We start from the raw sequence: 57,671 nt of genomic DNA, 5'->3' as shown, positions 1-57,671 counted from the left end.
CGGCGGCAATCATAAAAAGAGGGGCTGTGATATTGACGGCGGCCAGTGCGTCGCTACCGATTCCTTTTCCTACGAATATTCCATCCGTAATAACGAATATCGCAGAGAAAACCATCCCGAGTACCGTCGGTACCAATAACTTACGGAATAGCGTGGATATGTCCATGCTGCCAAAATCAATGCTGTCTTTCATGACTTTCTACCTTTTATAATTAAAACGGGTGCAAAGGTAGAGGTATGAAAAGAGATAAAAATTACCATTTGGTAATTTTTATCTCTTCTTTCTGCTATTTATTGATCCATTCGTCAGAGAACCGGTATACAAAATCGATTCCTGCCGGGCTGGCTCCGCGTTGGCTGTTATATTTGAAGTGAGACTTCTCCGTTGGAGTGCCACTTGAAATATCATATACATATATATCACTATTTACATAGGTGGACTGTCCTACCCAATATTCTTCCGTAATAGGGTGAATACCCATAATACCATAAATCGTTATGCTGGATTTCAGGAAGTTTACGTCGAAGCTCTGTGTAGTATAGTTGTAGCGAGTGGCACTGGTTGCGTTGAATGCGTCTGTATCCACAAAGTATAAATTGGGCTGAGTGAAGCTTGCACAGAAGCCGACAGAAGGTGACCAACTTGCGATTGGAAGTTCGATCTCATCCGGCATATCCGTTTCAGAGAGTACATTGCCATCATGGTCAAGCGCTACCATTTTAGGAGAAGAGGTGAATGTCGGGCTGTAAAGGCTTCCTGTGTAAGTTGCGGCGAGCGGGCAATAGATATTTCCGTCTGCGCCTTTGGCGATACCCTTAATCTGATGTCCTTCGAATGGGATTGATTTGATAATCTGATCGGTGGCCGGATCGATGATAATTACTTTCTGTCCGCATCCCGCATACACCTTGCCGCGAGAATAAACCATGCGGCCTTTAGTAGCACCTGCTACAGTAAATGCACCGAAGCTTCCGTCGACTGTTGGTTCTACTTTTACAGCTCCATCGCTCAAAGTCAGTGCGGCGATACCTGAAGTGGCTTCCATACCCGATTCTGAATATTGAACGTATGCACGTGTCGGGCTGACTACTACTAAGTGTTGAGGCCACGTAGATTTACCTTCCGGAGTCATGATTACCAAAGGATCAGCGTATTCCATTTTAAATGTATGGGCATCGCATACCACGAAACGTCCGGCTCCTCCCTGGCTGCTACCGTTTTGAGCAATTATATAAATCTTTTCATTTGCCATATACATGTCCTGAACTACATTTCCTATTTCCATACCATTATTGGCATTTTCGAAAACGTTGCTGTATTCAACTCCGTTTTTATCATAAAAATAGATCGTTCCATTGGCACTACTCATATTGCCTTCACAGACTACGAAAGTACCTTTTGTATCAGTAAAGTCAATAGAAGCACATACTTCGATGGAAGCAAACATCGTATTCCCATTCTCGTGGATACCTACCAGAGTTACAATGCCTCCATTGTAGGATTGGTCGGTATAAGCAGGAGCTTTTACTGTTAGTGTTTTTGCATTTTTGTTGAGAGTGAATGTCCACCCTTCTGGTTTCTTCAAGAAATCTACGCTGATTATTTTGTCCATATTCAGTGAAAGAGTTTTCTTTTCGTTGAAGTTGAAAACGTAGTAAGGACGTCCGTCGGTCGGTTTCACGAAAGAGAAACTGTTTACTCCTTTGGTGGTAGGTATGCTGAAACTGGTTCCATTTGTCAGAGTAAAGACAACTTCCATTTCTGAAGGGATCACTGACTGAAAGAAGGACTCGTTGGCCTTTACGTCTTTTCCAGTCGTATCTTTGAGCCGTTCTCCATCTACTGTCCAGTATCCGTCAGTATCAACACTTAGTTGTGGTGCTGCTCCGGTTACGAGGAGTTTTTGTCCGTCTACAAGCAGAAATTGGGTTTCTCCGTTTGCGGTGATTGTCCAGTAATAGATTCCATCTTCTGCTTTCACTCCGATTACAGGGGCATCTGCTCCCTTTTCTCCGTGTTTGACGATAATCGTTTTATTGTCGCTGAAAGTAATCTTTATACCTTCGTCCGTTTCTTCATAGTTGGTGATAAACTTGGCATTCTCGTAAGCCGAAACGATTGTCTGAAGATTGCTGAGGTTTTCTTTTAACTGAGAGAGTTCGGTTTTTATCCCCTTCACTTCATCCCATAACTCATCGTCGTTGTAACATCCTGCAATTAGAATACTAAAAAGGGCGAAGGTCATCAGTCTGACTGCCCAGAAACGCATTTGCTTTCTCATAAATGTAAATTATTTGATATTAAACAAAAAATCCCCGTTTGTTTAGATAGCTATAATCTACACAAACGGGGACACTAATATCTATATCAAATAAAATATAAATGCTTATTTTCTATTTGACCGTAACCCGAAATCCCGCAGGTGTAAATCAGAGCATCAAGGCAGGTCTTCTGACTCATCTCTTCTGACAACACCTTCCCAGGTTTGTGAACCCAGTGGTTTCAAGTTGCAGTTTTGCTCTGACAGGCAGAGCCAAGATTTACAGCAGCAGGTTCTGTTGCCGGTTTGCACGGCATTCCCTTTTCATTCCTTAACAGTATGTCCACTGTTTTCGGAAACCTTAACGCTACAAAGGTATAAAGTTTTGTTAATATCTTGTTCGTTTTATCAAAAGAATTTTTGTTTGTTCTGATATTGAATCGTTTACAGGTCTTTTTGTATATCTCCGAATATTCCGCTTACTAACAGTAAGTATTCCGGCATCCTGTTTTTATCTCCCCATTTTAATTCAATATGTAGTAGTTCGGATGCTGTTTTACCTATATCGAACCCACAGGCTTCCAGTGACGGACGTACCCGTTCGGGATATAGGCAAGGTTTTCCTTCTGTGCGTGTACATGTGGGGCAGAGCAGGCAAGAGCCGGGAAAGAATGCACGTCCTTTATACGTTTTTTCCATTTCCAGCAGTAATTCATCTGTCCGTTTCCGTTCAGTCTCCATCATTTCTTTACCGAAAGAGATAACATCTGTAATTCTTTCCGGATGTAGAGGAGTTATTTTCGTCCCGATAATCAAAGCTGTTTGGCATTGGGAAAGGTAATGATCTACATTGAATGAGAATGGAGGACATGCCCAATAAGTGTTATAGCGGGTGCATTGCCGGCAGAATCCGATAAATTTTTCGGCATCCCGATAGTTTGCCATGTATTCGGCAACGGGAATGGTAGCGGTAAAGTCTTCAGCAATATAGTCTTCTCTTGTTTTCATATCACAAAGATATAGTTTATTTTTGTACTGCGGTTATTAATCATTCAGAGGAAAATCAGATGGAAAAAGGATACATTCATATTTATACGGGTGATGGAAAAGGAAAGACGACGGCAGCATTCGGCCTGGCAGTCCGTGCCCTTTGTGCAGGTAAAAGCGTATTCATCGGGCAGTTTGTCAAAAGCATGAAATACAATGAAACCCGTATGGTTGAAAAGTTCGACCGGATTTCGATAGAACAGTTCGGCAACGGATGTATGCTGACCCGTGAAGCTACGGAAGAAGATATCCGTGCGGCACACGAAGGGTTGACAAAATGCAGGGATGTTCTGCTTTCCGGAGAATATGCAGTCGTTATATTGGATGAATTGACCATTGCCCTCTTTTTAGGTTTATTGGAACTGGATGATGCGTTACAACTGTTGCGTAGCAAGCGTCCGGAAACGGAGGTCGTTATTACCGGACGCTATGCACCGCAGGAGTTGATTGATATAGCCGATCTTGTCACCGAAATGCGGGAAGTAAAGCATTATTATAAACAAGGCGTATTGTCGCGTGACGGAATAGATCGTTAGCAAAGCTATCCCAACGATAGAATCAATAATTGTGCCGTCAGCACCCGCAGAAACATGGTAAGCGGATAGACTGTAGCATAACCTACGGCTGGTGCATCGCAGGAAGTGAGGTCATTGGAGTATGCCAGTGCCGGCGGGTTAGTGGTAGAGCCTGCCAGAACACCGATTAACGTGAAGTAATTCAGCTTGCAGTAATAACGTCCTACCAATCCCGTAATCAGAAGAGGCAGAATGGTGATGATAACTCCGTAACCCACCCATATATATCCTCCGCCATGAATGATGGTATCTACGAATCCTTCTCCTGCTCCCAGACCTACACAAGCGAGGAAGATGGAAATACCGATTTCACGGAGCATCAGGTTGGCACTTATGGTAGTGTAAGTAATCAACTTATATTTCGGTCCGAAACGGCTGATCAGAATAGAGACGATGAGCGGACCACCTGCCAGTCCCAGTTTCACCGGTTGGGGAATACCCGGGAAGGCAAAAGGAATACTACCCAGAATACAACCCAATGCGATACCTATAAAAATAGGAATCAGATTAGGGTGATTCAGGCGCTTCATTGAGTTACCCAGTACTTTCTCGGCATGGGCAACGGCAAGCTCGGTACCAACGATGGTGACACGGTCGCCCATTTGCAACTGCAGCTGCGGGCCGGCAACCAAGTCCACTCCCGAACGGTTGATGCGGGTAATGCTTGCTCCGAAGTTATTTCGTATTTTCAGTTGTGAGAGAGTCTTGCCGTTGAGTTCCGGTTTGGTTATCAGGATGCGGCGTGAGATGAGCTGTTTGTTCAGCTGTTCCCATTCCATTTTAATTTCCTTGCCGAAGAAGATGGTGATTGCTTCCACATCAATCGGTGTAGAGATGACTAGGATAATGTCTCCTACATGTATGACTGTTTCAGAGTTGACCAATTCTGTTTCTCCTCCTTCACGGTGTTTGATACGTGAAATGACGAACTTACGATTCAATAACGGACGAAGTTCTTTAATCTTGATACCGTCTACCGATTCGTTTCTTACCTCGATGGAGACAGGACGTACGGTAAGTTCCTGTAAATGCCCCAAGCCTACTTCCGCTTCTTTTTCTTCCTGTGCGGTATTGATGCGCAGAAGATATTTCAAGGCGAGCAATGACAGGATGATGCCTACGACACCCAGCGGATAGCTGACAGCATATCCCAATGCTATATCGGGGGCGTCTATACCGTTCAGGTCACTGTTGGCCTGCTGCGCAGCTCCCAGTCCGGGGGTGTTGGTGACGGCTCCGGACAAGATACCTACCATGGTGGTAATCGGAGTTCCGGTAGTAAAGTGGAGAATAACGGTGATTCCTACTCCCAATGCCACTACCAGCACAGCCAGCATATTCAGCGTGAAACCTCCTTTCTTGAAGGCCGAGAAAAATCCCGGTCCTACTTGCAGACCGATAGAGTATACAAACAGAATCAATCCGAACTCTTTCAGGAAGTGGAGCAGGTGCTCGTCCAGATTCATGTTGAAATGACCGAATACGATTCCGACAAAGAGTATCCAGGTGACTCCCAGAGATACTCCCCGCACTTTAATTTTTGCCAGGATGATTCCGAACGCTATGGTCAGCGACAGAATCAGCACGGAGTGTGCCACTCCGCCACCCCAAAGGTTGGGGTAACCTTCGAATAAATTTCTTAGAACTTCCATTTTGATTTTTATATTATATCATGATATTTTGTAGTGTTAAAAGTATCCCCGGAGAAATCACTTCTACAGGGATACGCACACATTGAGTATGACGACTTTGAGCCGTTTCTTTAGTTATTTGTAATAGAGAGAATCATTCACTTAAATTTCTTCCGTTGATGTCGGGCGGAACATAGTCTCTATTTTTGCTGATATTAATGATGTCAGCAATTTGCTTTGCATATTGTTTTTCCATAAACGGTTTGTTTACATTATTACTGTCTTTCTATCCCACGAGTAAAAACAGTTGTCAAGATACTGAATGGCAGGTCTTCTGACTGACTTCCTCCCTGATGCCTTCCCAACTTGGCATTATCATAACAAGTCAGTGGCTAAAGTAATTATCAAGAAGTTGAACGAAGCTTCACAGCAGCGGGACTGTCCGGGATTTCCACCCGGTTCCCTTTTAATTCAGACAGTTGATATGGCTATCTGAAACCAATTCACGGGCAAAGATAAGGAATTTATGGAGAAACCAGATGGATAGCATGTATTTATTTCATGTGGGGTCATTCCTGTTTGATACGCACCCGCATTTCTTTTGCGTCAAACGTAATTGATTCGTTACGGAATAGTCTTTCTATGTGGCCGCTGGCTATCATTTCAGAGGTGGAAAGGGTATATAATTGCGGATTATCAATTAGCATGATAGAGTCGCAAAGTGATAGGGCGATATCGAGGTCGTGTGTGGAGAACAGGATGCATTTGCCTTCTTCCTGTGCCAGTCTTTTCAGGAGCAGGCAGAGTTCGTAGCGGTTGGGCAGGTCCAGAAAAGCGGTTGGTTCGTCAAGCAGGATGACGGGGGTATCCTGTGCGAGGGCACGCGCTATCATGATTCGTTGGCACTCGCCGTCGGACATTTTATCCATTGTCTTTTCTGCGTAGTCGGTCATGCCGACCAGTCGCATGGCATTGTCCACCCGGCTTTGGTCTTCCGGTTGTAACTGTCCGATCCAGTTGGTGTAGGGGGCACGGCCCAATGCTACTACGTCTTTGCAACGCAGATTGGCGATGCGTACTTTATCGGTGGTTACAAAGCTGATGTTTCGTGCCAGCTTTTCCGGTTTCAAGGAGGTTATATTCTTTCCTTGCAGGATGATTTCTCCCGATTGAGGCTTTTCCAGTCCCATCATGGCACGGAGCAGGGTGCTCTTTCCTGTTCCGTTGCGTCCCAGCAGTGCAGCGAGTTGTCCGCCTGTGATCCGGGCGTTTACCGTTTTCAACAGCGTACGCTGTCCGTATCCTAGTGTCAGTTCTTTAAGCTCGATCATTTGATTATACGCAAGTTTTTAGCTATTACCCATAAAATAACCGGAACACCCAGCAGGGCAGTGATACAGTTGACCGGAAGCAGAAACTTCTTGGCGATGATGTCGCAGAGAAGCATACTGATGAATCCGGTCAGCATGGTGCCGGGGACGAGTATTCGGTGGTCGGCATTGTTAAACAGTAACCGGGTGACGTGCGGAACAGCCAGTCCGATGAAACCGACAGGGCCACAGAAGGCGGTGACCGTTCCTGTGAGCAGTGCGGTGGATATGAAAATAAAGGTACGCGAGCGCTTGATATTCATTCCCATGGTCTGCGCATAGTTCTCGCCGAGTAACAGCAGATTTAGTGGTTTGATGCAGGCTACGGAAATCAGCAGCCCCAGGCACAGCATCGGAATCATAATTCCTAGTTGAGTGGCTGTAATGTGGCTTAATGATCCCATTGACCAGAGCGTGAACATTTTCAGTTGTTCGGCAGAACTCAGGTATTGCAGTATCTGGATGATGGCACCTGCCACATATCCGATCATGACCCCCATAATCAGTACACCGAGAATATTTTTTACTTTCCGGCTGACAATGGCTACTCCCAATAAAATGGCAGCTGTTCCTACCCAGCCCGAGCCGACGATACCCAGCGATTGAAGGACCGGAAACTCCGTCCATCCGAGCAGCGGAGCTCCTAGTATAAAGAGTGCTACTCCCAATCCTGCACCGGAGCTAACTCCCAGCAGGTAAGGGTCCGCCAATGGATTCTGGAATACCGTTTGCATCTGCAGACCGCTAACGGAGAGCGCCACACCTATCAGTGCCGCTACCACTACCCGTATAAACCGGATGGAAAGGAGAATGTTGCGTGTCATTTCGTCGCATTCGCCTCCGGTGAGTACAGCCCATACTTTAGAGATGGGGATATACGTATCTCCGGTTGCCATATCTATCAGTAATAATAGTACGGCAACCATACTTAGCGTAATGAATAAGAGGGCGGTACGTTTGTGGGGCTGTTTCATTCCAGATGCCTGTAGTAATAGAGTGAGTCGGATACAAGTTCAGGGTGGAAAATATGAATCAGATCGCGCAGTACTATGTCGGGACGTACTACTGCCGATTCCCAGTACTCGTTACCACCGGTAGCGGTCAGTCGCAGATTGTTGTTGTATGCAGTCTTTTCGCGAACGGATTTCGCATCAGTGAATTTAGGATTGACGGCTTTCAGTTCATCCAGTGTAGAAGCCATGCCGACATTAATCCAGTAGTCAGCTTTTTGTATCAGTCCGTAGGCAGTTTCCAGTCCGATGGGGGCGGAGCTGTTGGAAGTGTTCTCCTTATATATATAGTCTGCTCCCGCGTCGTTTACCAGTTGTGCCATATAGCTTTTGGTGGAAGGCATTATCCAGCTATCGTTCCAGGGGGTATTGAACATTACGGTAGGGCGCTGCTCTACCGATGCCGTAAGGTCTTTCAATGTCTGATAGCGTTTCGGAATTTCGCTGAATATTTCGATTCCTTTTTCACGGCTGTCCGTCAGTTCGGACAGAGCAACCATCCATTCGGCTTTGCCGAGCGGTGATTCTTCCAGATATTCGCCTACATACATATAAGGTATAGAGAGTTCTTTCAGTTTGTCCGTTACAGCGGTTTGTGCGTCTCCGATGCCGTATAGCAATACAACGTCGGGTTTCAGGCCCAGCAATAGTTCATAATTCATTTCCGGACCCATGTCTTTAATGGAGTCTTTGTGCGCAATGATATACGGATTGGATACGTAGTCGATGCCCGATACGGCTACAATTCGGTCTGCCTGTCCCAGCGCGTCGAGCATGGCGATGTAGGAAGAAGACATACATACAATCTGTTTTGCTCCGGCAGGAATGGTGGGACCTGTGAATCCGGCGGGTGCCTGTTCGCCATTTCGTGATATGAAGTAAGACATTTCTACATCTTTGGCTCCCTGCCACGGGTTGAATACTTGTATCAGGGTGCTTTGAACGTTGTCTGCACCCAATATTTTAAATCCGGAAGCATATTCCGGTGTATATATATCCTGATTGAATGCTTCGAGAGAAGTCTTCTTGTTTGATACGCAACTTACCAGTAATAGCAAGGAAGCCAGTATGAAAGCGGAGATGGATTGTTTTATCATTTTGTTTACATTTAGTTGTAACTGTCTTGTGAACATGTGATGCAAATATATTAATTGTTTTCTAATATGTCATTATTAAGTCTCTATTAAATTAGTTTTAGGCTTCCTCTCCAAGTGAATTAAACATAGGTTTTGCTCCCATGCTCTCACTTTCTGCCTGTATCGCTTTGTTCATCGGCGTTTCAGCTATGGTAGCAACTGTGGTGGCAGAGTGGGAGCAAGCTGTTGCTCTCACTCTGCATCGCCTTGCAATATGTGCTTTTCTTAATGTTATTGTTTGATTTGCAGGGTGTTAACGCCTGTTGTGTCAGTTATTAATGATTGACATGTCAGTCGTTAATAGTTGAGAAATCAGGTGTTAATAGCTGATGACTCATGTATTCTTGACTGAAAAATGATTTAGTACTTACTGAAAGAACAGGTTAAGCGAAATTGTAGCTATGGTCAAGTTAATCAAATGGATAGGTGTTTCAGAAAGTTTCAAGCGCTTGAAACACTTTGTTTCACCGTATGAAACACTTTGTTTCATTACTTGGAACACATTGTTTCAAGGCATGAAACAAAGTGTTTCAACGGTTGGAACTGATCTTGGAACTATTCTTCATTCATCATTTCAATAGTTCTTCATTCAAACTGGCGTTCAGTCGAAAAAATGGAAGATTAAGGCGTTAAATAAACGGCAAAAAAGATAAAACATAAAAAAAAGATTTATCTTTGCAAATGTAATGGTTCCTGAAAAGATTATTTCGTTCAGGATGAAAAGGGAATCCGGTGAGAATCCGGAACAGTACCCGCTGCTGTAAGTCCCCCTTAATGATTATCGTATTTTTGCCACTGGTGTAGACACTGGGAAGGCGCGATAATTGGGACGAGTCAGAAGACCTGCCATAACTAGGATAGATTTACACCTGCGGGATTGAGATCAGGTTGTGGTCAGATACGAAGTCATTCATATTTGGTACCTCATATAGCCCCGTTTGTGTAACTCTTACACAAACGGGATTTTTTTTTGTGAGAGTTAACATATTATTCATTTAAATGAATGAGTTATGAAAAAGAATTTGAATTTCTTGATGGGTGCTGTCTTATTGATGGCAACAGTGTTGTTTGCCAGTTGTAATGCAGAAGATGATTTTCTCGTATCCCCGGTGGATTCTACAGGTGCTGTAACACGTTCGGTTACTACCGATCCGTATGTTATTGATTTTGCTAATGTACCCGCAGCTTATACCGCTTCGGATAAATACGGTGCTAATCTTTATACCGGAGGTGCGGGGCAAATCACTGAAGGCTACAAGGTACAATTAGGCAACAGTGGAACGTATGTACAGTTTCCTGTTAATTATCTCGAACAAGAATGGGGAGAAGAACCCCGCCCGTGGCAATATGACTATTGGAATGGCGGCTTGGCTGTTTCGGATTATACGGATATTACTGACGGTACCTATTTGAATCAGTGTAGCGTATATAACGGAGGAATAGCTGGTGTAGATAATGATAAGTTCGTTGTAGCCTACGGATATAGCGATTTTTACAATGATCCGCTTTCTACCTATGACAAATGCGCAAAGATCTATCTGACAGATGCTACCGGCTATACAGTTGTGGAAGAAGGAACACCGGTTGAGGGAACAGTAAAAACAGGAACTTTCAACAGTGTATATGTCTGCAATACGACTTATTCGCAAATTGTCATGCGGGATGGTAATTCATTTACTACTGGTGGCAAATCACTCGAAGAGCAGGAAGGTTGGTTCAAGGTTGAATTCATCGGCTTCGCATCGTCCGATACTTCTGTGGCTCCTACGGGTAAAGTCACTTATTATCTTGCCAATTTCGATAAGAGTAAAGAAGAAGAGTCAGGCTTACACGGCGAAATTCGGACCGGCTGGAATCAGGTTGACCTGACAGATCTCGGAACGGGTGTTCATATGGTTGTCGTTAATTTTGTCGGTAGTGACAAGAGTGATTACGGATTGAACACACCGGCATACTGTGCGTTAGATAACCTTTCCATTTCATTGTAATTTTGAAATCTTTAAATAAAATCAGTTGTGAGAAAGTATTTATTGCTCCCTCTATTATTAGCGCTTGTCATTTCTTGTAATAAAGACGATGTTATAACGCAGGAAAATGAAAATCCTCTTATTGAGCTCGACAGCGAAACGGGTGTTTACGTTGTTAAGGTGGGAAAAGAAGTCAAGGTAAATCCTACTTATTCAAATGTTGACTTTGCGGTTTATTCATGGAAGTATAACGGTCGGATTATTTCGGATAGCCCTTCATTGACTTATACTTTCAATCAATCTGGTTCATATTATGTGACTATCCGGGTGGATACCCCCAAAGGTAGTTCCGAAGAAGAAATCCGTATGGAAGTGAATGAACTCGCTCCGCCGGTTATCTCATTAGTTGTTCCGACCGGTGGGCTGAATGTGCTTGCCGGCCGCGAACACAAAATAACACCGGACATTCAGAATGCGGAAGGAGCGATATTCCGGTGGACTCTGAACGGGAAAGAAGTAGGTACAACTGCCGAATATACTTTCAACGAGCAGGAGTTAGGCTCCTATAAACTAGTACTTTATGCGAAAAATGAAGATGGCGATACTTCGAAAGAAGTAGTGGTCAATGTAGTAGACAAATTATCGGCTGATGCAACCATTGTTGCTCCGTCATTTTATACAGAAAACCTCGTAAAAACAGTTGCTTTGGGGCGTACTCTTTATCTCCGACCGTATGTTAACATATCGTCTGTCGCCAATTATCAATGGAGTCTGGATGGAGAACCTATCAGTGGAGCCAATTCACTGATGTATGCATATACACCCGAAGCGAAGGGAGAACATACGCTGACCTTTGCTCTTTCTTACGGAAACAGTGCTGCTCAGAAACGGATCACACGCAACATTAGCGTGACAGGTACGGATAAAATATCGTTGGATATTCCGGTTGCATGCATTGATGCATCCGAAAAGCGTCCTTACACGGAAGGTTGTTCGTTGAATAGTAATAAGGTATATGAATTTATACCGGCACCCGGACAATTCGTGAATGAGACGAATACAGCCGGATATACCGGGACGGAATCTACACAGGAGGCAGCTATCGCCTATGCGGAAAATAGACTGGCAACCACTTCCTATGTTTCACTCGGTGGCTGGGGAGGTTATATTGTCGTAGGTTTCGACCATAGCATCGAAAATAAGGGCGGCTATGACTTTTCTATCATAGGCAACGCATTTGAAGGATCGTCCGAGCCGGGTATCGTATGGGTGATGCAGGATGTAAACGGAAACCAACTGCCTGATGACGAATGGTACGAACTGAAAGGTTCTGAATATGGAAAGAACGGTACTATTCAGGATTATGCAGTGACTTATTATCGTCCCGGTGGTGCAAAAATGGCAACTCAGTGGGCTGATAACCAGGGAAATGTAGGAGAGGTAGATTACCTCGGGGGATATCATCCTCAGGCTTACTATTATCCGCTCTGGATTAAGGAAGATTCTTATACATTGTATGGAACGCGGTTAAAATCTAAAACCGTAGAGTCTCGACCGGGATTCTGGGAAAATCGGTCGTTCGAATGGGGATATGCTGACAATGTAGGCGATGATATGCCTTCGAAAGACAATCCCAATGCCTCGTCTATCAGTAATTATTTCAAGATATCGGATGCTGTAAATTTGGATGGATCATCGGCGAATCTTACGCATATTGATTTCATCAAAGTGCAGACCGGCGTCAATGCTAAAGCGGGATGGCTGGGTGAGAACTCAACAGAAGTTTACGGATTTACAGATGAAAATAATAAGAAATAGAAATGAAACAATTATTCAAGATATTGATGATGGCGGTTTTTGCTACGGCATTTATCGCTTGTAACGACGATGACGGCGTCTCTTTTGTCGGCAAAGATAATTATATCGTCGCATTTTCACTTACAGTAGACGGGGTGACATACGATGCTTCTATTACCGAAGGTAAAATCAAGGTAAGCATACCTTATAATGTATCTCTCGAAAATGCGAAAGCATCGTATACGTTGAGTGAGAATGCCCGAATCAACCCCGATCCGGCAGAAATCACCGCATGGGACGAAGAATGGCAGTTTATAGCTACGGCGGATAACAAAGAAAACCGTGTTTATCATTATACCTATGAGTATAGCGATATTTCCAAGAGCGGAAATGTCGTGTTAGAGACACAGGCTGACGTTGATAAATTCAAAGCCACACAGATCAATAGCATCGACGGTAACCTGACAATTGGTACGGATAACGGTGACGGTATTGAAAATCTTGATGGGCTCTCCAACCTGGAGAGTGTAACCAACTCTATCATTATCAAATCATCTTATAAGGGACAAAATTTGGAAGGATTAGCCTCGCTCAAACATGCAGGCAGTATAAAGCTCGGTACTCTTTATAAAATGTCGGACAATGAAACGCTTGAGGATATTGCATTACCGGCATTGGAGGAAATTACCGGTGACTTGATTTTGCGTAATGCCCTGGTTAAAAATATCAATCTGCCATTATTGGCATCAGTCGGAGAAACATTTAATATCACGACAGATAACCTTACCTCTGTCAATGTCAATATGCTCTCCTTCATAGGTGATGATCTTACGCTAATCGGTTCGACTACTGCTACGGAAAGTTCCGATATCGAATCAATCGTTTTCCCCCAGCTCAAAAAAGTGGGTGGAAACATGACAATACAGTACCAGAAAAGCATGACATCTATTTATTATCCTGTGTTGGAGGAAATCGATGGAATGACAACTCTTGATCAATGTTCTCAGATGCCGGGGCTTGTATTTCCGGAATTGGTTCGTTCCGGTGGTTTCACATTTACTCAATGCTCGGCTTTGTCGGATATTCAGGCTCCTGAAATGCTAAAGAGCGGGGAAATCTATATCCGAAATTGCAGCAACGTTAACAACATTGATTTTTCAAAAATGACAGAAGTCGATGGAGATTTATATTTAAACAGTGGAACAATAAAAGATCTGACAGGCTTTGCTGCTTTAGAGACAGTCAATGGAGTGTTTACTTTGACGGGGGTGAAGAACGTCTCCGATTTTTCTTGCCTTTCTCATCTGAAAAATGTAAAAGGATTAAGCTTAGGGGGTGTCGGGATTACGGAACTTGATCTAAGAGGAATTGACTTTAATGGAGGAGAACTTCGGCTCACATGTGAAAAATTAGCCACTGTGAAAGCGGACGATACATTCAATGGTAGCATTTATATTAGACCGGATAATACCTCGCGAATTACTTCTTTTGCTTTTGAGGGCTTTTCTGTAATCAATGGTAATTTCGAATCGGGGAATTTTAATTATGTCACAGCATTCACATTGCCGATGAAAATCATAAAAGGAGATGCGATTATTGCAATTAGTGGGGTGACAGCTGCTCCAGTTAAAGACATTGATATCCCAAATTTGACAGAAGTCGGGGGGAGTCTTGCTATTCAGCAAATACCTAAGGCGGCTGCCAAGTGTTCTTTTGGTAGTCTTATGAAGGTTGGCAAGTCTCTGAATATGAAGGTCACGTCTTTAAGATGTGGTGTAGAAATGCCTAAGTTGCAATCTATCGGGGAAGCCTTCACTTCAGAAGAAAATAAGGTGTCGACATGGCAGATTAGTGATGAGGAAGAATTTAACTATCCGGAACTGACTATTATCAATGGTAGCTTGACTATTAATACTGGTGCGAAAACTGATTTTAAGATAGAAAAATTTTCGTTTCCTAAGTTGAGGGCGATTGAGGGTGGACTGACAATATCACCGACGCGAATTACAGATGCGTATCGAAATGAGGCGCTCACCACACTTGAATTCCCATCATTGGAAAGCGTCGAAAGCATCAAAATAGTAAATCAGAATGCCTTAAAGAATTTTAGTACGTTTGCGCCGTTATTTACCAAAAATATTCTTACGGAGACTTCGCAATGGAGCGTGTCTACATGTGGCTATAACCCTACTTATGCAGATATGAAAGCGGGGAAGTATGAAGAACCATAATAGTCGCTGATCGAAAAGAGAATGGAGTGCCCGATTATAAACGGACACTCTTTCTTGCGTTTAATGGTATCCTCATCAAGTCCGTAGCGCGATTGTAGTAACAAATGAATTTATATATTATAGGAGGTAACAATGAATCGAATTTCAAAATTGCTCGTTTTTCTTGTTTTGATAGCCTTTACCGGTTGCATGGAATGGGATTACGGTAAAATGGAAGACTTCTCCGCAACAGGGGAAGGGCTTTTTATTACAAACGAAGGTAATTTCCAGTATGGGAATGCTACTTTATCCTATTATGACCCGGAAACGAAAACTGTGGAGAATGAGATTTTCTACCGGGCTAATGCCATGAAGCTGGGTGATGTAGCCCAATCGATGACAATCCGCAACGGCGTTGGCTGGGTGGTGGTCAATAATTCTCACGTCATTTACGCTATCAATATTAATACATTTAAAGAGGTAGGACGTATAACGGGGCTGACTTCTCCACGTTATATCCATTTCCTCTCGGACGAGAAAGCCTATGTCACGCAGATATGGGATAACCGCATTTTTATAGTCAATCCCAAGACTTATCAGATTACCGGATATATTGATTGTCCCGACATGACTACAGAGTCCGGATCGACGGAGCAAATGGTGCAATATGGTAAGTACGTGTTTGTGAATTGCTGGTCGTATCAGAACCGTATCCTGAAGATAGATACAGAAACGGATAAGGTGGTGGATCAACTGACTGTGGGGATACAACCTACATCATTGGTACTGGACAAAAATAATAAGATGTGGACAATAACCGATGGGGGCTATGAAGGCAGCCCGTATGGCTATGAAGCTCCGTCGCTTTATCGGATCGATGCCGAGACGTTCCAGGTTGAGAAACAGTTTAAATTTAAACTTGGCGACTGGCCTTCCGAAGTGCAACTGAACCGGGAAGGTGATATGCTTTATTGGATCAATAAAGATATATGGCAGATGTCTGTCGATGCTGACCGTGTCCCCGTGCGTCCATTTCTTAAGTATAGTAATACGATATATTATGGGTTGACGGTCGATCCGAAAAATGGTGACGTATATGTGGCAGATGCCATTGATTATCAGCAAGACGGCATTGTATATCGTTATACGAAGGAAGGAAAATTAATAGACCAATTCTATGTAGGGATTATTCCCGGAGCATTTTGTTGGAAATAACCAAAAGGGAAATATATGGGAAAAAAGACGAAATGGATCATTTTTACTATAGCTGTCATGTGGGGCATACCTACTGTTCTCCGGTCGCAGCAAACGGAAAATAAGCAAAATTGGGCGGAAAGAGGAATACGGCTTCGTGAAGTTGAAATCAAGGCCAAGCGCCCAATGAAAGATATCGGCGTGCAGAAAACAGTGTTTGACTCACTTGTCCTGAAAGAAAATATAGCTTTGTCGATGGCTGATGTGCTCACATTCAACTCTTCTATCTTTGTGAAGAATTACGGACGCGCTACGCTCTCGACTGTTTCTTTTCGTGGAACATCGGCTTCACATACGCAGGTGACATGGAATGGAATGAGAATAAATAGCCCGATGCTGGGTATGACCGACTTTTCCACAATTCCATCTTACTTCATAGACGATGCTTCTCTGTTGCATGGCACTTCATCTGTCAATATGGTGGGCGGTGGTTTAGGTGGTTTGGTACAACTTTCTACTATACCTGCCGATCAACAAGGATTTGGTATGCAATATGTTCAGGGAGTTGGTTCCTATCGGACGTTTGACGAGTTTCTACGTCTGACGTATGGAGACAAGCATTGGCAGGTATCGACCCGTGCGGTCTATCAGTCTTCACCTAATGATTTTAAGTTCCGCAACCGCGATAAGAAAGAGAATATCTATGATGATAATTATACGATTATTTCACAATATTATCCGGTCGAACGTAATAATAATGCGTCATTTAAGGACTTACATCTTTTGCAAGAGGCGTACTACAACACAGGTAAGGGTGACCGTTTCGGACTGAATGCATGGTATATTAACTCTAACCGGGAATTGGGACGGTTGACGAGCGACCAGAGTGACGGAACTCGTTTTGAGAATCGTCAGCGGGAGCATACATTGCGCAGTGTTCTGTCGTGGGATCATACACGCGAAAACTGGAAGTTGGGGACGAAAGCCGGTTATATCTATACATGGATGGCGTATGATTATAAAAATGATAAAGGGAATGGAGATATGGCTTCCATGACCCGTTCGAGAAGTAAAATCAATACTCTTTACGGGCAAGTGGATGGCGAGTATTTTTTAACGGAAAAGTTACTTTTTACCGCCGGGCTGTCGGCACATCAGCATTTTGTGAAAAGTTCGGATAAAAATATCATTACCCTGGTTGGCAATCGGGCGGTGGTCGGTTATGATAAGGCACGTGTAGAACTTTCCGGTACTGTATCGGCAAAATGGCGTCCGATAGAACGCTTGGGGATGTCAGTGGTATTGAGGGAAGAAATGTACGGTGATAATTGGTCGCCGATTATTCCTGCTTTTTTCGTCGATTATGTTCTGTCGAAAAAAGGGAATATAACAGCTAAAGCCTCCATAACACGCAATTATCGTTTTCCTACGTTAAACGACCTTTATTTCCTGCCGGGAGGGAATACGGATTTAAAGCGTGAGAGCGGGTTTACTTATGAAGCCGGATTGTCATTTGCTGTGGGTAAGGATAATGTTTACACCTTGTCCGGTTCAGCTTCGTGGTTTGATCAACATGTCAATGACTGGATTATTTGGTTACCCAATTTTAAAGGGTATTATTCTCCTCTTAATATCAAAGAAGTGCACGCTTATGGTATAGAAACGGAGGCGGATCTCGCATTACGGTTGGCTAAGAACTGGAAATTGGGAGTACATTCTACTTTTGCCTGGACCCCTTCGATTAATGAAGGTGAACCGATGAGTTCGGCTGATCAGTCATTGGGAAAGCAGCTGCCGTATGTACCGGAATATTCGGCTACGTTGTCAGGCAGACTGTCTTATCGTAGTTGGAGCTTGTTGTATAAGTGGTGCTATTATAGTGAACGCTATACCATGACAAGTAATAAAAAAACATTGACGGGGCATCTCCCTCATTACCTGATGAGCAATGTGACTCTTGAGAAAGGATTTTCACTCCGTTGGGCGGATTTGTCATTGAAAGGAACAGTCAATAACTTGTTTAACGAAGAATATCTCTCGGTATTGTCTCGTCCGATGCCGGGAATTAACTTTGAATTCTTTATTGGCATCACGCCTAAATGGGGAAAGAAGTAAGTGTATTTGATAATGCTGTTTTCTTATTAGATACAAAATATTAAAAGATTATACTGGAATTAAAATCTCTATTGTTTTGTGGTATCTTTGTAATATCCTCAAAACGATAGAGATTTATTTTTAGATATGTAGAGATGGAAAAGAAGAAACTCAACTCTTTTATGCTTGCCGGAACAGGGAGCGATGTAGGTAAAAGTGTATTGGCTGCGGCTTTTTGCCGCATTCTGAAACAAGACGGTTATACTCCTGCACCGTTCAAGGCGCAGAATATGGCATTGAATTCCTACGTTACTCCGGAAGGACTGGAAATAGGGCGGGCGCAAGCCGTACAGGCGGAAGCAGCCGGACTGTCGTGTCATGTAGATATGAATCCGCTGTTATTGAAACCCAGTACGGAACAGACAGCCCAGGTTGTGCTGTGCGGTAAACCGGTTGGTGACCGGAGCGCATATGAGTTTTTCCAGAAGGAGGGACGCAAGGAACTGCGTAAAGTGGTGAATGACGCGTATGACCGATTGGCGAACCAATACAATCCTATTGTCATGGAGGGTGCCGGAAGTATTTCAGAAATCAATCTTCGGGATTGTGATCTGGTCAATATGCCAATGGCGATGCATGCAGGGGCAGACGTCTTTTTGGTAGCCGACATTGATCGTGGAGGTGTTTTTGCCAGTGTTTATGGTTCTATCCTGTTGCAGACTCCCGAAGAACGTTCACTGATTAAAGGGATTATCATTAATAAATTCAGAGGAGATATCCGCTTATTTGAAGAAGGTATCCGGATGATAGAAGACCTTTGTAAGGTTCCTGTGTTAGGAGTAGTCCCTTACTACAGAGGAATCTATATCGAAGAAGAAGATTCCGTCATGCTTGAGAGTAAGAATAGGGAAGCGGCAGCCGGTAAAATTAATGTTGCCGTCATCTTGTTAAGACATCTGTCCAACTTTACAGATTTCAATGTGCTGGAACGGGACGAACGGGTACATTTGTATTATACTAATAATGTAGATGACATCACGAAAGCGGATATCATCTTATTGCCCGGAAGTAAAAATACATTGGATGACCTTTATGAATTACGTCGGAATGGCGTGGCACAGGCTATCTTGAAAGCGTCGCAGGAAGGAGCGACGGTTATGGGGATTTGCGGAGGCTATCAGATGATGGGATTGGAAGTGCGTGATCCGGAAGGAGTGGAAGGAAATGTCAGAATGCTGCCGGGACTGGGGCTGCTTCCTGTGATTACCACTATGCAGGGAGATAAAGTAACCCGGCAGGTGGAATTTACTTTTGACGGGACAGAAGCTCTTTGCAAAGGCTATGAAATACATATGGGGAGGACTGTGCCTGCTGAAGGTTCTCCACCATCACCATTCAATCAATTGGCAGATGGACGCGAGGATGGTTATCAGGATAAACAGAAGAAATGTTTGGGGACTTACATTCATGGAATATTGGATAATCAGCCATTTATTGATTTTCTGCTTGCTCCCTATATCGGTAAACTGGGGCAACAGACATTTGACTATACGGCGTTTAAGGAAGAGCAGTATGATAAATTGGCAGAACATGTGAGAAAGCATATTAATATGCCGTTGCTTTATGATATATTAGAAAAAAGTCGTATGTTTGCTACAGAACCATAAAACAAAATGTACTATGAGCGGTAATTATGTTATCAATATCGGTCGCCAGTTAGGTAGTGGCGGAAAAGAAATAGGAGAAAAGTTGGCAGCCCGTTTGGGTATCGACTTTTATGATAAAGAACTGATCAATCTGGCTTCTGAAGAGAGCGGATTATGCAAAGAGTTCTTTGAAAAGGCAGATGAGAAAGCTTCGCAAGGTATTATTGGCGGGCTGTTCGGTATGCGTTTTCCTTTTATCAGTGAAGGGGCGATGCCTTGTACCAACTGTCTGAGCAACGATGCCTTATTCAAGGTACAGAGCGATGTAATCCGTCGTCTGGCAGCGGAGAAATCCTGTGTGTTTGTCGGACGATGTGCCGACTATATTTTGCGGGAGCATCCCCATTGTGCGAATGTCTTTATTTCAGCTTCGAAAGATGACCGTATCGCACGGTTGTGTCAGATGCATCATATTGACGAAGAAGCAGCGGAAGAAATGATAGAGAAAGCGGATAAAAGACGTTCTGAATATTATAATTATTATAGTTATAAGACATGGGGAGCAGCTGCCACTTATCATTTGTGCATTGATTCTTCTTCATTGGGAATTGAAGAAACTGTGCGGTTTATAGAAGAGTTTGTGGCGAAAAAACTGCAACTTAGATTTTGATTGGAAAGAAATACAAAAGTAAAAAAGAAGAGATAAAAAGAAAGCCGGCTGAATTCATCGAAGAATTTGGCCGGCTTTATTATTGATAAGAGCTGAGCTCGATTTACATCATTGCCAGTAAGATCATTTGTCCCGTCAGAATACGGAGGAACATGGACAACGGATAAACGGTAGAATATCCTACTGCAGGAGCGTCGCCGGATGTTGTCTGGTTGGCATAAGCTAATGCAGGAGGGTCAGTGTTACTACCGGCTATCAATCCCATCAGGGTGAAGTAGTTCACCTTATAATATAATCTGGCGATAGAACCGATAATAAGCAATGGGATCACCGTAATCAGGAATCCACAGCCTACATATAATAATCCGTCTCCTTCGACCACCGTTTGCACGAAATTGGCACCGGCATCTATACCGACGCTGGCAAGGAAGAGTACAATACCGATTTCACGAAGCATCAGGTTGGCACTCATTGTGGTATAAGTCACCAGATGCAGCTTATGACCGAAACGTCCGATCAGAATGGCTACTACCAACGGACCGCCTGCCAAACCTAGTTTTAGAGGCGTCGGCATACCGGGGAATGCGATCGGGAGACTACCCAGAAGGATACCTAAGAAGATACCGACAAAGATAGTAACGATATTCGGTGTATCCAGACGTTTCAACTGATTACCTAGTACACCTGCTACACGGTCTACAGCATCTTGTTGGCCTACTACCATGACGCGGTCACCCACCTGCAATATCAGATTAGGATCAGCGAACAGGTCCATACCCGAACGGTTGACACGGGTAACGTTTACGCCATACATGCTGCGGAAGTGCATAGATCCCAAAGTCTTGCCGTTAATTTCCGGTTTGGTAACCAGGATACGGCGTGAAACCATCGGAAGGTCTTGTTTTTCCCAGTCCAGTTCCACTTCTTTACCGATGAATACGGTAATTGCGGGAGCATCTTCTTCCGAGCAGACGATAAACAACTGGTCGCCCACATTGAATATGGTTTCATGATTCGGAATACTTACATGTCCCTCGTGACGAATACGCGAACAAACAAAATTACGTCCCAGAAATTCTTTGATTTCAATTAGTGTCTTTCCGCTGATAGATTCATTACGTACTTCGAGGCTCATCATGTGAGGTTTGTGATGTGCATCTCCGCTTTGAGCTTTCAGACTCTCTTCCTCTTTCGTCATGTTGACACGGAAAATGTAGCGGATGGCGATGATAGAACCAATGATACCTACCACACCAAGCGGGTAAGCGCAAGCATAACCCAGTGCAATCTGCGGTCCGTTATAGCTCAGCTGATTCAGTGCTTCGTTGGCAGCACCAAGTCCCGGAGTGTTCGTCACAGCTCCGTAGAGGATACCTACCATCATCGGCAATTCTACACGACCGTCCCAAAGGTAATAGAGTCCCAGTGCAACGGCAATATTTAACACTACGATGCCTACAGCCAACAGGTTCAGCGTCATTCCCCCTTTCTTGAAAGAAGAGAAGAACGATGGCCCCACCTGAAGACCGATACAGAATACGAACAAGATCAACCCGAACTCGCGGATGAAATGTAGGATGTGTGTATCGGCTGTGAAGCCGAAATGTCCCATTAGGATGCCGGCAAACAAAACAAATGTAACCCCCAGAGATACTCCGAATATCTTTATTTTACCGAGATATACACCGGCTGCCACTACGAAGGCGTAGAGGAACACGATATGTGCCACGGAACTGGGGTCCCACAATAAACTTTGTAACCAATCCATAAATATTAGTAGTTTTTATAATGTTCTTCTAAAAACGGGTGCAAAATTACTCATAACATTGGAGCTAATCAAATATTTCCCGTCTTTTATTTTCCCGGGCAAATGTCCGACATTGTGCAAGTGTACAGTGCGAATTTTCTCTAAAAAAGAGCTTTGTTTTAACTAATTAGTTATATTTGCAGGTCTAACGACGGACATTTGGAAAGAGATACATAAAAATAAAGACAATATTAATTCTTGTTTTAATTTTAGATAAACTATGGCAGACAAAAAAGAAAAACTCTTCTCAGACTTTTCTCCTGTCTCCACCGAGCAATGGATGGAGAAGGTTACAGCCGACTTGAAAGGTGCTGATTTTGAGAAGAAACTCGTTTGGAAAACAAACGAAGGATTCAAAGTGAAACCTTTCTACCGGATGGAAGATCTGGAAGGTTTAAAGACAACAGACGCGCTTCCCGGAGAATTTCCCTATCTGAGAGGTACCAAGAAAAACAATAATGAGTGGCTGGTTCGTCAGGAAATCAAGGTAGAATGTCCGAAGGAAGCCAATGCGAAAGCGTTGGATATCCTCAACAAAGGAATTGATTCGCTTTCTTTCCATGTAAAAGCAAAAGAACTCAATGCAGAATACATTGAAACACTGTTGAATGATATTCAAGCTGAGTGTGTAGAACTTAACTTCTCTACCTGTCAGGGACACGTTGTTGAGTTGGCTAATCTGCTGGTAGCTTATTTCCAGAAGAAGGATTATGATGTGAAAAAGCTGAAAGGCTCTATCAATTATGACTTCTTTAACAAGATGTTGACCCGTGGTAAAGAAAAGGGGGATATGATTCAAACAGCCAAAGCCCTGATCGAAGCTATCCAACCACTTCCTTTCTATCGGGTACTGAATGTAAATGCAATCTCACTGAACAACGCAGGAGCTTACATTTCTCAGGAACTGGGTTATGCGCTGGCTTGGGGTAATGAATACATGAATCAATTGACGGATGCCGGGATTCCTTCTGCCGTAGTAGCAAAGAAAATCAAATTCAATTTCGGTATCAGTTCCAATTACTTCCTCGAAATTGCGAAATTCCGTGCGGCTCGTATGTTGTGGGCTAATATCGTAGCTTCTTACAACCCGGAATGTCTGCGCGATTGTGATAATAAAGGTGCTAACGGAGAATGCCGTTGTGCTGCGAAGATGGCTGTTCATGCCGAAACCTCTACTTTCAACCTTACCTTGTTTGATGCTCATGTGAACTTGCTTCGTACACAGACAGAAGCGATGAGTGCTGCATTAGGTGGTGTAGACTCTATGACAGTTGTTCCGTTTGATAAAGCATATTCAACTCCGGATGAGTTTTCAGAACGTCTTGCACGCAATCAACAACTGTTGTTGAAAGAAGAATCTCATTTCGATAAGGTGATTGATCCGGCTGCCGGTTCTTATTATATCGAAAATCTGACAGTGTCTATTGCTAAGCAAGCATGGGAGCTCTTCCTTGCTGTAGAAGAAGCCGGTGGTTTCTATGCGGCGTTGAAAGCCGGTACGGTTCAGGCTGCTGTGAATGAAAGCAATAAAGCCCGTCATAAAGCAGTTGCCCAGCGCCGTGAAGTGTTGCTGGGTACCAACCAGTTCCCTAACTTCAATGAAAAGGCAGGTGACAAGAAACCGGTAGAAGCAAAATGTTGCTGTGGAGGTAAAGACCATACTTGCGAGAAAGATGTGGATACATTGGTGTTCGACCGTGCTGCCAGCGAATTTGAAGCGTTGCGTCTTGAAACGGAAGCATCCGGTAAGCGTCCGAAAGCGTTTATGCTGACTATCGGTAATTTGGCAATGCGTCAGGCACGTGCACAATACTCTTGCAACTTCCTGGCTTGTGCCGGTTATGAAGTTGTCGATAATCTCGGATTCGAAACAGTTGAAGCCGGGGTAGAAGCTGCTATGGCTGCTAAAGCCGACATTGTTGTCATCTGTTCAAGTGATGATGAATATGCTGAATATGCAATACCTGCATTCAAAGCATTGAATGGTCGTGCTATGTTTATTGTAGCAGGTGCTCCTGCCTGTATGGACGAACTTAAGGCAGCAGGTATCGAGAACTTCATCCATGTTCGTGTCAACGTACTGGATACCTTGAAAGAGTTTAACGCCAAACTATTGAAGTAAGATGAGAAAAGATTTTAAAAACTTAGATATATATGCTGCATTTCAGCCTGCTAACGGTGCTGAATGGCAAAAGGCTAACGGAATTTCCGCAGAATGGAATACACCGGAACACATTGAAGTGAAGCCTGTTTATACAAAAGAAGACCTCGAAGGTATGGAACATCTCGGCTATGCTGCCGGACTTCCTCCTTATCTGCGTGGTCCGTATTCGGTAATGTACACTCTTCGCCCCTGGACCATCCGCCAATATGCCGGATTCTCTACAGCTGAAGAATCCAATGCTTTCTATCGCCGTAACCTGGCTTCCGGGCAGAAAGGTTTGTCAGTAGCATTCGACTTGGCTACTCACCGCGGCTATGACCCCGATCACGAACGTGTAGTGGGTGACGTTGGTAAAGCCGGTGTTTCTATCTGTTCGCTCGAAAACATGAAAGTCTTGTTCGATGGTATTCCTTTGAACAAGATGTCAGTGTCTATGACTATGAATGGTGCGGTACTTCCGATTATGGCATTCTATATCAATGCCGGTCTGGAACAAGGTGCCAAGCTGGAAGAAATGGCAGGTACTATCCAGAACGACATTTTGAAAGAGTTCATGGTGCGTAATACTTATATCTATCCGCCTGCATTCTCTATGAAGATCATTTCCGATATTTTCGAATATACTTCACAGAAGATGCCTAAGTTCAATTCAATTTCTATCTCCGGTTATCACATGCAGGAAGCGGGTGCTACGGCAGATATCGAGTTGGCTTATACATTGGCTGACGGTTTGGAGTATCTCCGCGCCGGAACTGCAGCAGGTATCGATATCGATGCTTTCGCTCCTCGTTTGTCTTTCTTCTGGGCGATTGGTACAAATCACTTCATGGAAATAGCCAAGATGCGTGCAGCACGTATGTTGTGGGCTAAAATTGTAAAACAATTCAATCCGAAGAATCCGAAATCACTGGCATTGCGTACTCACTCCCAGACTTCCGGATGGTCACTGACAGAGCAAGATCCGTTCAATAATGTAGGACGTACTTGTATTGAAGCTATGGCTGCCGCTTTGGGACATACTCAGTCATTGCATACCAATGCATTGGATGAGGCTATCGCTCTTCCGACCGATTTCTCTGCACGTATTGCACGTAATACTCAGATTTACATTCAGGAAGAAACTTATATCTGCAAGAACGTTGACCCGTGGGGTGGTTCTTACTATGTAGAAGCCTTGACGAATGAACTGGCTCATAAAGCTTGGGAACGTATTCAGGAAGTAGAAAAACTGGGCGGTATGGCGAAAGCGATTGAAACCGGTATTCCTAAGATGCGTATCGAAGAAGCTGCTGCCCGTACACAAGCTCGTATCGACAGCGGTTCTCAGACAATTGTCGGTGTGAACAAATATCGTCTCGAAAAAGAAGCTCCGATTGATATTCTGGAGATTGATAATACAGCGGTGCGTCTTGAACAGATCGAGAATCTGAAGCGTTTGAAAGAAGGGCGTAACCAAGCTGAGGTAGACAAAGCGCTGGAAGCGATTACCGAATGTGTGAAGACCGGTAAAGGTAACTTGCTGGAATTGGCAGTGGAAGCAGCTCGTGTTCGTGCAACGTTGGGTGAAATCTCTTATGCTTGCGAAAAGATTGTAGGACGTTATAAAGCAATAATTAGAACTATATCAGGCGTGTATTCATCAGAAAGTAAAAACGATAGCGACTTCAAACGTGCTTGTGAACTGGCTGAGAAGTTTGCGAAGAAAGAGGGACGTCAACCTCGTATCATGGTTGCGAAGATGGGACAAGACGGTCACGACCGTGGTGCCAAAGTAGTAGCAACAGGTTATGCGGACTGTGGTTTCGACGTAGACATGGGACCATTGTTCCAGACTCCGGCGGAAGCTGCCCGTGAAGCGGTTGAGAATGATGTCCATGTAGTCGGTGTTTCTTCATTGGCTGCCGGACATAAGACGTTGATTCCGCAGATCATGGAAGAACTGAAGAAACTGGGCCGTGAAGATATCGTAGTAATCGCTGGTGGTGTAATTCCTGCACAGGACTATGATTTCTTGTACAAAGCGGGTGTAGCTGCTATTTTCGGTCCGGGTACTCCGGTAGCGAAGGCTGCTTGCCAGATTCTTGAAATCCTGATGGATGAAGAATAAACGCTGAAAAATACTAATTTCTTATCCCGCCTTATAAGTCCATTTGGACTGGAGGCGGGATATTTTTTGCCTCTTAGTGCGGTCAGTGAGAAATATTCGTGTAACTTTGTAGACTATTAGTGTAAAACAAGAAGAGAAAAAATGATAGTTTGCATAGCCGAAAAGCCATCTGTAGCACGTGATATAGCCGAAGTACTCGGCGCTCATACCAGAAAAGAAGGATATATAGAGGGAAACGGATACCAGGTGACCTGGACATTCGGGCATCTCTGTACCTTGAAAGAGCCGCATGAATACACCCCTAACTGGAAATCATGGAACTTGGGTAGCTTACCGATGATTCCGCCACGTTTCGGTATCAAGCTGATTGATAACCCTACTTACGAAAAACAATTCCACATTATCGAAGGACTGATGCAGCATGCAGATGAGATTATCAACTGCGGTGATGCCGGGCAAGAAGGGGAATTGATTCAGCGTTGGGTGATGCAGAAGGCAGGTGCCCGCTGTCCGGTGAAACGTTTGTGGATTTCTTCACTGACCGAAGAAGCCATTCGTGAAGGATTTGCCAAGCTGAAAGACCAGACGGATTTCCAGTCTTTGTACGAAGCCGGACTTTCCCGTGCAATGGGGGACTGGCTGTTGGGGATGAATGCGACCCGTCTTTACACAATTAAATACGGTCAGAATAAACAAGTACTTTCCATCGGTCGTGTACAGACCCCTACATTGGCATTGATTGTCAATCGTCAACTGGAAATTGCTAACTTCCAGCCGAAACAATACTGGGAACTGAAAACGAATTATCGGGATACGACTTTTTCTGCTCTCATCCGGAAAAGCGATGAAGAAATAGCTGCCGAAGAAGAAAAGAACGGTGGAAAGAAGAAGATAGACAATCCCGGCATTGATCCTATTGCCAATCGGGAGGAGGGAGAAGCCTTGGTAGAACGTATCAAGGATCTTCCGTTTGTTGTCACCAGCGTCGGTAAGAAAGATGGAAAGGAGTACGCTCCGCGTCTGTTCGACCTGACTTCCCTTCAGGTAGAGTGTAATAAGAAGTTTGCTTACTCTGCCGACGAAACGCTGAAACTGATTCAATCCCTTTATGAAAAGAAAGTAGCCACTTATCCGCGTGTCGATACCACTTTTCTGAGTGACGATATCTATCCCAAGTGTCCCGGAATATTGAAAGGCCTTCGGGATTATGAAGTGCTGACAGCTCCTCTGGCAGGTGCTTCATTGCCTAAATCGAAAAAAGTATTCGATAATTCGAAGGTAACAGATCACCATGCAATTATCCCTACAGGCGTTTATGCGCAGAATCTGACGGATATGGAGCGTCGTGTTTATGATTTGATAGCCCGTCGTTTTATTGCGGTGTTCTATCCCGATTGTAAGATTTCTACTACTACCGTGATGGGAGAAGTGGATAAGATAGAGTTTAAAGTGACCGGTAAACAGATTCTGGAACCGGGGTGGCGTGTTGTTTTTGCTAAAGACGTGAAAGATACTTCCGAGGAAAAAGAGGAAGAGGATGAAAATGTACTTCCTGCTTTTGTGAAGGGAGAAAGCGGTCCTCATGTCCCGGATTTGAATGAGAAGTGGACACAACCGCCCAGACCTTACACGGAAGCAACCTTGCTTCGTGCCATGGAGACAGCCGGAAAGTTGGTAGATAATGACGAACTCCGTGATGCTTTGAAGGAGAATGGCATCGGTCGCCCGTCTACCCGTGCCGCCATTATCGAGACGTTGTTCAAGCGAAACTATATCCGCAAGGAAAGAAAGAACCTGATAGCTACCCCTACAGGAGTAGAGCTGGTGCAGATTATTCACGAAGAACTGTTGAAATCAGCGGAACTGACCGGTATCTGGGAAAAGAAATTACGTGAGATCGAAAAGAAAACATACGATGCCCGCCAGTTTTTGGAAGAACTGAAGCAAATGGTGTCGGAAATTGTGATGAGCGTACTTTCTGACAATACAAACCGGCGTATTACTATTCAGGAAGCGGTTGCCCAGACAGAAGAAAAAGCAAAGAAAGAACCTAAAAAGCGCGAGCGTAAGGCAAGCGCTCCCAAAGAGAAGAAGCCGAAAACTGAATCGAAAGAAACGGGTAAATCGCCTTCTGTCCCTGCACCGGCTGCTGCTACTGCTTCTTCTGCACCTGACCATACTGATGCTTTGGTCGGTCAGCCTTGTCCGCTTTGTGGGAAAGGCACTGTCATTAAAGGAAAGACGGCTTACGGATGTTCGGAATGGAGGAATGGATGTACGTATCGGAAGAGCTTTGAGTAAAACTTTCCTTTATCGCATATTTTAGTTTTTTTTATACTGATTCTTATTCGTTCCACAGTTGTTGTCTTTTAGTTCCACAACTGTTTCCGCTTCGTTCCATAGCTGTGGAACGAAAGGAAAACAATTGTGGGACGAATAAAGAAAAGCAAATAAAAGAAGAATTGTTGCTAAGCCAGCCTGAAAGATTCTTTTGGGAGTATTCTTTCAAAGGTGCTCGTGGGTATTTTACTTTGATTTACTGTACCGGAGAGGGGATTACTAGCCGTAATCCATAGTCAATATCCCATCGTTGCGGATTTACTCCATAGCGATTGGTTATTTTGCAATATTTCTCAATAGTGTAATAGCTGCCTCCTCGCAAAACCTTATGCATGTCTTTTCCACCTAAATCGGGATCGATGTTTCCGGTAAAAGGAACTTTTTTATCGTACCAGTCCATGCACCATTCATATACATTCCCGCTCATGTCATAAAGTCCAAGTTCATTTGGCTCTTTTCTTCCTGTCTCTTTGGATACATAGTTATTATTATATTTTTCTCTAAACCAGGCTACCTGTTCCGGATTATTGCTGCCGGAATAGATAAAATTCTTTGTATTCAGTCCTCCACGTGCCGCATATTCCCATTCCGCTTCGAAGGGTAGCCGGAAGGGTAACCCGCTCAGTTCGGATAGCCTTTGAGTGAAGCGACGGGCATCATACCAGTTGATTTGGTCTACCGGAAAATCGCGTTTGTGCTGATTGGAAGGGTTGTTTCCCATAATCACATACCATTCATCTTGGCTGACCTCATATCGATTGATAAAGAAAGAGCCTACAGTAACAGGAACGTCGTTATTTTCTCCCATATTTATGCTGTTTCCTTCTACATAGATCATATTCCATAAAATATAGCGTATGACGGCTTTTTGTTCCTTATTTATAGTAGGCGACCAATGCAAGGCTTTTTCCAGCTCAGTGGGAATGGCATCAATGATACTTTTTTCCCGCCGGCATTTGTCATAAAACGGCTTCCATACTTGCTGCTTTTGTGCCGAACTTGATAATGCAATCCCTGACAATAGAAAGAGAAGGCTTACCATTTGTTTTGCGTATTCTTTTATCATGCTGCTTCTTTTTCTTTTTGACGACATAAAATGAAAATGACTGCAATGATTATACTTAAATTAGCTTAATGTCTGTTGTTTGAAAAAAGTTTATTAACTTTGAGCATCAAACATATAAACAAATACAATGAATAAAGTTACATTGTTTTTTATCATGGCGTGCATATTTTACCTGAAAGGATATGCTCAGCAAACAGAAGTTCTGACACTGGGAGTCTTTCACTTTGACTTTCCGAACCTCGATATGCAGCAAATATCCGAAGAGGATCAGATTGATGTATTATCGCCTGTTTATCAGAAAGAAATAGAGTTAATAGCGAATAAACTGGCGAAGTTCAGGCCGGATGCAATTGTCATTGAGCATCCTGTAACCGGACAGCCAAAGGTTGATAATCTTTTTAAGGCATACCTTGCCGGAAAACATAAACTTTCGAAAAGTGAAGTGCAACAGCTTGGTTTCAGGATAGCAAAATTGTGTCATGCAAAGATTTATTGTGCAGATGCACGGGGAACACAGACTGCTCGTATCGAAGAATTACTGGAAGACGATAGCACGAAACAATATCAGGATTTTGAAGAGAGTTTTGTGCATTCTCCCGACTCTTCTTTATATTTCGAAGACCAGCCCATATTCAAGCAAAAAGGAATACTTCCCCAACTGATACATCTTAATGACCCCGAACATATTAAAAAGGACTTGGGTAACTATCTTATCGGACACTTTAAGTATGAATCTGACAAGGGAGATTATACAGGAACCGATTTTGAATCAGGAAGATGGTTCAACCGCAACCTGAGAATATTCCGGAATATCCAGCGTACGCCAAAATCAGCCAGGCGGATACTTGTGATCTTTGGTGCGGCACATATGAATCTTTTGAACTACTTGTTTGAATGTTCGCCCGAATATAAATTGCTGGATGTGAATGATTATCTGAAATAAGTTGGCGATAGCGATTTTACCGTATAGGTATATGCATGCGGGGTGGTCCGATCGTCGGACCGCCTATACCTCTGTTTTTATCAAAGACGACATCACGGAGAATCTCGTATAGTATGCCGCCTACATCCAGACCCAATGTGAACTTGTTGAAATGATAGTAGGGGATCATGACAGGAACCGTTTCCCAACGTCCGCTCATTGCATCGTAATATCGCTGTACTCCCATTTCCATTCCAAAACGGTCGGACATATCAACGGACATGGTAGCGCCGTAGCTATGGGTACTCATGCCATAAGAGTTTCCGATGTCGTATGAACCGAACACTTTGAAAGTGACACGATCGGAAGGATGATAAAGAAAGGCGCCCGAAGTACTGAAAGCCTGTCCGGTGATGTGGGACATATTGATCTTCATCGCATTAGCACGGACCTGCAACTCAAATTGTTCATTGAAAATGTGCTGATAACCTAGCGAAGCATTATTGAAACGCCCGATACCTGCCATGCTTGTCTGACTCCCGGAGCCGAACACTGCCCCGTGGGCGAATTGATGCAATATCCCGTCTGTGCGGTAATCACCTCTGAAAAGAAGGGAAGGATTAGTCTGATAAGGCAGGCTAATGTCTCTTTTCAGTGAAAAACGGGGCATATGTTCTGACTGTCTGGCTGGATATAAAGAATATGTAGTGCTCTTTTCTGGAAAAATTTCAAGTGTAGAACGTTGTAACACGCTTTCTGGCTCCATTGATACACTGTCACGGGCTATGCGTATACTGTCATTATTTTCTTGTGCGGAGAGTAGCTGCGGAATAAAAATCAGCAGAATGAGGATTCCCCAATGAATTGGAAGCGATGATATGCTAACTTTTTGTTTCATACGCATTTGCCCTCCTTTACTTTAATGAATCTTATATACAAAAATAACGAAAGGCATTTTGAAAAGCAAATAATACGTCTTATTTTATTCCATTCGCAGGCTTTTTTAACTCAAATAGAAGTAACTTGGATTTTTTCTGAATAAATACCTTTTTCTGAATAAAAAGAACGGTAGAGAAGTGATGAGATCATCAACCTGTCTACCGTTCTTTTATTTTACACCTTTGCGGCTTATTTATTTTTTCGCATATTCTTGATGGAACTCAACCACTGCCTCAATTCCTTTTCGGAAAATGTCCAGCGAGAAGTTCTCATTCGGTGAATGGATCGCATCTGATTCAAGCCCGAATCCCATCAGTACCGTTTTAGTACCCAATACTTGTTCAAATGTTGAGATGATAGGAATGCTTCCACCACGGCGCACTGCCAGTGGCTTTTTACCGAAAGCTATTTCGAAACCTTTTTCCGCAGCTTGATAAGCTGGGAGGGAGATTGGGCAAACATACCCCTGTCCTCCGTGCATCGGAGTTACTTTTACCTGTACGGTATCAGGAGCAATATGCGCGATGTAATCTGCAAATATCTGCGAAATCTTGTGATGATCCTGATGTGCAACCAGTCGGCAGGAAACTTTCGCATATGCTTTTGAAGGAAGGACTGTTTTGGAACCTTCACCTGTATATCCTCCCCAAATGCCGCATACATCGAAAGACGGGCGGCAACTGTTGCGTTCCAGTGTGCTGTATCCCTTTTCTCCAAAGAGTTCTTTTACTCCGATCGCTTCTTTGTATTTCTTTTCATCGAAAGGAATATGAGCGATCATCTCTCTTTCTGCTTGCGGTACCTCTTCTACGTCATCGTAGAATCCGGGAACGGTTATTCTTCCGTCTTTATCTGTCACTTTACTGATTATTTCGCAAAGCACATTGATCGGATTGGCTACTGCTCCTCCGAAGTGTCCCGAATGTAAGTCACGGTTCGGACCGGTTACTTCTATTTCCCAGTAAGCCAGACCACGCAGGCCAGTGGTTAGTGACGGAAGTTCGGCACCCAGCATACTGGTATCCGAAACCAGAATGACGTCTGCTTTCAATAGCTCTTTATGCTCTTCACAGAAAGCTTCCAGACTGGGCGAACCGATTTCTTCTTCTCCTTCGAAGATAAACTTGACGTTGTTTCTTAGAAGTTCGTTCTTGGCGAGATATTCAAAGGCTTTGACCTGAATAAAGGATTGTCCCTTGTCATCGTCCGCGCCGCGCGCCCAAATGTACCCGTCCCGTATTTCGGGCTCGAATGGCTGGCTTTTCCATAATTCCAACGGCTCGGCAGGCATTACGTCGTAATGGGCGTAGACTAATACCGTTTTGGCATTGGGGGCCACGATCTTTTGCGCGAAAACAATCGGATTACCTTTGGAAGGCATTACCAATGCTTCGTCTGCTCCGGCTTCGAGCAATAGTTGTGCCCAGCGTTGTGCACATGCAAGCATATCATCGTGATGTTCCGGCAAGGCACTGATACTGGGGATACGGATGAGGCTGAACAAGTCCTCCATTATTTTCGGTTCGTTCGCTGCGATGTATTTTTGAATTTCGTTCATAAGAATGAGATTTAAAGCTGCGTTGTTTTATCCAACAGATAATAATCAAGTATGGTCATGGCAGCCATTGCTTCTACGATAGGCACGGCACGTGGCAGTACACAGGCGTCATGACGTCCGCGGGCTTTCAGCGTGGTATCTACACCGTCAATATTCACCGTTTCCTGTTCCATCAATAAGGTAGCTATCGGTTTGAATACCACACGGAAGTAAATATCCTGTCCGTTACTGATTCCCCCCTGAATACCTCCGGAGTGGTTGGTATGCGTTTCTATTCGTCCGTTATTATTGTAGAAAACGTCGTTCTGTTCGGAACCTTTCATCTTCAATCCCTTGAATCCTTCTCCATATTCGAAGGCTTTGGCGGCATTGATACTTAACATGGCATTGCCCAGAGCTGCGTGAAGCTTGCCGAATACAGGTTGACCCAGTCCGATAGGGCATCCTTTGATGACACAAGTCAGCGTACCTCCGATAGTGTCGCCTTCGCCTTTTACCTTGTATATAAGGTCTGCCATTTCTTTCGCCTTTTCAGGGTCCGGACAGCGTACGTCGTTTGTTTCTATCAAGTCGAGATCATAATCGGAATAAGTGCCTTCCAATTTGATGGCACCTACTTGCGATGTGTAGGCTGTGATGCTGATTCCTAACTGGCGAAGGGCTAATTTAGCCAATGCACCGGCTACTACGCGTGAGATCGTTTCACGGGCGGATGAACGTCCGCCACCGCGATGGTCACGGATACCATACTTTACTTTATAGGTATAATCCGCGTGTGAAGGGCGATATACCTCTTTCAGGTTATTGTAGTCATTGGAATGCTGATTCTCATTCCATACGATAAATCCGATAGGGCATCCGGTTGATTTACCTTCGAAGATGCCTGAAAGAAACTCCACTTTATCCGCTTCTTTGCGTGCTGTGGTGAGGATGGATTGTCCCGGGCGGCGTCGATTTAGTTCTTGTTGTACAAATTCTTCGTCAATCGTTATTCCGGAAGGAAATCCGTCAATTACTCCCCCAACTCCTTTTCCATGAGACTCGCCAAAGCTGGTGAGTCGAAAGATGTTGCCAAATGAATTAAACATAGTTGTGGCTTTTTTAAAATTACTCTATGCAAATATAACAAAGTTTTCGATAAGAAGGTTGTGAATTCAAAATATCTTCGGAAAAGGAAGCAAATTGAACCTTTTTTCCTCTTTTTAGTTTATAAATGACGATTATTTACTAACTAAACCGGAAATTTATGAAAAAGAATCTATTGTATTTGTGGGCATTGGTATGCTCTGTCTCTCTTTTGGCGGCTTGTAGCAGCGATGATGATAATACGGTCAATGATGAAACGACTCCTCCGGAAGAAGAGGCGGTAATAACTGCTCCCGATGTGGTAGGGACATATTGGGGTAATCTTGATATTTCAATGATACCGGATGGCTCTGGCCAGGAAATAGTGATTGCTGACGGACTTCCCAAATTCATCACTTTCTCGCAGGTCAGCAATACGGAAGTGAAGATGGAACTGAAGGATTTTGAACTGTTTATAAACGGAAACATCTTGAAGTTCGGTGATATCGTAATAGATAAGTGTACGGTGAAAAAGGCAACTGACGTTTCAACGTTTACAGGACAGCAGGACTTGATTTTTCAGGGAGATGCTGCTAGTTTGGGGACCTGCGCTACTACGATAGAAGGGACGGTTCAAAATGGAGATGCTTCGATGAATATTCAGGTAAAAGTGCCTGCGTTACAGCAAACCGTGAAAGTTACTTTCTTCGGTGTGAAGCAGGTAGAAGAATCCGGTAAGGACTGATCCGGCAGGGGTTCAAATAAGATTGTAGGTATGAATTACGCGGATTTCACAGTTTTAAGAATTGAGTAACTAAAAAACGTGTTAATCCGCGTAATTCCGTGCCTGGCTTTTTTATTATTTAGAAAGCATATCCGAAGCCGATATTTAAATAGATCGGATACATGGCAAAGGTTATTGTCTGGAAATCATTCTTGAAGATATCATTCAATCCCCATGTGAGGTCTGCATATATATTCAGATGTTTAAATGCTCTCCATCCGACTCCTACTTGCATTCCCCACTGAAAATGTCTCAGGTCGTCCGAGAAGTCATAAGTTGCGATTTTACCATCCGTAAATTCTACTTTGGGGCCTACCGGGTCACCTTCACGCAAATATCCTTCATATACGTGTCCCGAAAACTCTCTTGAAAGCAGATACGAAAAATAAGGTCCGGCTTTAATATTCCAACGGTTGCTCAACTTGTAAGTAGCCATTAGAGGAATTGTCAGTCCGGAAGTGTGGACTTTGGTTTTTACTCCTCCTGTCCAGACACCGCTGATTCTTTCTCCTCCTTGTCCCAGAATTTCCATATTATAGTTTTTTACGGTGGCTTCTGTTGTCATGGCTTTATTTTCCAACCGTAATCCGACAATTACTCCCAGTTTGTTTTGAACGGCAAACCACTTGGTCACTTCTCCTCCAATGCTGATAGCCAGCGTCGGGTTATAGCCGTCAACCGAACGGATTTCCACAGGTAGGGGGAGCGGAGCCGTGCCGCCAATGCTGAACCCTGCTTTGATTTCATACTCCAGCCCATGAAGAGCGGAGCGGATAAGCGTTTCATTTCTGTCAACCTGCGAATAGCCGGGAAGGGCTATGCTTATGCAGGCAAGTAAACTGAATATGTAGGAATGGACTTTCATCTTTATTATTATCAAATTATTCATTATTTCATTATGTAGATAGTCACTCTGTCTCCTCTTCTAATATGAGAGAATGGATAGAATGAAATCAGTTTTCTGAGCGATAGATGAGTTCGACCTCATCGATCAACAGCGTACTTCCGATAGCTCCATTAAAATGATCGCCTTCCAGACTGGATGTGAATACGATAGCTACATTATATTTTCCTTCCAGCAGCTTTTCTTTATCAATGTATTTTCCGGTTAGCATATTAAAAGGAAGTTTAAAGTAGGTCCATTCATCTGTCTCTTTAGCGTCATCAATGCGTGCCATTGAAATCAAGTTAGGGCTGGTGAAGGCATTTGTTCCGTCGAGGGTCGGTACAGATTCACTGGTCTCGTACATGATGGCGTATATATCGCATATGTCACGTTTGCCACTGACAGGTTTTCCTCCTTCTGTGAACTGATCTCCGGCTTTGTATTTATAATAACCGGCCAGATAAGTAGGAACATGCCGGAAAGGAAGCCCGAATTTAGTCGCTTTCAGTGGGTTACTCATGGCATTTCCTACATCGAAGGAACCGATGAACAAATTTCCGGCAGCGATAGGCATTCCCATTATGCTACCAAAGAATCCGGTGCTGCGAGTTACTAAGGACAGGCATTTTCCACTTTTTCCATTGGCAATTTGGAAGGTTGGATAGTCGTCGGCTGTTTTAGGAACTCCGGTCATCGCATAGCCGGCGCTCCCGCTTGCCCATTCCATCACTACTCTTTCTCCTTCCCGTTCTACAAAAATATAATATTTCTGCCCGCCGAGCGTATCTTCAAAATTATAAATGGTAGCAAGCTCTGTATCAATGACGGCCACAGTGTACTTCTTCTTCCAAAAGCCGTCAGCAGCCGTAACAGTATATGGCTGGGGCGAATGAAAATCTCTTGTACTTCCACTGGGAGGATCGATGGTAGCTCCCGGAGTTAACGTAAATTCCGGTGCAAGGGATGAAATGTCTGTTCCCGGTGCTACGAATATGTTAATGGAGTTATTAGTGATGATCGGGCTTGTTGTCATGACTGCTTCCGGCAATCTGCAGCTCAATATATCTGCCTCTGCATTGGGAGCTTCTTCGCGGATGCAAGAAGAAGAGAAAATGGCTAGCAGTAAATAAACAATAACGTGTTTTGCTTTCATTTTTCTATTATTCTAACTGTTAAAGTTCGGTTCTTGGGGGATTTTATAACAATATGCAATTTTATTTGTTCACTAATGGATGTTTGATAAAAAAGAATTTTCTACTTTTGTGGAAACTAAAGCCTTATAGGTTATGATTGAATCGGAAAGAAAGCAAATAATAGACTTGATCAGAAAAGAAGTGATTCCGGCGATAGGATGTACGGAGCCCATTGCGGTAGCACTTTGTGTGGCTAAAGCTGCCGAAACTCTCAATATGAAACCGGAGAAAATAGAAGTATTATTGAGTGCGAATATACTGAAGAATGCGATGGGAGTCGGTATTCCGGGAACGGATATGGTCGGGCTTCCCATAGCTGTTGCCTTAGGAGCGTTGATCGGCAAATCAGAATATCAGTTGGAAGTGCTGAGAGACTGCAGACCAGAGGCGGTGGAAGAAGGTAAACAGTTTATCGCAGAGAAACGAATCTGTATTTCTCTAAAAGAAGATATTGCAGAGAAACTATATATCGAAGTAATCTGTAAAGCCGGTAGTCGGAAAGCAACGGCAGTGATTGCCGGCGGACATACTACTTTTGTTTATATTGCTACGGATGAGAAAGTGTTGCTTGACAAGCAGCAGACCGTCAATGAGGAAGAGGAAGAAGCTCAGCTGGAACTAAACTTACGTAAAGTCTATGATTTTGCCCTGACCTCCCCTTTGGATGAAATCCGTTTTATCCTAGATACAGCACGTTTGAACAAAGCTGCTGCTGAACAGGCTTTTAAAGGTAACTACGGTCATTCTTTGGGTAAGATGCTCCGGGGAACTTACGAACATAAAGTCATGGGAGATAGTGTGTTTTCTCATATACTATCTTATACTTCAGCTGCTTGCGACGCCCGGATGGCCGGTGCAATGATTCCTGTAATGAGTAACTCCGGTAGTGGTAATCAGGGAATATCCGCTACACTTCCCGTTGTGGTATTTGCCGAAGAAAATGGTAAAACCGAAGAAGAACTGATCCGTGCCTTAATGTTGAGTCATCTTACAGTCATCTATATCAAACAGAGTTTGGGGCGCCTTTCTGCCTTATGTGGCTGCGTAGTAGCTGCTACAGGATCTAGTTGTGGAATCACTTGGCTGATGGGAGGAAATTACAATCAAGTTGCCTTTGCCGTTCAAAACATGATTGCCAATTTGACGGGAATGATTTGTGATGGTGCCAAACCGAGTTGCGCACTAAAAGTGACAACAGGAGTTTCGACAGCCGTATTGTCTGCTATGATGGCGATGGAGGATCGTTGCGTAACTTCTGTAGAGGGCATTATTGATGAGGATGTGGATCAAAGTATCCGTAATTTGACCCGAATAGGTTCGCAGGCCATGAATGAAACGGATAAGATGGTGCTTGATATTATGACGCATAAAGGATGCTAAAAATGAAGAACTAAAAATGAAGAATGAAGAATTAGCTGCGCAATAACTGCATAGCAATTCTTCATTCTTCATTTTTAGTTCTTCATTTTATCAATGGCAGTGTCCGCCTTCGCAACCGCAGTCATCGCCACAGTCGCTTCCACAGCTGTCGCATCCGCAACCACAGCCTTCGCCACTCATCATTTTCACCAGTTCCTGGATTTCTTCGTTAGTAGCAGGGCGGCTTTCAATGACTTCACCTTCAAAGAACAGGTCGGCACCTGCCAACGGGTGGTTGAGGTCAACGATTACTACATCCTGTTGGATTTCTACTACGCTGGCGTTTACACGCTGGCCATCTCCGGTCATTAAAGGTACAATGCTGCCTTCTTGTACGCGTTCGCTATCGAACTTGCCATCTATTTCGAAGATATGTTTAGGAAGATCGAATACATGTTGCTCATCGTATGCTCCGTACGCTTTATCTGCAGGAATGGTAAAATCGAATTTATCACCCTTAGAAAGAGTTGTTATCTGGTTCTCGAAGCTTTCGAGCGTTGTGCCTAATCCTGAAATGAACTGAAAAGGATGTTCTGCATTTGTTTCTTCGAACAATTCTTTTTCACCATCTTCCACTGTATATAGCTTATATGCAACGGTGATGTACTTGTTTTCTACTGTTTCCATCTGATATTTATAGTTTCTAATTAATAAATCCCTTTATTTAGGGTGGACAAAGATACGAATAATTTGCTTGCTACCGGATGCATACTGAGTAAATTTCAGATTATTAAGCGCTTTTGTAAGAAATGGACAGTCCTTCTCTACTAACTGATAGTTGCAAATTCAACCTTTAAGTGATAAAATTTAGGTTTATTACCGCTCTTTTCTTACGATTATTCGCTTTTTAGTGATTTTTTTCTTCGATTTGTTTGGAGATAATAAAAAAGCCCTTACCTTTGCAGCACGAAAACAAAGAAAAGAAGATATGAATATATTACATACATCTATTAACCTAGCAGTTCTGCATATTATTCGCGTCGTGGTGGTGCCATCAAGAGCGTGAGAAAGGTTTTGTGTATGTATTCGTACCATAAAAGATAGAATTTAGAGCCTTTCTCACTGATGTGAGGGAGGCTCTTTAATTAAAAGATAGATTGAAATGAAAAAGCAATTACGCAGTTCGTTTAGTACACAAGGCCGTCGCATGGCGGGAGCCCGCGCATTATGGGCAGCCAACGGCATGAAGAAGAATCAGATGGGAAAACCCATTATCGCTATCGTCAATTCATTTACACAGTTCGTTCCGGGACACGTGCATCTGCATGAGATCGGGCAGTTGGTAAAGGCTGAAATTGAGAAGCTGGGATGCTTCGCTGCGGAATTTAATACGATTGCTATCGATGACGGTATCGCTATGGGTCACGATGGAATGCTTTACTCGCTTCCTTCCCGTGATATCATAGCAGATAGCGTGGAATATATGGTCAATGCGCACAAGGCGGATGCAATGGTATGTATCAGCAACTGCGACAAGATTACTCCGGGAATGTTGATGGCTGCCATGCGTCTGAATATCCCTACCGTATTCGTATCCGGCGGACCGATGGAAGCCGGCGAATGGAATGGCCAGCATCTGGATTTGATTGATGCTATGATTAAATCGGCAGATGACAGCGTAAGTGATCAGGAAGTGGCTAATATCGAACAGAATGCTTGTCCTACTTGCGGATGCTGCTCAGGAATGTTTACGGCGAACTCAATGAACTGCCTGAATGAAGCCATCGGTTTGGCTCTTCCGGGGAATGGAACTATTGTAGCTACGCACGAAAATCGTACAAAGCTATTTGAAGATGCTGCCAAATTGATTGTAGAGAATGCAATGAAATATTATGAAGAAGGAGACGAAAGCGTACTTCCCCGCAGCATTGCTACCCGTCAGGCATTCCTCAATGCAATGACATTGGATATTGCGATGGGAGGTTCTACGAATACAGTTCTTCACTTGTTGGCTGTAGCACATGAGGCAGGAGTTGATTTCAAGATGGATGACATTGATATGCTGTCACGTAAGGCACCCTGTCTGTGTAAAGTCGCTCCGAATACACAAAAATATCACATTCAAGATGTTAACCGTGCAGGTGGTATTATTGCCATTTTAGCAGAATTGGCAAAAGGCGGTCTGATTGATACCTCTGTTCTCCGTGTGGATGGCATGTCGTTGGCGGAAGCAATCGATCAATATTCAATCACGAGCCCCCATGTTACAGAAAAAGCAATAAAGAAATATTCAAGTGCGGCAGGAAACAGATTCAATCTCGTACTTGGTTCTCAGGGTGCATATTATAAGGAACTGGATACAGATCGTGCGAGCGGCTGCATCCGTGATTTGGAACATGCTTATAGCAAAGACGGAGGTCTGGCGGTATTGAAAGGAAATATTGCTCAGGACGGTTGTGTGGTAAAAACGGCGGGGGTAGACGAAAGTATCTGGAAATTTACCGGACCGGCCAAAGTATTCGACTCACAAGAAGCAGCTTGTGAAGGCATTCTTGGAGGCCGAGTCGTCAGCGGCGACGTTGTCGTCATCACGCACGAAGGTCCGAAGGGTGGTCCCGGTATGCAGGAAATGCTTTACCCGACTTCTTATATCAAATCCCGTCACCTTGGCAAAGAATGTGCCTTGATTACCGACGGACGTTTCAGTGGTGGAACTTCCGGATTGAGTATCGGACATGTTTCTCCTGAAGCCGCTGCCGGAGGTAACATAGGAAAGATAGTAGATGGAGATATTATTGAAATCGACATTCCCGCCCGAACGATTAACGTGCGACTAACAGATGAAGAACTGGCTGCCCGCCCGATGACTCCCGTTACTCGTGACCGTTACGTGCCGAAGAGTCTGAAAGCATACGCCAGCATGGTAAGCTCTGCCGATAAGGGAGCAGTGAGATTAATTGATTGATCCACTTCATTATCTATTATGAATTTCCATTATCCATTAAGAAACTATGAGTAAGGACTTAATAACAGGCGCAGAGGCAATGATGCGTTCTCTGGAACATCAGGGAGTGACTACCATTTTCGGTTATCCCGGTGGTTCCATAATGCCTACATTCGATGCCCTGTACGACCATCAAAATACATTGAATCATATCTTGGTTCGCCATGAACAGGGAGCTGCCCATGCGGCACAAGGCTATGCCCGTGTATCGGGTAAAGTAGGTGTTTGTCTGGTAACCAGTGGTCCCGGAGCAACAAATACCATCACCGGTATTGCAGATGCGATGATAGACAGCACTCCTATCGTTGTCATTGCAGGGCAGGTGGGGACAGGTTTTCTCGGAACGGACGCTTTTCAGGAAGTCGATTTGGTAGGTATCACCCAGCCAATCGCTAAATGGAGCTATCAGATTCGTCGTGCGGAAGACGTGGCTTGGGCGATAGCACGTGCTTTTTATATTGCCAGCAGCGGACGTCCCGGTCCGGTGGTACTCGACTTTGCTAAAAATGCACAGGTTGAAAAAACGAAATATGAACCGACAAAGCAGGAGTTTATCCGCAGTTATGTTCCGGTTCCCGACACAGACGAAGAATCGGTAAAGGCTGCTGCCGAACTGATTAATAATGCCGAACGTCCGCTTGTGTTAGTAGGACAGGGAGTAGAACTGGGAAATGCTCAGGAAGAACTGCGTACCTTTATCGAAAAGGCAGATATGCCGGCAGGTTGTACCTTGCTCGGACTGTCCGCATTGCCTACTGATCACCCTTTGAATAAAGGAATGTTGGGCATGCATGGAAATTTAGGCCCCAATATCAATACCAACAAATGTGATGTACTGATTGCTGTCGGCATGCGTTTTGATGATCGTGTGACAGGTAATCTGGCTACTTATGCCAAACAAGCGAAAGTGATTCATTTTGATATTGATCCGGCAGAAGTTAACAAGAATGTAAAGGTAGATATTGCCGTTCTGGGTGACTGCAAAAAGACATTGTCCGCTGTGACCGAACTGTTGAAAAAGAATCAGCATACCGAATGGGTAGATAGTTTCAAGGAATATGAGGCAGTAGAGGAAGAAAAAGTCATTCGTCCCGAACTTCATCCCGCAACGGATTCTCTGAGTATGGGAGAAGTAGTACGCGCAGTAAGCGAAGCGACCCGGCACGAAGCTATATTGGTGACAGATGTAGGTCAGAATCAGATGATTTCTGCCCGTTATTTTAAATATACCAAAGAACGTAGTATCGTTACTTCGGGCGGACTCGGCACAATGGGGTTTGGTCTTCCGGCAGCTATCGGAGCTACTTTCGGACGTCCGGATCGCACAGTATGTGTATTTATGGGCGACGGCGGACTGCAAATGAATATTCAGGAGCTGGGGACAATCATGGAACAGAAGGCTCCGGTGAAGATTATCTGCTTGAATAACAATTATCTCGGCAATGTGCGCCAATGGCAGGCAATGTTCTTTAATCGCCGTTATTCGTTTACTCCGATGCTGAATCCGGATTATATGAAAATCGCTTCTGCCTACGATATTCCTTCCAAGCGTGTATTTTCGCGGGAAGAACTGAAAGTGGCTATCGACGAAATGCTGTCGACAGACGGACCGTTCCTGCTCGAAGCTTGTGTGGTAGAAGAAGGTAATGTCCTGCCGATGACCCCTCCGGGTGGTTCGGTAAATCAGATGTTGCTGGAATGTTAATTCTTAGTTTAAAAAGTTATGAGTGATAAGACATTATATACAATTATAGTTCATTCCGAAAATATAGCCGGATTGCTGAATCAGGTAACTGCTGTATTTACACGCCGCCAAATAAACATCGAGAGTTTGAACGTGTCTGCTTCTTCTATCAAAGGTGTACATAAATATACGATTACCGCATGGACCGATAGGGACACTATCGAGAAGGTGGTGAAGCAGATTGAAAAGAAGATTGACGTTATTCAGGCACACTATTTTACGGAAGACGAGATTTATTTTCACGAGATTGCCTTATATAAGGTATCTACTCCCGCTTTTCAGGAAACTCCGGAAGCATCTAAGGTGATCCGCAGATATAATGCCCGTATTGTAGAAGTGAATCCGGTATTCTCTATCGTTGAGAAAAACGGTATGAGTGAAGAGATCACTTCACTTTACGAAGAACTTCGGGCTTTGAAATGTGTTCTGCAATTTGTTCGTTCGGGGCGTGTAGCCATTACTACCAGTTGTTTCGAGCGGGTAAATGAGTTTCTGGATGGACAGGAAGCGAAGTATAAGCAAAGTAAACAACAACAAGAGTGATGAGTGAAGAAAATAAAATAGGGACCTATCAGTTTGTGGCAGAGCCGTTTCATGTGGACTTTAACGGACGCCTGACAATGGGAGTGCTGGGAAACCATCTGCTGAATTGTGCAGGTTTTCATGCCAGCGACCGTGGATTTGGTATTGCTACGCTGAACGAGGACAATTACACATGGGTACTTTCCCGTCTGGCTGTCGAATTGGATGAGATGCCTTATCAATACGAGAAGTTCTCGGTTCAGACATGGGTGGAGAATGTCTATCGTCTGTTTACCGACCGTAACTTTGCCATCATTGACAAGGATGGCAAAAAGATAGGCTATGCACGTTCCGTATGGGCGATGATCAATTTGAATACCCGTAAGCCTGCCGATCTGTTGGCACTGCATGGAGGGAGCATCGTCGATTATGTGTGCGATGAGCCTTGTCCGATTGAAAAGCCTTCGCGTATCAAGGTGACCAGTGATCAGCCTGTTGCAACGCTGACGGCCAAATACAGTGATATAGATATTAACGGGCATGTAAACAGTATCCGTTATATCGAGCATATACTAGACTTGTTTCCGATAGAATTGTATCAGACAAAACGCATCCGCCGGTTTGAAATGGCGTATGTGGCTGAAAGTTATTTCGGAGATGAGCTTTCTTTCTTCTGCGATGAGGCGAATGAAAACGAGTTTCATGTAGAAGTGAAGAAAAACGGGAGCGAAGTCGTTTGCCGTTCCAAAGTGATGTTTGAATAGCAAACAGAGAGATGAAGAAATGGTATGCCATATTGCTTCTTTTGTCCGCACTCAAAGTGAGTGCTCAGGAGATCAGTTTTATACCAGAAGTAGGTTTAGGATTATCCAATATAACCAATAGCGACAATAATAGTAAGGTGCGTCCCGGATTTAATATAGGTATGGGGATGGAAGTTATCTGGAATGAAAGAGTCGGTATGGGCATAGGAGTTAATTATCTGGTGCTGGGCAATAGGTTTACAACTGATTACATCTCTTATACGACCAAGTTGGATTACGTCAGTATACCGGTTTACGCAAAAGGATATGTGTACAAAGGGTTGTTTGTATTTGCAGGTCCCCAGTTCGGTTTTAATGTAGTCCGGGATGATGGAAGAGATTATGATGAATTGTCAGATCTGGACAAAATGCGTAAATTTGACTTTTCTATAGGAGTCGGTATCGGTTATCAGTGGGACTTTGGTCTTCAGCTTTCGGCAAGTCACAATTTGGGGCTGATTGATGTCTGGAAGAAGTATCCCGATGAATGGTCCTCTTCCGGCAAGAAGTATAACAGCATTTTTCAATTTAATGTAGGTTGGAGAATCGGATTTTAAAAAGATTATAATAATTAATAACTTGCCTCTTCTTTATTTTTTCGTAATGGAGAAAGAAGAAAGGCTTAAAACAAAAAAACAAAAAAATGGCACAGTTGAATTTTGGCGGTACTACAGAAACCGTAGTAATCCGTGATGAATTTCCATTGGAAAAGGCTCGTGAAGTATTAAAAAATGAAACAATCGCTGTAATCGGTTACGGTGTACAAGGTCCTGGACAAGCATTGAATCTGCGTGATAACGGTTTTAATGTAATCGTTGGTCAGCGTCCGGGTAAAACATACGATAAAGCAGTAGCTGACGGATGGGTTCCGGGTGAAACTTTATTCGGCATTGAAGAGGCTTGTGAGAAAGGTACAGTCGTTATGTGTTTGTTGTCTGATGCGGCAGTAATGTCTGTATGGCCAACTATCAAACCTTACCTGACTGCCGGAAAAGCTCTTTATTTCTCTCATGGCTTCGCTATCACATGGAGTGATCGCACAGGTGTAGTTCCTCCAAAAGATATCGACGTGATTATGGTGGCTCCTAAAGGTTCGGGTACTTCTTTGCGTACCATGTTCCTCGAAGGTCGCGGTTTGAACTCTTCTTACGCTATCTATCAGGATGCAACAGGCAATGCAATGGACAGAACAATTGCACTGGGTATCGGTATCGGTTCAGGTTATTTGTTTGAAACAACTTTCAGCCGTGAAGCTACTTCCGACCTGACAGGAGAACGTGGTTCACTGATGGGTGCAATCCAAGGTTTGTTGTTGGCACAGTACGAAGTTTTGCGTGAAAACGGACACAGCCCTTCTGAAGCATTCAACGAAACGGTAGAAGAACTGACTCAGTCACTGATGCCGTTGTTCGCAAAGAATGGTATGGACTGGATGTACGCTAACTGCTCTACTACAGCTCAACGTGGTGCTCTCGACTGGATGGGCCCGTTCCATGACGCTATCAAACCGGTAGTTGAAAAATTGTATCACAGTGTAAAGACTGGTAACGAAGCGCAGATTTCAATCGACTCCAACTCTAAACCGGATTATCGTGAGAAACTGGAAGAAGAACTGAAAGCATTGCGCGAAAGCGAAATGTGGCAGACTGCTGTAACAGTTCGCAAACTTCGTCCGGAAAATAACTAATCAGACTTATTATATAAGCTTTTCAAAAGGCGGGAAAATCGTATTTTCCTGCCTTTTCTATGTAAATATCACTTTTTAAAACGATAGAAAAGGGGTAAAAGAAGAAAAAAGATTAAAAGACACTGATAATGTAGGTAAAAAAGAGCATTTATTATTACCTTTACGCCAACAAATAAAACAGAAAAGGCAATGAAGACACTTTTTACTTTCAGAAGATTGATATGTATGCAGAAAATTTCTTCTTTAATAAGTAGTATATCAGAATGTTACATCAAAAGATATTTAAGTTATTCTCTACCGAATAGTAGAAATAATACCATTTCAAGTCCTTTTAATATTTCGTGCTCCATTAGTAATTCGTTGGTATGATGCAGAGGTTTCATTCTGTAGCAGGAATGAACATGCGTTAAAACGTGTTTAAAAAGTTTTTGGAGCAGAATTTAGTGGGAAAATAACATTGTTTGTTTTGTTTGTAAATAGGGGTCCTCTTTCGTGAGAAAGGGGGCTTCTTTTTTTATCGAAACAATTCAGGAAAAGACCGCTTCCTGATCGTAGGGGGAGGTGGTAGGTGAGTATATTAGTCCTTCGTATCCTTTTGTTACAAATTAGAAGTTAAAAACATCTATTGTAGGAGACATATACATTCGAGAATTAAGTAGATTCTATTGTCATCTGTCAGCTTTTAGTATTTAAACATCTACAAAACAGTCGTTTATATCATGACAATAAGACCTGATAATAAGGCTGACAATAGAAAACAGGCGTTTTATTGTCAGCCTTTTTTTTCAATTCTGATAGGAGGCATCAATGATTTCTCTTATTCTTGCGAATCTTGAAGGGGATAAATGACTGGGCGGATGTTTTTGCTTGCTCATCTGTAGAAAGCTGCTGTTTCGTGTTTATAGAATTGTCGTTTCCTTGCTTGGAACTGTTGTTTCTTCTATTGGAAATGGTTGTGCCAAAGGCTTGGCACAGTTGTGCCATCGTGTTGGCACGGTTGTGTCACTACGTTGGCACAACTGTTTTACCGGTATGGCACAACTGCTTTGATGGGTTGTCATGAGCAAAGTGAGCGCTCAAAAAATACAAGGAGAAGGAGAGGATATTTAAATTGCAGGATTTATCTTTGGGTAATGGGCTGACAATAAAACGCCTGTTTTTCTACTGTCAGCCTTATTATCAGGTCTTATTGTCATGATATAAACGGCTGTTTCGTAGATGTTTAAATACTAAAAGCTGACAGATGACAATAGAATGCCCGAAAAACTCTTATGTAGAAGCAACTCGGACCCGTTGATTTCTCTATATGAAATAGGGGATCAATCCGAAATCCCGGTTGTTTTCAGTTTGTTTCTTTCTGTATGGTTTTGAATGATGAATGAAGAACTGGCTGCGCTATCACGCTGCAAAGTAATTCTTCGTTCATCATTCTTCATGTCCACTAAATCCAAGTCCCCTTACGCCACAGAAACTCAAGCGGTCCCTGCTTATGACGGGCAAGCCACCAGCGGCTGAATATCAGCTGTACGGTGAAGATAAGTAATGCGATCAGCAAGCTTCCTGTTGCACCTGCATATTTGTACATGGCCAGTCCGAATCCATAATAGATAGTTACCCCCATGATGGACTGCGAGATATAGTTCGTCAGACTCATACGGCCATAAGGAATCAGCAGACTTTGCCAGCTATATCCCGTATCTTTTTTAAACCAAAGCAAGGTAAAGACGGAAACAAGAACAATCATGAAAGCAAAGTTGGCATAAGACGGGACAGCTATCTTATACGGAACCAAGATGGACGGATTCGTGATCAGTTCAGGAACAAACACCCTCAGACAATGGAGAGGAATAAAAGCGATTGCAGCACCTGTCAGCATCCTCTTCCAAAAGCGCAGGGACTCTTCGCTTTTCATAAAGTACTTCCGGCGTCCCAGAAGCATTCCGAACATGAATAAAGCTGCCGTCTGGAACAGGCGACCGTTCTCTACCTGCCAGATATTGCTATATAATTGTCCGTCAGTGATATTGGAACGGAGTACTTCAAAGAAACTGCCGGTAGCCGTCACTTCCTCCGCAAGCTTGGCAAAAGGAATATAATGACCTGTCACCGGTACATACTCCGGATTGATCATTGCATAGATGGCACGCCCCCACTCGTAGGGTTGCAGAAGCAAGATAACGGCAATCCAGAAAACGGCTTTATCTTTGAGTTTACAAACCGGAATCAAGGCAAAGCCGACTACTGCATAGAGCAGCAGAATATCCCCGTTATAGAACAAGGCATGCAGCTGCGCAAACAGGAAAAGCAAGCACATCCGCCACGCAAAGCGCCCGCGAAAGTCAGTTCCCCGCTTCTCCGCATTATGAAACTGAATATAAAAACTAAAGCCGAACAATAAAGAGAACGTAGCGTACGCCTTCCCTGCAAACAGGAAAAACATGGTGTCCCACGCATACTTATCTACCGTCTGCAACCATGCAGGCAAGGTACATTCCAACGGTAAAAACAGATTATAATGTTCCAGATTATGCAACAATACAATAGCCAGCAAGGCAAATCCGCGCAGAGCATCTACAACTCCGAGCCGTTCAGTCGTTTTAAGTGTTTGAGTCATCAGATATAGTTATTCAAGATCAATTTATAATGACGCAAAAATAGCAGAAATATCTGAAGTACAAAAGTTTATAAATATTAAAAGCTTTTTATATCAACTCATAGCTAGCCATCTGTATCGGCATGTCCAGATTGTGAAGAACCTTCTCCAGCAGAATGCCTTCCCGGTTGTCATACTCATAGCCGAAGGTTGCCCGGATACCTTGCAAAATAAATTGCGTAGCACGGTCCAACGCCATCGGAAGGCTGTCTCCCTGCATCAAAGAACCGGTGATCACACTCGTAAAAGTATCCCCCGTACCCGGATAGTGTGCAGGCAGATAAGGACAAGTCACCTTCCAGTAGCGGTTACCCTGACGATTGTAGGCATATACGGAAGTCTTATGGGGCTCATCGTGCACCGGAACACTGGTGATAATAACCACCTGCGGACCTTTGTCAGACAAGAGACGGAGATATTCTTTCAGTTCCTCGTCGGTATTGTCCGCTTTATACGGTTTGTCCAGCAAATAAAACAACTCAGTCAGATTCGGAGTAATCACATCCGCCTTGGTTATCAGATGACGCATTTCCTTCACCATATCCATATCAAAGTTGGTATAAAGCCGTCCATTGTCTCCCAGCACCGGATCGGCTACTATCAGACTATCCGGCTGACGGAAATCCTTGATAAAATCGGAAACAATCTGAATCTGTCGCGGAGAGCCCAGATAACCGGTATAAATAGCATCAAACTGTACCTCCAGTTTCTTCCATTCGGCAATGATTTTCGGCATTTCATCCGTCAGGTCCAGAAAGGAGAAGCCGGGATACTGGGTGTGATTGGACAACACTGCCGTAGGAAGCGGACAGACCTGAAAGCCCATCGAGGACAATATAGGAATAACGACTGTCAGAGAAACGCGTCCCATCCCCGAAAGATCGTGAACGGCAGCTATCTTCTTTACTTTATTTGCATACATATCAATTTATTATTAGACGATTTTTGATTCTTGTCTGTCAACGGGATCTCAAACAGAGACTCTATATAATGAAAACGAAGGCTCTGTTTCTGAGCAACGGAGCCTTCGTTCGATATAAACAGAAGCTCTGTTTTTTCTTTGTCCTAACAAAACTAAGCTTCTATTGTTTTAAATCCAAATTTATTTTAGAATAATAAAGCCGGAATTATGTCAATATGACTAAAACCTCCCGTGCTCCATGCGCTCCCATGACCAATGCCTGTTCGATATCCGCCGTCTTTGAGGGACCGGAAATAAAAGTACCGAACTGATATTCCTGTCCGTCCAGTTGGCAATAAGCGTCATACATGGTATCCACAATCTTGTTCCGGTCGATCAGAATCACCAGACTCTCCGAGATAAAATAAATCGCTTTATACTTCACCTGTTGCGGTATCCAGATCGCACCGTTCTCGGCTACCCCGATCTCTCCCCGAACGACGGCAACTTCCGTTCCGTCCAGTTCTTTCGGGTCGTCCACCATATCCGGATTGAAAGTTGCACAAGATATATCCGGCAGTACGGAAGCAATGCGCATCGCATCCGGATACGTCCGGCGAATGACAGCATTCACATCTTCCCCTTTGTCCAATACCACTGCCGTACCACCGACAGCACGGCTGATAGCGCAGAACTGCTCCACTTTGTCGGGATACGTCAACCGTTTCATATCTGCTATATCCGGCTTTTCATAATGCGACTGCGTATGCTTACGGATGCTCGCCAGTATTTCTTCTCTGCTGCTCATTTTGATTCCTCCTTTCCCTGTACCTTGTTTTTCTTCCACATTTCATTGAATGACTCTCCGGCAAATTCCGGCAGTTCGCGCCCTTTGCCCCAATCGTCCAAGTCATTGTATTTCATAAAGCGCGGCAGACCATTCACTATCGGAGCCGCCCACAAAGCCGCATTGAACAGTGCGGGACGTTCCATCAGGAATTTCATTCCACCGGACATTATCTTCTTTCCGGTATTCGCCTTTCCCAATGCGTCGAGATCCTGACGCCACCTGTAAATCTGTTCCGCCAAGTCCACTTTTACCGGGCAGACATCGGAACAAGACATGCACAGCGAACAGGCGGAAAGATTATCATAATACTTCTCCGGATCGTGGGCCATCCCCAGATTGATACCGATAGGACCGGGTATAAAGTAAGTATAAGAGTATCCCCCACTCCGTCGATAGACCGGACAGGTATTCATGCAGGCACCGCAACGGATACAGTTCAGTGTCTTGATATGACCGGGCTTGGAGAGCAGTGTACTCCGACCGTTATCTACGATAATAATATGATATTCACCGCCTTCGCGGGGACGACGGTAATGAGAAGTATAAGTAGTCACCGGCTGTCCGGTTGCCGAACGTGCCAGCAGACGGGTGAACACTCCCAGCGCCTCCAAGTCCGGCACGATCTTCTCCATACCGAAAGCGGCGATATTCAGTTTGGGATAAGAAGTACCCATATCGGCATTTCCTTCATTGGTGCAGACGACGATGTCTCCGGTAGAGGCTACGGCAAAGTTGGCGCCCGTCATGGCAGCTTCCGCATTCAGGAAGAGGTGACGCAGGTTCTTGCGTGCGGCATGTGTAAGGTAGGTCGGGTCGAAGTTTCCTTTTTCCGTACCCATCTCCTTTTCAAACAATTCGCCTACCTGTTCCCGCTTGATGTGGATCGCAGGCAGAACGATATGGCTCGGTTCGAGATGCATCAGTTGCAGGATACGCTCGCCTAAGTCGGACTCTACCACATCAATTCCACGTTCCATCAGGAAAGGGTTCAGACCACATTCTTCGGCAAGCATCGATTTGCTTTTGATGAAGTGGTGCACGTTATGCTCATTCAGAATCTCGTACACAATGGCACAATATTCATCTGCATCTTTTGCCCAATGTACAATCGCCCCGTTGGCAGTAGCGTTCTTCTCAAACTCCAGCAGGAGTTCTTCGAGGTGGCTGCTGGAATACAGTTTCAGTTCACAAGCCTTGTTGCGCAGTTCCTCCCATTCGGGAACTTCCTTGCTCATCTTGTCCCTTTTGGCACGGACCATCCAAAGGGTTTCGTTATGCCATGCTGCCATCTTGCTGTCCTGCAAGAACTTTTCGGCAGCCTTCGAATGTTTGGTACTCATGATTGCGACGCTAAGATTTCTACAATATGGATAATTTGAATCGGCAGATGTTCCCGTTTGATGACACCTTGCATATGCATCAGGCAGGAACTGTCCGCTCCGACAATGTATTCGGCTCCGGTAGCCATGTGGTCTTTCACCTTATCACGCCCCATGCAGACGGATACCGCCTGTTCTTCTACGGCAAACATTCCGCCGAAGCCGCAACATTCGTCTATATGGCTGGGCTCGAACACTTCGATGCCTTCCACCATATTGAGCAGATCACGCAGTTTGTTGTAATAAGGGATGTTCAATTCGCTGGGAGCGGAGATGAAGAGTTCGCGCACACCGTGGCAGCTGTTGTGAATGCTGACTTTGTGCGGGAAGCGTGCCGGTATCTTCGCCGGTTTGAGCACATCATGGATAAACTCGCAGAGATCATAAATCTTCCCTGCACTCTGGCACACATGTCCTTCGGTCCCCAAAATCCGGGGATGGTTTTCTTTCACAAATGCCACGCAACTGGCAGAAGGGCCGACAATGTAATCGTACTTCTGGAACAGATCTTCAAAACGGAATGCCAACTTCATCGACTCGTCTTCAAAACCGGCGTTTGCCATCGGTTGTCCGCAACAGGTCTGATCCAACGGATAATCGACATCTACTCCTAAACTTTTCAATAGTTTATACGATGCTACCCCCACATTGGGGTAAATAGCATTGATATAACAAGGAATAAATAAACCTACTTTCATAATTATATTACGTAAAATTTAGATGCATCCTCTGCTACTCCATCCGTTCTGTCTGTTTAGCGGATGTCGATTAGTTTGTGTGTTTGCAGGCTTAGTCTCCATTTGGGGTGTCGCATTACACAATCCACTGTCAAAGCAGTGTTATAACAAGAACAAGGCTGGAGGAAAAAATGTTCAGCGGAAAGTCGTTCATAAATGCTTATATCTTGTCCTTCGTAGACCACTTTCACCTCATCCATCCGGGTAATGGCCAACCGGGCGCCTTGCTTTGGCGAACAAGTCACCCAGTCGATAGATGCCGGCAGAGGGCGTGTCCCGTTGGTTTCGATACAAACATACTTGCCTGCTTCGTGCAGACGGTCGACCAGCGCGTCGTCTATCCAGAGCGACGGTTCTCCGCCGGTGAGGATAACGGTTGCAGCCGGATATTTGCTGACTTCGGCTATGATTTCGTCGTCCGTCATCAAAGTGCCCTCTTCGTGCTGCGTGTCGCAGAAACTGCATTTCAAGTTACAGCCGGAGAAGCGGACAAAAACAGCCGGTGTTCCGGTATGATAGCCTTCCCCCTGCAAACTATAAAAGATTTCGTTAATCTTTCTCATCTTTCAAAAAAAGTTTTGTTTGGTGCGCGTTTACTCTTTCTCGTCTTCGGTACGGTCTTTCTCGTAGATAACGATATTTCCTTCGGACTCCTGCACTTCTACTTTATAGCATTGCGGAATCTGTTTGCAAACCCAGCGGGCAATGTTCTCCGCTGTCGGATTGAATGGAAGTACTTCATTCAGGTTCTGATGGTCCAGTTTCTCCGTGACCACTTCTTTGATGCGGGTGAAATCCACCACCATTCCTTCGGAGTTGAGCCGTGAAGAACGGCAATAGACAGTGATAATCCAGTTGTGACCGTGTAGACTGGCGCATTTACTGCGATACGGGAGTACCAGTTTGTGAGAAGCTGATATCTCCATGCGTTTGATTACTGTAAACATGGCTGTATATATTTTATATGGTTACATGCATCTAATGTCACCTCGATGCAAGGACAAAGGTAATATAAAAAGAGCTTTCATCCCGCAAACCCGATTATTTTTTCCTGTTTTTACACTATCTTTGCCGAATGAAAACTCTGTATATTGTTTTAGGAAGCATATCTCTCGGACTCGGCATTCTCGGCATCTTCCTGCCGTTACTGCCTACTACTCCTTTTCTATTACTTACCGCCGCACTTTATTTCAAAGGGTCGCCCCGATTATACAATTGGTTGCTGAATCACCGGCACTTCGGTCCGTACATCCGCAACTTCCGTGAAAATAAGGCCATACCGCTCCGAGCCAAGATCATCTCCCTTGTGCTGATGTGGGGAACGATGCTCTATTGCATCTTTTTCCTGATTCCGCTTCTATGGGTGAAAATCCTTCTGGGACTAATAGCGGCAGGCGTCACCTATCATATTCTCTCTTTCAAGACATTGAAATAATCCGAAAGTCCCTGACGGGCGTCAACCAGTTTGTCTTCCCAATGTTTCACGGAGTTTTGCCCGATAATGTCAGTCACGTACTTCACGGAGATAAAAGGGATTTCCTTGGAACGGCAGACGAAGGCCTGCGCATACGCTTCCATATCCACAACGTCTCCGCTGACATGAGTCAGTTCCGTCAGGAAACCATCTCCCGTATTGCAGATCCCTTCTTCTGTCCAATGTTTGCAGAACCCCTTTGTTTCGAGCAAAGCGGAAGAGTCTATTTCACATTCCATACCGAACCCGGCAAGCTTCTGCATGTCGCGGTCTATAAATTTACGGCAGACAAAGATATCTCCTACCTGATGGCTGACCGTTCCCGCGCTTCCGATATTCAAGACAAGATCGGGTTGCACCTGGCGAATCGCCTCTGCCAGATGAAAGGCAGATTTCACTTTTCCGATGCCCGTACGGATATAATAAGGCTCCACATCCGGCCACTTAATTTCTACGAACTCGCCTTGAACGGCATACGTTACTAATATTTTCAGCATAAGTTTTCTGTATATAATGACATTAATTAAGTGCAAAATTAAGCATTTACGCTTAATTTGGTTCAGGATTGCTCTAAAATGGTCATTTTTTAATCATAGATGTTTCTCCCGTTCGTTAACTTTGCCTACATAACTTAAAAACAAAACACCATGACAAAAAACTCTATTACAGACAACCGGATGGTTTGGCTGGACGTGATTCGTTGCGTTGCCATGCTAATGGTAATCGGCGTACATTGTATTGATCCTTTTTACATTTCCCCCACGATGCGGGTTATTCCTGAGTACACACATTGGGCAGCGATCTACGGTTCACTTCTGCGTCCATCGGTTCCCCTGTTCGTGATGATGACCGGACTCCTTCTGCTTCCCGTCAGACAAGAACAGCCTTTGGGCACTTTTTACAAGAAACGTATTTTCCGCGTACTTTTTCCGTTCCTCATCTGGTCGGTGCTTTACAGTATGTTCCCCTGGTTTACGGGACTTTTAGGTCTGCCCAAAGAAATCATAGGCGACTTCTTCTGCTACACTCAGGGACATGAGTCGCAAAGTCTCATGGATTCGCTGAAAGATGTGGCCATGATTCCGTTCAATTTCAGCCACAAGGAAAATCACATGTGGTATATCTATCTGCTCATCGGATTATACCTCTATATGCCTTTCTTCTCTGCATGGGTAGAGCGGGCAAGCAACAAAACCAAGCAAGTATTCCTGTTTATCTGGATCGTCTCTCTCTTTATTCCTTATATACGCGAATATGTAGCCAACTGGCTCTTCGACCGCAGCGGTTATGTTTTCGGTACCGATACATGGAACGAATTCAGCATGCTTTACTACTTCGCCGGATTCAACGGTTATCTGCTGCTGGGACATTACGTGAAAGAAAACAAGGACGGAAATATACTAAAAATCTTCTGGCCTTTTAGTGGTAACGGAGAATCCGATCGTCATAATAGCAATTGGAGTGTGTGGAAGACATTCCTTATTTGTGCCGTAATGTTTGCCGTCGGTTATTACGTGACGTACACAGGATTCAGTACGACTGCTGCCAATCCGAATGCTACGGAGACTGAAATGGAACTTTATTTCACGTTCTGTAGCCCGAATGTGCTGTTGATGACGTTAGCAGCATTCCTGTTGATGAAGAAAGTGGTAGTCAATACGCCTGTCGTAGTCAAAGCATTAGCCAATATGACAAAGTGCGGTTTCGGAATTTACATGGTACACTACTTTGTGGTAGGTCCGTTCTTCCTGCTGATAGGTCCTTCGGAAATTCCTATTCCATTGCAGGTTCCCTTGATGGCTGTTTGCATTTTCCTTTGCAGTTGGGCATTCACGGCAGCAGTATATAAAGTGATTCCGAAGAAGGCTAAGTATTTTATGGGATAAAAAAATTAAAAGAATAGGTATTATGAAGATTAAAGTTGGTCTCATCGGTTTTGGCAGAATGGGGCGATTTTATTTAAAAGAAATGCAGAAAAGCGGGCGATGGGAGGTCGCATACATTTGCGACATCAATCCCGATTGCCGGGAACTGGCGAAGAAATTATCTCCCGAATCGAAGATACTGGAAAACGAACAGGAAATGTTCGATGATGAAAGTGTGCAGGTAGTAGGACTATTTGCTCTGGCAGACTCACGGAAAGACCGGATTGAAAAGGCCATCAAATACGGCAAGCATATCATCTCCGAAAAACCCGTTTCAGACACTATCGACAAAGAATGGGAAGTAGTGGACATCACTGAAAAAGCCGCTTGTTTCTCTACCGTCAACCTGTATCTCCGTAATGCCTGGTACCATCAGGCCATCAAGCAATTTATAGACCGGGGAGAGATCGGTGAACTGGCCATCCTGCGCATCTGCCACATGACTCCGGGACTCGCACCGGGGGAAGGACACGAATATGAAGGACCCGCCTTCCACGACTGCGGAATGCACTATGTAGACATCGCACGCTGGTATGCCGGATGCGAATACAAGACGTGGCATTCACAGGGAGTCAACATGTGGAGTTATAAGGACCCCTGGTGGGTGCAATGCCACGGAACATTCCAGAACGGCGTTGTCTTCGATATCACCCAGGGATTTGTCTACGGACAATTATCCAAGGACCAGACCCACAATTCATACGTGGACATCATCGGTACCAAAGGAATCGCCCGCATGACGCACGACTTTAAAACCGCCGTTGTCGACCTTCGCGGAGTCACACGGACAGAGCGGATAGAGAAACCCTTCGGAGGGAAAAACATCGATGTACTGTGCGACCTGTTTGCCGACTCCATAGAAACCGGAACCAGAAACCCCAAACTCCCGCTCATACGAGACTCCGCCATCGCGTCCGAATACGCATGGACCTTTTTGCACGACGCCTATACGCACGATTTACCCGCGATAGGAGAACTGGAGACACTGGAGCAAATATGGGAAAGAAGAAGAAATATGAAAAACGGATACGGATTACTCCAAAAGCCATAATAAGTTTTTAATGATATAACAGGCTGAAATTAATTACTAACTCTTAAAAATAAAACCATGTCAGACTTTTCAAGAAGAAAATTCCTTAAAACGGGAGCCGCCGCTTTAGCAGGCATCACCATTGCTCCCAGCTCTATCTTAGG

General features: G+C 44.1%; 48 protein-coding genes and 3 riboswitches (1 of these 51 running past the window's edge). Of the genes, 24 read left to right on the top strand and 24 right to left on the bottom strand.

Annotated features, from left to right (window positions below; genetic code table 11):
* From BLW31_RS19030 to BLW31_RS19020, 3 genes are all read right to left on the bottom strand, one after another.
* Positions 1 to 193 carry the 5' end (the start) of an MATE family efflux transporter gene (locus BLW31_RS19030; protein ID WP_010539335.1) on the bottom strand. 1,163 nt of this gene lie to the left of the window's left edge, so only the first 193 of its 1,356 coding nucleotides appear in the window; the start codon lies at positions 191 to 193; its stop codon lies beyond the left edge, outside the window.
* A 94-nt stretch (positions 194 to 287) separates the two neighbouring features.
* Complete coding sequence (locus BLW31_RS19025) at positions 288 to 2,282, bottom strand: DUF5074 domain-containing protein (RefSeq protein ID WP_022302001.1); 1,995 nt, start codon at positions 2,280 to 2,282, stop codon at positions 288 to 290.
* 143 nt (positions 2,283 to 2,425) lie between these two features.
* Positions 2,426 to 2,640, bottom strand: a riboswitch (cobalamin riboswitch).
* 65 nt (positions 2,641 to 2,705) lie between these two features.
* Positions 2,706 to 3,269: a DUF2284 domain-containing protein gene (locus BLW31_RS19020; protein WP_010539333.1), complete on the bottom strand. Its 564-nt coding sequence runs from the start codon at positions 3,267 to 3,269 to the stop codon at positions 2,706 to 2,708.
* Positions 3,270 to 3,304: 35 nt separating this feature from the next.
* On the opposite strand from BLW31_RS19020, the gene cobO reads away from it, so the two are divergent.
* Entirely contained in the window at positions 3,305 to 3,844 is a 540-nt protein-coding gene (gene cobO / locus BLW31_RS19015) for a cob(I)yrinic acid a,c-diamide adenosyltransferase (RefSeq protein WP_256207969.1), read from the top strand.
* 5 nt (positions 3,845 to 3,849) lie between these two features.
* Here the strand turns inward: cobO and BLW31_RS19010 are convergent, their stop codons facing one another.
* The 5 genes from BLW31_RS19010 to BLW31_RS24535 form a co-directional block, all read right to left on the bottom strand.
* Positions 3,850 to 5,535, bottom strand: coding sequence for a putative transporter (locus tag BLW31_RS19010; protein WP_010539331.1), 1,686 nt, complete (start codon positions 5,533 to 5,535; stop codon positions 3,850 to 3,852).
* Positions 5,536 to 5,821: 286 nt separating this feature from the next.
* A riboswitch (cobalamin riboswitch) is annotated at positions 5,822 to 6,033 on the bottom strand.
* A 50-nt stretch (positions 6,034 to 6,083) separates the two neighbouring features.
* Positions 6,084 to 6,845: an ABC transporter ATP-binding protein gene (locus BLW31_RS19005; RefSeq protein WP_010539330.1), complete on the bottom strand. Its 762-nt coding sequence runs from the start codon at positions 6,843 to 6,845 to the stop codon at positions 6,084 to 6,086.
* The gene (locus tag BLW31_RS19000; RefSeq protein ID WP_010539329.1) at positions 6,842 to 7,858 is read right to left on the bottom strand and encodes a FecCD family ABC transporter permease; all 1,017 of its coding nucleotides are present in this window, start codon (positions 7,856 to 7,858) and stop codon (positions 6,842 to 6,844) included. Before BLW31_RS19000 ends, BLW31_RS19005 begins: the two co-directional genes overlap by 4 nt.
* Positions 7,855 to 8,991, bottom strand: coding sequence for an ABC transporter substrate-binding protein (locus BLW31_RS18995; protein WP_010539328.1), 1,137 nt, complete (start codon positions 8,989 to 8,991; stop codon positions 7,855 to 7,857). Before BLW31_RS18995 ends, BLW31_RS19000 begins: the two co-directional genes overlap by 4 nt.
* Positions 8,992 to 9,088: 97 nt before the next feature.
* The gene (locus BLW31_RS24535) at positions 9,089 to 9,226 is read right to left on the bottom strand and encodes a hypothetical protein (protein ID WP_153880773.1); all 138 of its coding nucleotides are present in this window, start codon (positions 9,224 to 9,226) and stop codon (positions 9,089 to 9,091) included.
* Between the two features lie 474 nt (positions 9,227 to 9,700).
* Positions 9,701 to 9,895, top strand: a riboswitch (cobalamin riboswitch).
* Positions 9,896 to 10,040: 145 nt separating this feature from the next.
* On the opposite strand from BLW31_RS24535, the gene BLW31_RS18990 reads away from it, so the two are divergent.
* The 7 genes from BLW31_RS18990 (at position 10,041) to BLW31_RS18960 (ending at position 20,608) form a co-directional block, all read left to right on the top strand.
* A complete protein-coding gene (locus BLW31_RS18990; protein ID WP_010539327.1) occupies positions 10,041 to 11,018 on the top strand; it encodes a DUF4465 domain-containing protein in 978 nt (325 codons plus the stop codon).
* A gap of 27 nt (positions 11,019 to 11,045) precedes the next feature.
* Positions 11,046 to 12,815, top strand: a complete 1,770-nt coding sequence (locus BLW31_RS18985) for a PKD-like domain-containing protein (RefSeq protein WP_022301996.1) — start codon at positions 11,046 to 11,048, stop codon at positions 12,813 to 12,815.
* A gap of 2 nt (positions 12,816 to 12,817) precedes the next feature.
* Positions 12,818 to 15,025 carry a DUF4971 domain-containing protein gene (locus BLW31_RS18980; RefSeq protein ID WP_010539325.1) on the top strand — a complete coding sequence of 736 codons (2,208 nt, stop codon included), beginning with the start codon at positions 12,818 to 12,820 and terminating at the stop codon, positions 15,023 to 15,025.
* Between the two features lie 132 nt (positions 15,026 to 15,157).
* Positions 15,158 to 16,219 (top strand): DUF5074 domain-containing protein, encoded by a 1,062-nt coding sequence (locus BLW31_RS18975; protein WP_022301994.1) that lies wholly within the window; start codon positions 15,158 to 15,160, stop codon positions 16,217 to 16,219.
* Positions 16,220 to 16,276: 57 nt separating this feature from the next.
* Complete coding sequence (locus BLW31_RS18970) at positions 16,277 to 18,313, top strand: TonB-dependent receptor plug domain-containing protein (RefSeq protein WP_074759643.1); 2,037 nt, start codon at positions 16,277 to 16,279, stop codon at positions 18,311 to 18,313.
* A gap of 134 nt (positions 18,314 to 18,447) precedes the next feature.
* Positions 18,448 to 19,959, top strand: coding sequence for a cobyric acid synthase (locus BLW31_RS18965; RefSeq protein WP_010539322.1), 1,512 nt, complete (start codon positions 18,448 to 18,450; stop codon positions 19,957 to 19,959).
* Between the two features lie 13 nt (positions 19,960 to 19,972).
* The gene (locus BLW31_RS18960) at positions 19,973 to 20,608 is read left to right on the top strand and encodes a cytidylate kinase-like family protein (RefSeq protein ID WP_010539321.1); all 636 of its coding nucleotides are present in this window, start codon (positions 19,973 to 19,975) and stop codon (positions 20,606 to 20,608) included.
* A 103-nt stretch (positions 20,609 to 20,711) separates the two neighbouring features.
* Here BLW31_RS18960 and BLW31_RS18955 read toward each other — a convergent pair whose 3' ends face one another.
* A complete protein-coding gene (locus tag BLW31_RS18955) occupies positions 20,712 to 22,376 on the bottom strand; it encodes a putative transporter (RefSeq protein WP_010539320.1) in 1,665 nt (554 codons plus the stop codon).
* Positions 22,377 to 22,635: 259 nt separating this feature from the next.
* On the opposite strand from BLW31_RS18955, the gene mutA reads away from it, so the two are divergent.
* The 3 genes from mutA to BLW31_RS18940 all read left to right on the top strand — a co-directional run bounded on the left by mutA (position 22,636) and on the right by BLW31_RS18940 (position 28,987).
* Positions 22,636 to 24,537, top strand: a complete 1,902-nt coding sequence (mutA, locus tag BLW31_RS18950) for a methylmalonyl-CoA mutase small subunit (RefSeq protein ID WP_010539319.1) — start codon at positions 22,636 to 22,638, stop codon at positions 24,535 to 24,537.
* Position 24,538: 1 nt separating this feature from the next.
* Positions 24,539 to 26,686: a methylmalonyl-CoA mutase gene (gene scpA, locus BLW31_RS18945; protein ID WP_010539318.1), complete on the top strand. Its 2,148-nt coding sequence runs from the start codon at positions 24,539 to 24,541 to the stop codon at positions 26,684 to 26,686.
* Between the two features lie 141 nt (positions 26,687 to 26,827).
* On the top strand, positions 26,828 to 28,987 hold the full coding sequence (locus tag BLW31_RS18940; RefSeq protein ID WP_010539317.1) for a DNA topoisomerase 3: 2,160 nt from the start codon (positions 26,828 to 26,830) through the stop codon (positions 28,985 to 28,987).
* Between the two features lie 235 nt (positions 28,988 to 29,222).
* Here BLW31_RS18940 and BLW31_RS18935 read toward each other — a convergent pair whose 3' ends face one another.
* Complete coding sequence (locus BLW31_RS18935; protein WP_010539316.1) at positions 29,223 to 30,092, bottom strand: formylglycine-generating enzyme family protein; 870 nt, start codon at positions 30,090 to 30,092, stop codon at positions 29,223 to 29,225.
* A 127-nt stretch (positions 30,093 to 30,219) separates the two neighbouring features.
* Here BLW31_RS18935 and BLW31_RS18930 point away from each other — a divergent pair, with 127 nt between their 5' ends.
* Complete coding sequence (locus tag BLW31_RS18930; protein ID WP_010539315.1) at positions 30,220 to 31,035, top strand: DUF5694 domain-containing protein; 816 nt, start codon at positions 30,220 to 30,222, stop codon at positions 31,033 to 31,035.
* 16 nt (positions 31,036 to 31,051) lie between these two features.
* Here BLW31_RS18930 and BLW31_RS18925 read toward each other — a convergent pair whose 3' ends face one another.
* The 3 genes from BLW31_RS18925 to aroC all read right to left on the bottom strand — a co-directional run bounded on the left by BLW31_RS18925 (position 31,052) and on the right by aroC (position 34,599).
* On the bottom strand, positions 31,052 to 31,918 hold the full coding sequence (locus tag BLW31_RS18925) for a hypothetical protein (RefSeq protein ID WP_010539314.1): 867 nt from the start codon (positions 31,916 to 31,918) through the stop codon (positions 31,052 to 31,054).
* A gap of 228 nt (positions 31,919 to 32,146) precedes the next feature.
* Positions 32,147 to 33,511, bottom strand: a complete 1,365-nt coding sequence (locus tag BLW31_RS18920) for a dipeptidase (protein ID WP_010539313.1) — start codon at positions 33,509 to 33,511, stop codon at positions 32,147 to 32,149.
* Between the two features lie 11 nt (positions 33,512 to 33,522).
* Positions 33,523 to 34,599: a chorismate synthase gene (gene aroC, locus BLW31_RS18915; protein WP_010539312.1), complete on the bottom strand. Its 1,077-nt coding sequence runs from the start codon at positions 34,597 to 34,599 to the stop codon at positions 33,523 to 33,525.
* Positions 34,600 to 34,757: 158 nt separating this feature from the next.
* On the opposite strand from aroC, the gene BLW31_RS18910 reads away from it, so the two are divergent.
* A complete protein-coding gene (locus BLW31_RS18910; RefSeq protein WP_022301990.1) occupies positions 34,758 to 35,321 on the top strand; it encodes a calycin-like domain-containing protein in 564 nt (187 codons plus the stop codon).
* A 118-nt stretch (positions 35,322 to 35,439) separates the two neighbouring features.
* Here the strand turns inward: BLW31_RS18910 and BLW31_RS18905 are convergent, their stop codons facing one another.
* Both BLW31_RS18905 and BLW31_RS18900 read right to left on the bottom strand, forming a co-directional pair.
* A complete protein-coding gene (locus tag BLW31_RS18905) occupies positions 35,440 to 36,225 on the bottom strand; it encodes a porin family protein (protein ID WP_010539310.1) in 786 nt (261 codons plus the stop codon).
* An 88-nt stretch (positions 36,226 to 36,313) separates the two neighbouring features.
* Positions 36,314 to 37,399 (bottom strand): PCMD domain-containing protein, encoded by a 1,086-nt coding sequence (locus BLW31_RS18900; RefSeq protein WP_010539309.1) that lies wholly within the window; start codon positions 37,397 to 37,399, stop codon positions 36,314 to 36,316.
* 133 nt (positions 37,400 to 37,532) lie between these two features.
* On the opposite strand from BLW31_RS18900, the gene BLW31_RS18895 reads away from it, so the two are divergent.
* A complete protein-coding gene (locus tag BLW31_RS18895) occupies positions 37,533 to 38,819 on the top strand; it encodes an L-cysteine desulfidase family protein (protein ID WP_010539308.1) in 1,287 nt (428 codons plus the stop codon).
* Positions 38,820 to 38,909: 90 nt separating this feature from the next.
* On the opposite strand, the gene BLW31_RS18890 is transcribed toward BLW31_RS18895, so the two are convergent.
* Positions 38,910 to 39,485, bottom strand: coding sequence for an FKBP-type peptidyl-prolyl cis-trans isomerase (locus BLW31_RS18890; protein ID WP_010539307.1), 576 nt, complete (start codon positions 39,483 to 39,485; stop codon positions 38,910 to 38,912).
* 475 nt (positions 39,486 to 39,960) lie between these two features.
* Here BLW31_RS18890 and ilvD point away from each other — a divergent pair, with 475 nt between their 5' ends.
* From ilvD to ilvC, 6 genes are all read left to right on the top strand, one after another.
* Positions 39,961 to 41,763, top strand: coding sequence for a dihydroxy-acid dehydratase (ilvD, locus tag BLW31_RS18885; protein WP_010539306.1), 1,803 nt, complete (start codon positions 39,961 to 39,963; stop codon positions 41,761 to 41,763).
* Positions 41,764 to 41,809: 46 nt separating this feature from the next.
* Positions 41,810 to 43,507: a biosynthetic-type acetolactate synthase large subunit gene (gene ilvB / locus BLW31_RS18880; protein WP_010539305.1), complete on the top strand. Its 1,698-nt coding sequence runs from the start codon at positions 41,810 to 41,812 to the stop codon at positions 43,505 to 43,507.
* An 18-nt stretch (positions 43,508 to 43,525) separates the two neighbouring features.
* Positions 43,526 to 44,089, top strand: coding sequence for an acetolactate synthase small subunit (ilvN, locus tag BLW31_RS18875; RefSeq protein ID WP_010539304.1), 564 nt, complete (start codon positions 43,526 to 43,528; stop codon positions 44,087 to 44,089).
* Positions 44,089 to 44,832, top strand: coding sequence for an acyl-[acyl-carrier-protein] thioesterase (locus BLW31_RS18870; protein WP_010539303.1), 744 nt, complete (start codon positions 44,089 to 44,091; stop codon positions 44,830 to 44,832). The genes ilvN and BLW31_RS18870 overlap by 1 nt, the downstream gene beginning before the upstream one ends.
* A gap of 11 nt (positions 44,833 to 44,843) precedes the next feature.
* Positions 44,844 to 45,428: a porin family protein gene (locus BLW31_RS18865; RefSeq protein WP_010539302.1), complete on the top strand. Its 585-nt coding sequence runs from the start codon at positions 44,844 to 44,846 to the stop codon at positions 45,426 to 45,428.
* Between the two features lie 86 nt (positions 45,429 to 45,514).
* Complete coding sequence (gene ilvC, locus BLW31_RS18860) at positions 45,515 to 46,558, top strand: ketol-acid reductoisomerase (protein ID WP_010539301.1); 1,044 nt, start codon at positions 45,515 to 45,517, stop codon at positions 46,556 to 46,558.
* 1,441 nt (positions 46,559 to 47,999) lie between these two features.
* Here ilvC and BLW31_RS18855 read toward each other — a convergent pair.
* The 7 genes from BLW31_RS18855 to BLW31_RS18825 all read right to left on the bottom strand — a co-directional run bounded on the left by BLW31_RS18855 (position 48,000) and on the right by BLW31_RS18825 (position 54,025).
* Positions 48,000 to 49,172, bottom strand: coding sequence for a DUF418 domain-containing protein (locus BLW31_RS18855; RefSeq protein WP_022301989.1), 1,173 nt, complete (start codon positions 49,170 to 49,172; stop codon positions 48,000 to 48,002).
* 88 nt (positions 49,173 to 49,260) lie between these two features.
* The gene (locus BLW31_RS18850; protein ID WP_010537029.1) at positions 49,261 to 50,133 is read right to left on the bottom strand and encodes a pyridoxamine kinase; all 873 of its coding nucleotides are present in this window, start codon (positions 50,131 to 50,133) and stop codon (positions 49,261 to 49,263) included.
* Positions 50,134 to 50,338: 205 nt separating this feature from the next.
* Complete coding sequence (locus BLW31_RS18845) at positions 50,339 to 50,920, bottom strand: LutC/YkgG family protein (RefSeq protein ID WP_010537028.1); 582 nt, start codon at positions 50,918 to 50,920, stop codon at positions 50,339 to 50,341.
* Positions 50,917 to 52,302, bottom strand: coding sequence for a lactate utilization protein B (locus BLW31_RS18840; RefSeq protein WP_010537027.1), 1,386 nt, complete (start codon positions 52,300 to 52,302; stop codon positions 50,917 to 50,919). Before BLW31_RS18840 ends, BLW31_RS18845 begins: the two co-directional genes overlap by 4 nt.
* A complete protein-coding gene (locus BLW31_RS18835; RefSeq protein ID WP_010537026.1) occupies positions 52,299 to 53,039 on the bottom strand; it encodes a (Fe-S)-binding protein in 741 nt (246 codons plus the stop codon). The genes BLW31_RS18840 and BLW31_RS18835 overlap by 4 nt, the downstream gene beginning before the upstream one ends.
* A 56-nt stretch (positions 53,040 to 53,095) precedes the next feature.
* Positions 53,096 to 53,641: a 7-carboxy-7-deazaguanine synthase QueE gene (locus BLW31_RS18830; protein WP_010537025.1), complete on the bottom strand. Its 546-nt coding sequence runs from the start codon at positions 53,639 to 53,641 to the stop codon at positions 53,096 to 53,098.
* Positions 53,642 to 53,671: 30 nt separating this feature from the next.
* The gene (locus BLW31_RS18825; protein WP_010537024.1) at positions 53,672 to 54,025 is read right to left on the bottom strand and encodes a 6-pyruvoyl trahydropterin synthase family protein; all 354 of its coding nucleotides are present in this window, start codon (positions 54,023 to 54,025) and stop codon (positions 53,672 to 53,674) included.
* A 128-nt stretch (positions 54,026 to 54,153) separates the two neighbouring features.
* Here BLW31_RS18825 and BLW31_RS18820 point away from each other — a divergent pair, with 128 nt between their 5' ends.
* Positions 54,154 to 54,513, top strand: a complete 360-nt coding sequence (locus tag BLW31_RS18820; RefSeq protein WP_008760110.1) for a YbaN family protein — start codon at positions 54,154 to 54,156, stop codon at positions 54,511 to 54,513.
* Here the strand turns inward: BLW31_RS18820 and BLW31_RS18815 are convergent.
* Positions 54,483 to 55,049, bottom strand: coding sequence for a 5'-methylthioadenosine/S-adenosylhomocysteine nucleosidase family protein (locus BLW31_RS18815; protein WP_022301987.1), 567 nt, complete (start codon positions 55,047 to 55,049; stop codon positions 54,483 to 54,485). The genes BLW31_RS18820 and BLW31_RS18815 overlap by 31 nt on opposite strands.
* A gap of 150 nt (positions 55,050 to 55,199) precedes the next feature.
* Here BLW31_RS18815 and BLW31_RS18810 point away from each other — a divergent pair, with 150 nt between their 5' ends.
* The 3 genes from BLW31_RS18810 to BLW31_RS18800 form a co-directional block, all read left to right on the top strand.
* Positions 55,200 to 56,438, top strand: coding sequence for an acyltransferase (locus BLW31_RS18810; protein WP_010537022.1), 1,239 nt, complete (start codon positions 55,200 to 55,202; stop codon positions 56,436 to 56,438).
* A 22-nt stretch (positions 56,439 to 56,460) separates the two neighbouring features.
* Positions 56,461 to 57,528 (top strand): disaccharide 3-dehydrogenase, encoded by a 1,068-nt coding sequence (locus BLW31_RS18805; RefSeq protein WP_055271821.1) that lies wholly within the window; start codon positions 56,461 to 56,463, stop codon positions 57,526 to 57,528.
* Positions 57,529 to 57,585: 57 nt separating this feature from the next.
* Positions 57,586 to 57,671, top strand: an 86-nt coding sequence (locus BLW31_RS18800) for a twin-arginine translocation signal domain-containing protein (protein WP_143040764.1), incomplete at its 3' end; no start/stop codon positions are given.

Origin of the sequence: Bacteroides faecis MAJ27, from assembly GCF_900106755.1 — a bacterium.
Classification (GTDB): domain Bacteria; phylum Bacteroidota; class Bacteroidia; order Bacteroidales; family Bacteroidaceae; genus Bacteroides; species Bacteroides faecis.
Note: the sequence above shows the minus strand (reverse complement) of the source record. Positions and strands in the feature narration are given on the sequence as shown.

What these genes read in the sequence shown, in the direction of transcription:
- BLW31_RS19025 (WP_022302001.1), bottom strand. Translation starts at nt 2,282, where the DNA reads ATGAGAAAGCAAATGCGTTTCTGGGCAGTCAGACTGATGACCTTCGCC.
- BLW31_RS19020 (WP_010539333.1), bottom strand. Translation starts at nt 3,269, where the DNA reads ATGAAAACAAGAGAAGACTATATTGCTGAAGACTTTACCGCTACCATT.
- BLW31_RS19010 (WP_010539331.1), bottom strand. Translation starts at nt 5,535, where the DNA reads ATGGAAGTTCTAAGAAATTTATTCGAAGGTTACCCCAACCTTTGGGGT.
- BLW31_RS19005 (WP_010539330.1), bottom strand. Translation starts at nt 6,845, where the DNA reads ATGATCGAGCTTAAAGAACTGACACTAGGATACGGACAGCGTACGCTG.
- BLW31_RS19000 (WP_010539329.1), bottom strand. Translation starts at nt 7,858, where the DNA reads ATGAAACAGCCCCACAAACGTACCGCCCTCTTATTCATTACGCTAAGT.
- BLW31_RS18995 (WP_010539328.1), bottom strand. Translation starts at nt 8,991, where the DNA reads ATGATAAAACAATCCATCTCCGCTTTCATACTGGCTTCCTTGCTATTA.
- BLW31_RS18990 (WP_010539327.1), top strand. Translation starts at nt 10,041, where the DNA reads ATGAAAAAGAATTTGAATTTCTTGATGGGTGCTGTCTTATTGATGGCA.
- BLW31_RS18980 (WP_010539325.1), top strand. Translation starts at nt 12,818, where the DNA reads ATGAAACAATTATTCAAGATATTGATGATGGCGGTTTTTGCTACGGCA.
- BLW31_RS18975 (WP_022301994.1), top strand. Translation starts at nt 15,158, where the DNA reads ATGAATCGAATTTCAAAATTGCTCGTTTTTCTTGTTTTGATAGCCTTT.
- BLW31_RS18970 (WP_074759643.1), top strand. Translation starts at nt 16,277, where the DNA reads ATGTGGGGCATACCTACTGTTCTCCGGTCGCAGCAAACGGAAAATAAG.
- BLW31_RS18965 (WP_010539322.1), top strand. Translation starts at nt 18,448, where the DNA reads ATGGAAAAGAAGAAACTCAACTCTTTTATGCTTGCCGGAACAGGGAGC.
- BLW31_RS18960 (WP_010539321.1), top strand. Translation starts at nt 19,973, where the DNA reads ATGAGCGGTAATTATGTTATCAATATCGGTCGCCAGTTAGGTAGTGGC.
- BLW31_RS18955 (WP_010539320.1), bottom strand. Translation starts at nt 22,376, where the DNA reads ATGGATTGGTTACAAAGTTTATTGTGGGACCCCAGTTCCGTGGCACAT.
- mutA (WP_010539319.1), top strand. Translation starts at nt 22,636, where the DNA reads ATGGCAGACAAAAAAGAAAAACTCTTCTCAGACTTTTCTCCTGTCTCC.
- scpA (WP_010539318.1), top strand. Translation starts at nt 24,539, where the DNA reads ATGAGAAAAGATTTTAAAAACTTAGATATATATGCTGCATTTCAGCCT.
- BLW31_RS18940 (WP_010539317.1), top strand. Translation starts at nt 26,828, where the DNA reads ATGATAGTTTGCATAGCCGAAAAGCCATCTGTAGCACGTGATATAGCC.
- BLW31_RS18935 (WP_010539316.1), bottom strand. Translation starts at nt 30,092, where the DNA reads ATGATAAAAGAATACGCAAAACAAATGGTAAGCCTTCTCTTTCTATTG.
- BLW31_RS18930 (WP_010539315.1), top strand. Translation starts at nt 30,220, where the DNA reads ATGAATAAAGTTACATTGTTTTTTATCATGGCGTGCATATTTTACCTG.
- BLW31_RS18925 (WP_010539314.1), bottom strand. Translation starts at nt 31,918, where the DNA reads ATGCGTATGAAACAAAAAGTTAGCATATCATCGCTTCCAATTCATTGG.
- BLW31_RS18920 (WP_010539313.1), bottom strand. Translation starts at nt 33,511, where the DNA reads ATGAACGAAATTCAAAAATACATCGCAGCGAACGAACCGAAAATAATG.
- aroC (WP_010539312.1), bottom strand. Translation starts at nt 34,599, where the DNA reads ATGTTTAATTCATTTGGCAACATCTTTCGACTCACCAGCTTTGGCGAG.
- BLW31_RS18910 (WP_022301990.1), top strand. Translation starts at nt 34,758, where the DNA reads ATGAAAAAGAATCTATTGTATTTGTGGGCATTGGTATGCTCTGTCTCT.
- BLW31_RS18905 (WP_010539310.1), bottom strand. Translation starts at nt 36,225, where the DNA reads ATGAAAGTCCATTCCTACATATTCAGTTTACTTGCCTGCATAAGCATA.
- BLW31_RS18900 (WP_010539309.1), bottom strand. Translation starts at nt 37,399, where the DNA reads ATGAAAGCAAAACACGTTATTGTTTATTTACTGCTAGCCATTTTCTCT.
- BLW31_RS18895 (WP_010539308.1), top strand. Translation starts at nt 37,533, where the DNA reads ATGATTGAATCGGAAAGAAAGCAAATAATAGACTTGATCAGAAAAGAA.
- BLW31_RS18890 (WP_010539307.1), bottom strand. Translation starts at nt 39,485, where the DNA reads ATGGAAACAGTAGAAAACAAGTACATCACCGTTGCATATAAGCTATAT.
- ilvD (WP_010539306.1), top strand. Translation starts at nt 39,961, where the DNA reads ATGAAAAAGCAATTACGCAGTTCGTTTAGTACACAAGGCCGTCGCATG.
- ilvB (WP_010539305.1), top strand. Translation starts at nt 41,810, where the DNA reads ATGAGTAAGGACTTAATAACAGGCGCAGAGGCAATGATGCGTTCTCTG.
- ilvN (WP_010539304.1), top strand. Translation starts at nt 43,526, where the DNA reads ATGAGTGATAAGACATTATATACAATTATAGTTCATTCCGAAAATATA.
- BLW31_RS18870 (WP_010539303.1), top strand. Translation starts at nt 44,089, where the DNA reads ATGAGTGAAGAAAATAAAATAGGGACCTATCAGTTTGTGGCAGAGCCG.
- BLW31_RS18865 (WP_010539302.1), top strand. Translation starts at nt 44,844, where the DNA reads ATGAAGAAATGGTATGCCATATTGCTTCTTTTGTCCGCACTCAAAGTG.
- ilvC (WP_010539301.1), top strand. Translation starts at nt 45,515, where the DNA reads ATGGCACAGTTGAATTTTGGCGGTACTACAGAAACCGTAGTAATCCGT.
- BLW31_RS18855 (WP_022301989.1), bottom strand. Translation starts at nt 49,172, where the DNA reads ATGACTCAAACACTTAAAACGACTGAACGGCTCGGAGTTGTAGATGCT.
- BLW31_RS18850 (WP_010537029.1), bottom strand. Translation starts at nt 50,133, where the DNA reads ATGTATGCAAATAAAGTAAAGAAGATAGCTGCCGTTCACGATCTTTCG.
- BLW31_RS18845 (WP_010537028.1), bottom strand. Translation starts at nt 50,920, where the DNA reads ATGAGCAGCAGAGAAGAAATACTGGCGAGCATCCGTAAGCATACGCAG.
- BLW31_RS18840 (WP_010537027.1), bottom strand. Translation starts at nt 52,302, where the DNA reads ATGAGTACCAAACATTCGAAGGCTGCCGAAAAGTTCTTGCAGGACAGC.
- BLW31_RS18835 (WP_010537026.1), bottom strand. Translation starts at nt 53,039, where the DNA reads ATGAAAGTAGGTTTATTTATTCCTTGTTATATCAATGCTATTTACCCC.
- BLW31_RS18830 (WP_010537025.1), bottom strand. Translation starts at nt 53,641, where the DNA reads ATGAGAAAGATTAACGAAATCTTTTATAGTTTGCAGGGGGAAGGCTAT.
- BLW31_RS18825 (WP_010537024.1), bottom strand. Translation starts at nt 54,025, where the DNA reads ATGTTTACAGTAATCAAACGCATGGAGATATCAGCTTCTCACAAACTG.
- BLW31_RS18820 (WP_008760110.1), top strand. Translation starts at nt 54,154, where the DNA reads ATGAAAACTCTGTATATTGTTTTAGGAAGCATATCTCTCGGACTCGGC.
- BLW31_RS18815 (WP_022301987.1), bottom strand. Translation starts at nt 55,049, where the DNA reads ATGCTGAAAATATTAGTAACGTATGCCGTTCAAGGCGAGTTCGTAGAA.
- BLW31_RS18810 (WP_010537022.1), top strand. Translation starts at nt 55,200, where the DNA reads ATGACAAAAAACTCTATTACAGACAACCGGATGGTTTGGCTGGACGTG.
- BLW31_RS18805 (WP_055271821.1), top strand. Translation starts at nt 56,461, where the DNA reads ATGAAGATTAAAGTTGGTCTCATCGGTTTTGGCAGAATGGGGCGATTT.